Genomic DNA, 57,031 nt, shown 5'->3' with positions numbered 1-57,031 from the left:
TCAAGTTCGTCGACCTGCGCTTCACCGACCCGAAGGGCAAGCTGCAGCATGTCACCATGGACATCGCCTGCGTTGACGAGGACATGTTCGCCGACGGCGTGATGTTCGACGGCTCTTCGATCGGCGGCTGGAAGGCCATCAACGAGTCCGACATGGTGCTGATGCCAGACCCGGCGACCGTCCATATGGACCCCTTCTTCGCCCAGTCGACCATGGTCATTCTCTGCGACATCCTCGATCCGGTTTCGGGCGAAGCCTATAACCGTGACCCGCGCGGCACCGCAAAGAAGGCAGAAGCCTATCTGAAGGCATCCGGCATCGGCGACACCATCTTCGTCGGCCCGGAAGCGGAATTCTTCATCTTCGACGACGTCAAGTACAAGGCCGATCCGTACAATACCGGCTTCAAGCTCGACTCGACCGAACTTCCGTCGAATGACGACACCGACTACGAGACCGGCAACCTGGGCCATCGCCCGCGCGTCAAGGGTGGCTACTTCCCGGTTCCGCCGATCGACAGCTGCCAGGACATGCGCTCGGAAATGCTGACGGTGCTCTCGGAAATGGGCGTCGTCGTCGAAAAGCACCACCACGAGGTGGCGGCTGCCCAGCACGAGCTCGGCATCAAGTTCGACACGCTGGTGCGCAACGCCGACAAGATGCAGATCTACAAGTATGTCGTGCACCAGGTCGCCAATGCCTATGGCAAGACGGCCACCTTCATGCCGAAGCCGATCTTCGGCGACAACGGCTCGGGCATGCATGTGCATATGTCGATCTGGAAGGACGGCAAGCCGTCGTTCGCCGGTGACGAATATGCCGGCCTGTCGGAAAGCTGCCTCTACTATATCGGCGGCATCATCAAGCATGCCAAGGCGATCAACGCCTTCACCAACCCGTCGACCAACTCCTACAAGCGTCTGGTTCCGGGTTATGAAGCACCGGTTCTGCTCGCCTATTCGGCCCGCAACCGTTCCGCCTCGTGCCGCATTCCGTTCGGCTCGAACCCGAAGGCCAAGCGCGTCGAAATCCGCTTCCCGGACCCGACGGCTAACCCCTATCTCGGCTTTGCCGCGATGCTGATGGCCGGCCTCGACGGCATCAAGAACAAGATCCATCCGGGCAAGGCCATGGATAAGGATCTCTACGACCTGCCGCCGAAGGAGCTGAAGAAGATCCCGACCGTCTGCGGTTCGCTGCGCGAAGCACTCGAAAGCCTCGACAAGGATCGCAAGTTCCTGACCGCCGGCGGCGTCTTCGACGACGACCAGATCGATTCGTTCATCGACCTGAAGATGCAGGAGGTCATGCGCTTCGAGATGACCCCGCATCCGGTCGAATACGACATGTACTATTCCGTCTGATCGGCAACGATCCGACATCCAGAAAGGCGCCGGCGGTACATCCGCCGGCGTTTTTCGTTGTTGGCGTACCGGAACGCCAAAGAGGCGCTTTCGGTGAGGCCGGCCGGTCGATAGCGTGACAGCCTTCGCGCGACGCAGCCTGCGCCCCGCCTGCTTTTGAAGGCCCACCTGCCGCAATGACCCCTGATACGAAGCCAGCTCCGATCCATGCCCCCTCGCCGCGCCTTCTCGACTGGATGCTGTTCCTGCTGGCGCCGGTGTTCTTCTCGTCCAACCTGATCTTCGGGCGCGGGATTACCGGCGAGATGGGACCCTTCACCACGGCGCTGATCCGCTGGGCCGGATCGGCGCTGATCATGTCGCCGATCGTCTGGCATCACCGGCAGCACTGCATCACCTTCGTGCGACGCCACACACTCCTCTGGCTGGTGCTCGGTATTCTCGGCATGGGGATCTGTGGCGGCGGCGTCTACTGGGCACTGACACTGACGACGGCCTCCAATGCAACGCTGATCTACACGACGTCGTCGCTGTTCATCATCCTGCTTGAATGGCTGTTCTGGGGACGCAGGATCAGCGTACGGGAGATCGCCGGCATGGTCATCGCCTTTGCCGGTGTCGCCACCATCGTGCTTAAAGGCGACCTTTCGGCCATCCTGCATTTGCGCTTCAATCTCGGCGACCTTGCGATTCTGGCAGCCGCCATCTCCTTCGCGATCTATTCGATCCTTTTGCGCCGCCCCAGCATTCGTGCCATGCCGCCGTTGCCGCTGTTCGGACTGCTGGCGCTCTCAGGTGCGATCGTGCTCGTACCGCCGGGGCTCATCGAGATTGTGTCCGGTGGACTGTTGCCGGATACGCCCAAGGATTTCGCCATGCTGGGCGGCATCATCCTCTTTGCCTCGCTCGCGGCCTTCTACTGCTTCCAGCATGCGGTGCATGTCTTCGGTCCGGGCATTGCCGGCATGACGCTCTACCTGATGCCGCCTATGTCGATCCTGATGGCGGTCACCTTCCTTGGCGAGACATTCGAGCGCTACCACGCTGTCGGCATCGTGACGGTCACGGCAGGTCTGGTTCTGGCCACGGCTCCGAAAAGGAGGGCCTGAATATTCGGCATGAAAACTGCATGCCTTGATTTCGCGGGGGCTTCTTCCCAAATAAATGAGGGAAAGGAAATAAAGCCATGAAACAACGAAGCGCTAAATTTGGTATCGGGGATGTCGTCCGGCACAAGGTCTTTCCGTTCCGCGGCGTCATCTTCGATGTAGATCCGGAATTTGCCAATTCCGAGGAATGGTGGAATGCAATCCCGGCCGAAGTTCGGCCCGCCAAGGATCAGCCCTTCTATCATCTTCTCGCGGAAAACGCCGAGACCGAATATGTGGCCTATGTCTCCGAGCAGAATCTGGAAACGGATGAAAGCCAGGAGCCGCTGCGCAATCCGCAGATCCAGCAGATCTTCGAGCCGCAGCAGACCGGTCGTTACAAGCCCCGGATGAACTACGCCCACTAACTCAGGCGTGATACTGCAGCACCCAAACGAAAGCGCCCGCATCGGTTCGACGCGGGCGCTTTTTTATCCGATCGACGATCAGAAAATGATCAATTGCCCTGCTTGGCGGCGTTCTGGGCGTCGGTGATCGCCTTGTTACGCTCTTCCTGCTTCTTCTGCATGGCTTCCTGCAGCATGCGCTGACGCTCTTCGGCCTGCGACTGCGACATCGCCTCGCCATCGAAGGCGCCGGTGAAGCCTTCCAGCGGGATCTTGATCGGGTTCGGCGCGCGGCGGAAGTTGATCGAGGTGAACACCACATTGCCACCCTTCTTCAGGCTCGCGATGATCGCGTCCGTCAACGGGATTTCGGCGGTGCAGCGGTCCGGCAGGCAGACGGCGTAGTCGAGCTTGGTGCCCTTGGCATCGTCGATCTGCATCAGGACGCCCGGCGGGATGAGACGCGCCGACGGAACCGTCACCTGCAGCAGCTTGCGGTTGACCTTGCCTTCGACCGTGATGAGGCCAACGGCGGTGATCAGCTGGCCATTGGCGGCAACGAGCTGGTTCTGGACGACGCAAATATCCGATTCTTCCTGCTTGGAGCAGGTCTTGAACCATTTGGCCGGGGCCTGAGCCGCCGCATCCTGAGCCTGGGCGGCAGCCGGCATGGCTGCAGCCGCGAAGGACAGTGCGAGTGCAGACAGAGCCGTCCGCGTGGCGTTGTTAAGTGTGAACATCATTCGTATTCCGTCTCCTGAAAACCCCTGTCGCGCGGACTTTATGCCGCGTCATTCACCGATCGTGCTTGTCGCTCACCTGTCGTCCAAATGAGGCAAATGCATGGCCTGGCGATCCGGCCATCGTGTTACATCGCGGCGGCCGGAATATCCAGCTTTTCTTTGCTCGGCCGCGATTCGACGCCCGTCTAATTCACATGGGCATGTGTTGGATTTGTGGTGACTGTGGTAGCCTCCCCCACCTTTGAGATTCCATATCCGGGAGGATCGTCACCTTGCGTCGACTTCTGTTCAGCCTGCTTTTCCTGCCGCTTGCGACCTTCGCCACCTCCGATTCCATGGCCGAACCGGTGCACGGCATTGCGATGCACGGCAAGCCCGCGATCACGGATGACGCGCCGGCTTTGCCCTATGTCCAGCCGGGTGTGAAGAAAGGCGGCAAGGTCAGTTACGGCGTCGTCGGAACGTTCGACGCGATGAACCCCTTTGTTTTGAAGGGAATGCGCACCACGGCCCGGGGCGTCTGGGACCCAGAATTCGGCAACCTCCTCTACGAGACCTTGATGACCCGCTCGGCAGACGAGCCGTTCACGCTCTACGGGTTGCTCGCCGAAAGCGTCGAATGGGATGCCGATCGGACCTATGTGCAGTTCAACCTCAATCCGAAGGCACACTGGAACGATGGTCAGCCAGTCACGCCCGAGGACGTGATCTTCAGCTTCGAACTTCTGCGCGACAAGGGACGTCCGCCGTTCAACTCGCGTCTGGCTTCGGTCGAGAAGATGGAAAAGGTCGGCGAGCACGGAATCAAGTTTACCTTCAATGAGAAGGCGAACCGCGAAACGCCGCTGATCTTTGCGTCCTCGACACCGATCCTGCCCAAACATGCGATCGATGCTGCGACCTTCGAGCAGGCAGGGCTGGCGATCCCGGTCGGATCGGGTCCCTACAAGGTCAAGGAGCTGAAGCCGGGCGAGAAGGTCACGTGGGTGCGTGATCCTGACTACTGGGGCAAGGATATTCCGTCCAAGATCGGCTTCGACAATTATGACGAGATCACCGTCACATACTTCCTTCAGGAAGCGACGCTGTTCGAGGCCTTCAAGAAAGGCGACATCGACATCTACCCGGAAGGCGATTCCAATCACTGGCAGAGAGCTTACGATTTCCCGGCTGTGACGAAGGGCGATGTGATCAAGGAAAGTTTCAAGCCCGGTCTGCCCTCGGGCATGCTCGGCTTCGTCTTCAACACGCGCCGGCCGATCTTTGCCGATGGCAAGGTGCGCGAGGCGATCAGCACGGCCTTCGACTTCGAATGGCTGAACAAGACGCTCTACAACGGCGCCTTCACACGCACGCAGAGCTATTGGCAGAATTCCGCGCTCGGCGCCTATGGCAATGCCGCGGATGACAAGGAACTGGCATTGCTCGGGCCCGCCAAGGACAAGCTGTCGCCGGAGATTCTCGCTGGGACCTACACGCAATCGGCCACGGACGGCTCCGGCGGCGACCGCAAGGCGCTGTCCAAGGCGGTCAAGCTGTTTGCCGAGGCGGGCTACAAGATCCAGGGCGGCAAGATGCTGGATTCCGCCGGCAAACCGCTTGCCTTCGAGGTGATGACCCAGAACGAAGGCCAGGAGAAGATGGCGCTCGCCTTCCAGCGGACGCTGAAGCTGATCGGCATCGACATGGGCATCCGCACGGTCGACGACGCCCAGTATCAGGCGCGGTCGAACAGCTTCGACTACGACATGATCATCAAGTCCTATACCTCGTCGCTCTCGCCGGGTGCCGAGCAGGTCAATCGCTGGGGTTCCGAATCAAGGGACGCTCAAGGCAGCTTCAATTATGCCGGCGTTGCCGATCCCGACATCGACCGGATGATCGAGGCTCTGCTGCAGGCGCGTGAGCCCGAGGATTTCCAGGCGGCTGTTCGTGCCTATGACCGCCTGCTGGTCGCCGGCCACTATGTCGTGCCGCTCTATCACCTGGGCGAACAATGGGTGGCGCGCTGGAAGCATATCGGCCGGCCCGAGGCTGTTCCGCTCTACGGCTATCAGCGTCCGACCTGGTTTGACGCACGGGTGCAGTAAACAGCGCAGCGACAAAGCGTTTCACGGGTCGGGGGCTTGTTCCCGGCCCGTTTTGATTTAAGTGACGGATCACAGCCGAGCCTCGCCCCAGGAAGGAAGACATCATGGACCGCATCACCATCGACCTCGTATCGGACGTTGTCTGCCCCTGGTGTTATCTCGGCAAGGCGCGACTGGAACTGGCGCTGGCGGAGGTTCAGGACGAAGTGAGCGTCGACATCAACTGGCGCCCTTATCAGCTTAACCCCGACTACCCGCCCGAGGGTGTCGACCAGCAGGTGGAACTCGCCAAGAAGCTGGGCGGCAAGGAGAACATGGATCGCGGTCATGCGCAGCTGCGCGCGCTTGGTGCCGAGGTCGGCATCCAGTTCGATTTCGATGCGATCAAGATCGGCCCGAACACGCTCGATGCGCACCGGCTGATCCACTGGGCCGGCCAGGAGAGCCGCGAGACGCAGGGGCGCGTCGTCGACCTTCTGTTCAAGGCCAATTTCGAGCAGGGCCGGAATGTCGGCGACCCGGCGGTGCTCCTCGACATCGCAACCGAAGCCGGGCTGTCACGCCCGGTGATCGAATCGCTGCTGGCCGGCGATGCGGACGTGAGCCACGTGCTGTCGGAAGTCGAGGCCGCCAAGCAGATGGGCGTCAATGGCGTGCCCTTCTTCATCTTCGACCAGCAATATGCTGTGAGCGGCGCCCAACCGCCGGCGGAACTCGCCAATGCGCTGCGCGAAATCGCCAAGGCGAAAGCCGAGGCACTGCGCAATCTGAATTGACGCTTTGGGCGAACACAACTATCCCGGTGAGGTAACCTCCTCCCCGGGATCAGCATCTTGTCTTCAGACACGACCTTCAAAGGCGTCCTGCTCGCCTTCATCTGTTTTGCCGCCTATTCCTTCAGCGACGCCTCGGTGAAGCTCGTCGAGGGCCGTGTGCCGCCCTTCGAGGCCGGTTTCATCGGCAGCCTGTTCGGGTTCCTTGCCATCCCCTTCCTGATGAAGCGCGGCGACCGCTATACGGATCTGGTGCGCAGCACCAACTGGCCACTCTGGGGCCTGCGCTTCGTCTGTTCGGCCGTCGGCACGGTCGGCAGCATCATCGCGTTCACCCAGTTATCGATGGCGGAAGCCTTCTGCCTGATCTTCCTGCTCCCGAGTTTCGCGACGATCATGTCGGTGATCTTCCTCAAGGAGCAGGTGGGTATCAAGCGCTGGGCGGCCGTGCTGATCGGCTTCCTCGGCGTGCTCGTTGTCCTCAGACCAGGCTTTCGCGAGCTGCAAATCGGCCATCTGGCAGCGCTGATCTCGGGCTTTGCCGGCGCCATCACGATCATCATCTTCCGTGCCATGGGCCCGCAAGAGCGGAATATCTCGCTCTATGGCGCCGGCCTGCTCGGCAGTGTGATCATCTGTGCGGCATTTTCATTGCCAGACTTCCAGGCGCCCGACGGCTATGACCTGATGCTGCTCGCCGCCTTCGGTCTCTTTCAGGCCGTCGGCAATGTGTTCATGATGCTGGCGTCGTTTTATGCACCTGCCCCGATCGTCGGGCCGATCCAGTACAGCCAGATGCTCTGGGCGATCCTGCTGGGTTACCTCGTCTTCGGCGACAAGGTCGATTCGCCGATGGCGATCGGCATCGCGCTGATTGTGGGATCGGGGCTTCTGACGCTGACGAGAGAGCGTAAGCGCGGTGTGGCCCTCCCGCCGCCGGTAGCGGGCAAGACAGATGCTGCGCTCGCGATCAAGCCGGAACAGTCCGAGAGCTAGTGTGAACAGGGCGAGTGCCCGCCCTCTCCTCACCCCGTCTTCGCCAGTTCCGCCAGCTGCGTCATGACCACAGCCGCGCCTGACAGCCGCTTTTCCGGTGTCGGCAGGTCGCGGGTCAGGAACACCGAGTGGTCGGGCCGGATCTTCGCCATCGTGCCCTGCTTGGCGATATAGCCGACCAGCGCTGCCGGATTGGGAAACTGTTTGCCGCGGAACTGGACGACGACGCCCTTGGGGCCGGCTTCCAGCTTTTCGACATTGGCCCTGCGGCAGAGCGCCTTGATGTAGACGACCTTCAACAGATGCTGGACCTCGATCGGCATGGGGCCGAAGCGGTCGATCATCTCGGCGCCGAAGGCATCGATCTCGTTCAATTCGGTGATCTCGCCGAGGCGGCGATAGAGACCGAGGCGCAAGTGCAGGTCGGGCACGTAATCGTCCGGGATCATCACCGATGTGCCGACCTGGATCTGCGGGGACCAGCCGGTGTCGTGGACCTCATCGACACCCTTCACCTCGGCGACCGCCTCTTCCAGCATCTGCTGATAAAGCTCGAAGCCGACTTCCTTGATATGGCCGGACTGTTCTTCGCCGAGCAGGTTGCCGGCGCCTCTGATGTCGAGGTCGTGGCTCGCCAGCTGGAAACCTGCGCCGAGCGTGTCGAGCGACTGCAGGACCTTGAGACGCCGCTCGGCACCTGCCGTCAGCACCTTGTTGACCGGCAGCGTGAGCAGCGCGAAGGCACGCACCTTGGAGCGGCCGACGCGGCCGCGGATCTGGTAGAGCTGGGCGAGCCCGAACATGTCGGCGCGGTGGACGATGAGCGTGTTGGCTGTCGGCACATCGAGACCCGATTCCACGATCGTGGTGGAGAGCAGCACGTCGTAGCGGCCTTCATAGAAGGCGTTCATGATGTCTTCGAGCTCACCGGCGGCCATCTGGCCATGGGCGACGGCGACCTTCAGCTCCGGGACATTCTCGTCGAGGAAGCTCTTGATGTCGGCGAGGTCTGACAGACGCGGGCAGACATAAAAACTCTGGCCGCCACGATAATGCTCGCGCATCAGCGTTTCGCGGATGACCAATGGATCAAACGGCGAGATGAAGGTGCGGACCGCCATGCGGTCGACCGGCGGCGTGGTGATCAGCGAGAGTTCGCGCACGCCGGTCATGGCGAGCTGCAGGGTGCGCGGGATCGGGGTTGCCGAAAGGGTCAGGACGTGGACGTCCGACTTCAGCTCCTTCAGCCGTTCCTTGTGCTTGACGCCGAAATGCTGCTCCTCGTCGATGATCAGGAGACCGAGATTGGCGAAATTGACGCCGGAGCCGAGCAGCGCATGCGTGCCGACGACGATATCGGTCTTGCCTTCGGCGACCTCCTTCTTGACGAGGTTCAGCTCTTTCGTGCCGACGAGGCGAGAGGCCTGCTGGATTCGGATCGGCAGGCCACGGAAACGTTCGGAGAAGGTCTTGAAATGCTGGCGGGCGAGCAGCGTGGTCGGCACGACGACGGCGACCTGGATGCCGTTCATCGCGGCGATGAAGGCGGCGCGCAGCGCCACTTCCGTCTTGCCGAAGCCGACATCGCCGCAGACGAGACGGTCCATGGGGCGGCCGGCGCCGAGGTCGGAGCGGACGGATTCGATCGCCGTTTCCTGGTCTTCCGTCTCGTCATAGGGGAAACGGGCTGCGAATTCGTCGTAGAGGCCTTCCTGGGTGGTGAGCACGGGGGCAGACCGGGTCATGCGTTCGGCAGCGATGCGGATCAGGGCACCTGCCATATCGAGCAGGCGCTTCTTGAGCTTGGCCTTGCGCATCTGCCAGGCGCCGCCGCCCAGCTTGTCGAGCTGGACCTCGGTTGCCTCGCCGCCGTAACGCGAGAGCAGATCGATGTTTTCGACCGGCAGGAAGAGCTTGGCGTCGTCGGCATAGCGCAATTCGAGGCAGGCATGCGGGGCGCCTGCGGCCTCAATGGTGCGCAGGCCGACGAAACGCCCGATGCCGTGTTCGGCATGGACGACGATCGAGCCTTCGTCGATGCCGGCGACCTCGGAGATGAAATCGGCGGCGCGCTTGCGGCGCTTGGAGCGGCGGACCATGCGATCGCCGAGAATGTCCTGCTCACCGATGACAACGAGATTGCCTGCCTCGAAGCCGCCTTCGAGACTGAGGACGGCGGTGCCTGCCTCCCCCTTCTTCAGCTTGTCGACATCCTTCAGGGCTGCGACCGGCACCAGCTTTTCGAGGCCGTGTTCGGCGAGTACCTGCAGCAGGCGGTCAAGCGAGCCTTCCGACCAGCCGGAGACCACCACCTTGGCGCCAGCGGCGCGCTTGTCGGCGATATAGGTGACGGCCTGGCCGAAGACGTTGGTGCGATTGCCTTCCTCGCTGGCTTCGTTGGCAGACTTTGCCCAGCGCGGCGTTGGTCGGGCATCGATCTCGATCACAATCCGGCTTTCGCCGCCGTGCTCGGCAAAGGGCGTGATTCGGATGGGATCAAAGGCGTCGAGCGTCTTGCCGAATTCACCGGCGCCGAGATAGAGCCGCTCCGGCGGAACCGGCTTGTAGGGCGTGCCCTGGGAGAGATGGCCCTTGCCCGGCGTCGCAGAATTGAGCCGCGCCTCGTAGTAGTCGCGGATCAGTTTGGTGCGCTCTTCGGCCGCTTCACGTACGGTGTGGTCGATGACCATACGGAAGCCGCGCAGATAGTCGAAGACCGTCTCCAGCCGATCATGAAAGAGCGGCAACCAGTGCTCCATGCCGGCATAGCGGCGCCCTTCGGAAACGGCAGCATAGAGCGCGTCGTCGCGGGTCGCAGCGCCGAACAGCGAGAGGTAGTTCTTGCGGAAACGGCTGATGGTCTCCGGCGTCAGCGTCACCTCGCTCATCGGGTTGAGATCGAGAGAGCGAACCTGACCGATGGTGCGCTGGCTCGCCGGATCGAAAGAGCGGATGCTTTCGAGCGTATCACCGAAGAAATCGAGACGAACGGGTTCTTCCGAACCGGGCACGAAGACATCCAGAATGCCGCCCCGGACGGCGAATTCGCCGACCTCGCGCACGGTCGCGACGCGGTCGAAGCCGTTCTGTTCCAGGCGCAGGGCAATGTCGTCCATACGGACCTGATTACCGGGGCGTGCCGAAAATCCCAGGCTCTCGATTGTCTCGGCAGGTGCAAGCTTCTGCAGCATCGCATTGACGGTGACCAGAACAATGGCTGGATGCGGCTTGTGGGTGAGCGAAATCAACCCCGACAGCGCCGACAGCCGGCGGGCGGAAACGTCGGCCGAGGGCGAGACGCGGTCATATGGCAGACAGTCCCAAGCCGGCAGGCTCATGACTGGAATGTCGGGGGCGGCAAAGCTGAGTGTCTGTTCGAGGTTCTGCAGCCGCTGCCCGTCGGAGACGACATAGGCAACAGGCCGACCCTCGCGCGCGAGTTCGGCAAGGATGAAGGCATCCATGCCGTCGGGCACATGGGAGAGCGTCAGCGCGGATTGGGCGTCGACAATCCGCTTCACATCGATCAGGGACATCATCGGTTACTTTGCGAAGGTTTCGTCACCCGTGACCGGCGAAAAATCCGGCCGGAGGGCGGCAATGCGTTCGAACAGCGGCGTCTGGAGATGGGGCGGCACCGCTTCGGCGCCGGTAATGTAGCGGACGAGATCGTTGTCCTCCTCGGCCATGATGTGCTCGAGTTCGTCGAGCTGCTCGTCGGTGAGCTGCCCGATCTCGGCCTCGCAGAACTGGCCGAGCATCAGATCCATTTCGCGGATGCCGCGATGCCAGGCACGGAACAGGATACGCCGCCGGCGCGCATCAAGGTCGGCACTGCTTCTCACCAGTCCAGTCATCGGTAGATCCTTCCAGGTCTTCGCGCCTCTATAGAGCAGGCTTTCGCAATTGTCAGCTTGCCAAGGGTGCAATTCCCGAGGCATTTTGCCCGCATCATGCGCCCTCACTTGCTCGATCCCCTCTTTGCCTCCGTCGCGTCCCTCACCGGAGTCGGCCCCAAGCTCGCCCAGTTGCTTGCGACCCTGCTCGGGCGCGAGGATGCGGAGGATGCGCGGGTGGTCGACCTCTTGTTTCTCGCGCCGCACCGGCTGATCGACCGACGCCACCAGCCGGGCATCGCCTATGCGCAACAGGGCGCGCTGGTCACGATCACCGGCCGCGTCGACCGACACCTGCCGCCGCCGAACGGCAAGAGCAACATGCCCTATCGCGTGATGCTGCATGACGAGACCGGGGAACTGGCGCTCACCTTCTTCCGGGTCAAGGGCAACTGGCTGGAAAAGGCCCTGCCGGTCGACGAGACCGTGATGGTCTCGGGCAAGGTCGACTGGTTCAACGGTCGGCCCTCGATGGTGCATCCCGACCTGATGGTGAAGGCGAGCGAGGCGGAGAACCTGCCGCTGGTCGAGCCGGTCTATCCGCTAACGGCGGGGCTCGGACCCAAGGTGCTGCGCAAGGCGGTGGAAGCGGCCGTGGAGAAGATGCCGGAGCTTGCGGAATGGGCAGATCCCGCGCTTGTGACAAAACAAGGCTTTGCCGGCGTTCGCGACAGCCTCGTCGCGCTCCACAATCCGCGCGACGAGAAGGACATCGATCCCCAGGCTCCGGCGCGAAGACGTCTTGCCTATGACGAATTTCTCGCCGGTCAGGTGTCGCTCGCGCTGGTGCGGCAGAAGCTGCGGCGGGTGCCAGGCGTGCCAATCAAGCCGACCGGAGAACTCAGCGACAAGATCCGCGCCGCCCTGCCCTTCACGCCGACCAACAGCCAGGTGGTGGCGATCGAGGAGATCCTGAAGGACATGGCGTCCGACCAGCGCATGCTGCGGCTGGTTCAGGGGGATGTGGGCGCCGGCAAGACGCTGGTCGCGCTGTTCGCCATGGCGGCGGCCGTGGAAGCCGGTGGACAGGCGGTCCTGATGGCGCCGACGGAAATTCTGGCGCGGCAGCATCATGCGACGCTCTTGAAACTTGGCGCGCCTGCTGGCCTCAGGATCGAGGTTCTGACGGGGCGCACCAAGGGCAAAGAGCGCGAGGCAATCCTCGAGCACATCGCTTCCGGCGAGGCACAGATCATCATCGGCACCCATGCGCTGTTCCAGGACACGGTGACCTACAGGAACCTGACGCTGGCCGTGGTCGACGAGCAGCATCGCTTCGGCGTGCATCAGCGCCTCAGACTGACCTCCAAGGGCATCTCGCCGCATATGCTTGTCATGACGGCCACGCCGATCCCGCGCACGCTGGTGCTGGCCGCCTTCGGCGACATGGACGTCTCCAAGCTCACCGAGAAGCCGGCCGGCCGCAAGCCGATCCAGACGGTGACCGTGCCGACCGAGCGTGTACCCGATGTCATCGAACGGCTGCGCTCCGCCATTGCCGAGGGCAAGAAAGCCTACTGGATCTGCCCGCTGGTGGAGGAGACGGAAGAAAGCGAGCTGATGTCGGCGGAAGAGCGGCAGGCGGTGCTGGCGCAGTTCATCAAGGCGCCGATCGGGCTGGTGCATGGGCGCATGGCGGGGCCGGAGAAGGATTCCGCCATGCTCGCCTTCAAGAATGGCGAGACGCGGCTACTGGTGGCGACGACCGTCGTCGAAGTCGGCGTCGACGTGCCCGATGCTACAATCATGGTGATCGAACATGCCGAGCGCTTCGGCCTTGCGCAGTTGCACCAGTTGCGCGGCCGTGTCGGGCGTGGCGACGAGGCATCAAGCTGCATCCTCCTCTACAAGGGGCCGCTTGGCGAAACCGGCAAGGCGCGCCTGTCGATCCTGCGCGATTCGGAGGACGGCTTCCTGATCGCCGAGGAGGATCTGAAACTGCGCGGCGAAGGGGAATTGCTGGGGACGCGGCAGTCCGGCACGCCTGGGTTCAAGATCGCCAGTCTGGAGCATCACGGCGACCTGCTGGAGATTGCCCGCAAGGATGCGGCCTATCTGCTGGATCGAGATCCCGAACTGACCTCCGAACGTGGAGAGGCGGTGCGCACGCTGCTCTATCTGCATCGCCGCGACGAGGCGATCCGTTTCCTGCATGCAGGCTGACGGCCCCTCAAGGTCGATTACTGACGTCGGGCGATGCGATCTTCAGAGAGCGTGGGCTCGTTCACCGCGCCTTCGACCAGAGCCTGCATGACGGCTGCCGGCTCGGCCGGTTTGTAGTCGGGCGTTACGAGGCCGGCAGAGATCAACAGCTTCACGCCTTCTTCCGGCGTCATGTCGAGAAGCATGAGCTTGCTGCGCGGCACGAACATGAGGAAACCGGCGGTCGGGACCGGTGTCGGGGCCAGGAAGACGGCAACCATTTCCTCGCCATTCTGGTTGAGCTTGACGGCGATCTCTCCCTTGGCATCGGAGGAGATGAAGACCAGTGCCCAGGTGCCGGCGCGCGGAAACTCGATCAGGCCAACCTTCTTGAAGGACGTGCCCTGCTCCTTCAGCACCGTCTCGAATATCTGTTTTGTGCTCTTGTAGACGGTGCGCACCAGCGGCATGCGGTTGAGGATGTTTTCGCTGTAGCGGACGATCGAGCGACCGATCAGGTTGCGGCCGAGAAAACCGACCAGGGTGATGAAGAGAAGCGCAATCAACAGACCGGTGCCGGGGACTGCAAACTTCAGGTAGGATTCCGGGTTGTAGCGATCCGGGATATAGGGCTTCACCCAGCTGTCGGCCCAGTGGATGAAGGTCCAGGTCAGATAGATGGTGATGGCCATCGGCGCGCAGATGATCAGGCCAGTCAGGAAGTTGTTCCTGAGCCGGGTCGCCATCGAGATCTTGTCCGAAATATCGCTCATGGAACCGTCATTGTGCGATGCGGGAATGCGTCGATAGGCGCGACAATGACCGAGCCGACCGGGTCGTGCAATAGCTAGATCTGGGATGTGTGGCACCGAACCGCCGCAGTCCGCGCGGTTCGCGCCTCACATCACCCGTTGCCTCACTCAACTGTGACCGATTTGGCCAGATTGCGGGGCTGGTCGACGTCCGTGCCCATGAAGACCGCCGTATGATAGGCGAGCAGCTGGATCGGAATCGAATAGACCATGGGCGAAATGATCTCAGCCACGTCTGGCAGCACGATCGTTGCCATGGTCTCGAGCTTGGAGGCCGCCGCGCCTTTGGTGTCGGTGATGAAGATGATCCGGCCGCCCCGCGCTGCCACTTCCTGCATGTTCGACACGGTCTTTTCGAAGAAACGGTCGAAGGGTGCGATCACGATGACCGGCATGTTTTCGTCGATCAGGGCAATCGGTCCATGTTTCAGCTCACCGGCGGCATAACCTTCGGCATGTATGTAGGAGATTTCCTTGAGCTTCAACGCCCCTTCCAGTGCCAGCGGATAGCTCGTGCCACGGCCGAGATAGAGCACGTCCTTGAATTTCGACAGATCGCGCGACAGGGCCTCGACCTGTGGCTGAACAGCATTCAGCACCTGGCTCATGATGCGCGGCATCTCGGACAGGCTCTTCACCAGTTGCTTTTCCTCGACCTCCGTCAGTGTGCCGCGGGCGCGACCGGCGGCAACGGCGAGAGACGCGAGTACGGCGAGCTGGCAGGTGAAAGCCTTGGTCGAGGCGACGCCGATTTCGGGACCGGCGAGGATCGGGAAAATCGCATCCGACTCGCGGGCGATGGTCGATTCCTTGACATTGACCACGGCGCCGATCTTCAGGCCGTTGTCACGGCAATAGCGCAGCGACGCCAGCGTATCGGCGGTTTCGCCGGACTGGGAGATGAAGAGGGCAGCCTGATCCGGCCGCAGCGGCATTTCGCGGTAACGGAATTCCGAGGCCACATCGATTTCGACCGGCAGGCGAGCATAACGCTCGAACCAGTATTTGCCGACGAGGCCGGCAAGATAGGCGGTGCCGCAAGCGGAGATCGCAAGGCCGCTCACCGAGGCAAAGTCGATGCCCCCCTCCATCGGGCGCACCGTATGCTCGGCCAGATCGACATAATGCGACAGAGAGTGGGAGATGACCTCGGGCTGCTCGTAGATCTCCTTCTCCATGAAATGACGATGGTTGCCCTTGTCGATCATGTAGGCGCTGGCCGAGGAGATCTGGATCGGACGGTCGACGGGGTTGCCGTCGAGATCGAAGACATGGGCACCCTGCTTGCCGAGGATCGCCCAGTCACCATCATGCAGATAGGCGATGCGATTGGTGAAGGGCGAAAGCGCGATCGCATCTGAGCCCAAGAACATTTCGTCGTCGCCATAACCGATGGCGAGCGGCGGGCCTGAGCGGGCCGCCATGATGGTCGAGGGATCGTCGTTGAAGACCACGGCCAGTGCATAGGCACCCGTCACGTGCTGCAGCATCTTGTGCATGGCTTCGCGGCGGCCCAGTCCATCACGACGGTATTTCGCCAGGAGCTGGGCCACAACTTCCGTGTCGGTCTGGGTCGAGAAGACCGCGCCTTCGGCGGAAAGTTCGTCCTTGATTTCGGAGAAATTCTCAATGATGCCGTTATGCACGACGGCAACGCCCTCGACGAAATGCGGATGGGCATTGGTTTCGTTGGGAATGCCGTGGGTTGCCCAGCGGGTGTGGGCGATGCCGATATTGCCGGGCAGCGGATCTCCGGCGAGCTTCGTTTCGAGATTGAACAGCTTGCCTTCCGCGCGACGGCGGTCGAGCTTGCCGTCATGGATCGTGGCGACACCGGCGGAATCATAGCCGCGATATTCGAGCCGCTTCAAGGCGTCGACGAGACGCTCGGCCACGGGCTTGTTACCGACGATGCCAACAATGCCGCACATGAAATTCTCCGTTCCGAATTCTTACGGCTTTTTCCCTAGCGGTTTTGCCGCAATAGGCAATCAGGCCACAGGTCAAATTGCATTTCGTCCCGTAATGCAACGCAGCATAACGAGTCGTGAGGTTAGCCGTTGCTGTTTTACTGGGCGCTTTTCTTCGCAGCCTTGATCGCAAGATTGCGCTCGCGAATGACTTTTGCGCGGCCTGGCTTGAGCTCCTGGCGAGCACGACCAAAGGCCAAAGCGTCCGCTGGCACGTCTTCGGTAATCACGCTACCGGATGCAATCAGCGCGCCATCGCCGATGGTGACGGGAGCGACAAGCGAGGAGTTGGAGCCGATAAACGCCCCTGCCCCGATGATCGTCTCATGCTTGTTGACGCCGTCGTAGTTGCAGGTGATCGTGCCGGCACCGATATTGGTCTCGGCACCAACAGTCGCATCGCCGATATAGGTCAGATGGTTGACTTTGGCGCCCTTGCCGATGTCTGCCTTCTTCACTTCGCAGAAGTTGCCGACCTTGGCGCCTTCCGCAAGATTGGCCCCCGGGCGCAGACGGGCGAACGGTCCCACCGTCGCGCCGGCCGCGACATGTGCGCCTTCGAGATGCGAGAAGGCATGGATCACAGCGCCGCCCTCGACGGTGACGCCAGGGCCAAAGACGACATTGGGCTCGATCAAGGCATCCTGACCGATTACCGTGTCGTGGCTGAGAAAGACGGTTTCGGGAGCGATCATCGTGACACCCGACACCATCAGTTCGTGGCGCCGCCGCTCCTGCCAGATGCGCTCCAGGACAGCGAGTTCGGCGCGGTTGTTGCAGCCGGTCAGCTCGCTTTCCGGCGCATCGACGGCCACGACGCGGCCACCGTCGGCACGGGCGATCTCAACGACATCCGTCAGGTAGTACTCACCCTTGGCATTGGCATTGCCGATGCGTTTCAGATAATCGAGCGCCTTCTTGCCATTGATCGCCATCAGCCCGCTGTTGCACCATGTGACCGCACGCTCGGCATCGGTCGCGTCCTTTTCCTCGCGGATCGCGACAAGTTCGCCATTCTCAACCAGAAGCCGGCCATAACCGGTGGGATTATCCGTGTGGAAGCCTATGACAACGACATCGGCTCCGGCCGCAAGCGCCTCGCGCGCGGCTTTCAGTGGTGCCGCTGTGATCAGGGGGACATCGCCGTAGGCCACCAGGATATCGTCATAACCGCGAGAAATCGCCTCGCGTGCGGTGAGCACCGCGTGGCCCGTTCCGAGCCGTTCCGTCTGAAGCACGCTGTCAACGGCCATGCCATCGAGCTTGCCAGCCGCTGCCACTTTCTCTGCATCCCGGCCGAGGACAAGCACAACGTCGGAGACGCCGGACGCAGCGATCGACGCCATCACATGGGCAATCATCGGACGGCCAGCGACCGGATGCAAAACCTTGGACATCGACGATTTCATGCGGGTACTGTCACCAGCGGCGAGGACGACGGCAAGGCATTGACGGGTCATGGTTTACTCCAGGGGAATGACGGCGCATTTTCAGTAGCGCCCCGATCCTGCACCCGCAAGCCTTAATCGCCGCGTGTTCAGCCCCGGGCGGAGGGCCTGCTGAGGGCGGCAATCGCGCTCTGTCGACCGAGTTCGATCACGTGGCGCATGGCGTCGCAGGCACCCGTGGAATCCTTCCGTTCGATGGCATCGACGATCGCCAGATGAGAGAGCGCGATTCCATCGCGCGGGTGATTGCCATGTTGGCTATAGGCCAGCGTGAAGGCACCATCGAGCGAGGTCTTGATGAATCCGATCATGCTTTCCATGAACGGATTGGCGCTGACAATGAACATCAGAACGTGAAACTTCAGATCAGCCTCCACCTGCTGGCGGTAGGACAGGTTGGAAGCACCCAAGGCGTTCGCATAGTGGCGCAGCTCGCCGCAATCCTCGGCGGAAGCATTGGTTGCCGCCAAAGCCGCCGCCGCCGGTTCAAGCACGAGGCGCACATCATAGAGGTGGTTGAGGAATTCGGCGCTCACTCCGGCGCGAAAATGCCAGTGCAGAACGTCTTCGTCGAGCAGGTTCCAGTGACACTTCTCCGTCACGCGGGTTCCCACCCGTGACTTTGCCACGACGAGACCCTTGGCTGTCAGCGTCTTCATCGCTTCGCGCAGCACGGAGCGCGACACGTCGAACCGCTCCTCCAGTTCACTATCCCCCGGCAGGGTTTCGCCGACCGCGTAAGCGCCTGACACGATGGCGTGGCCCATTTGATCGACCACTTTGGAATGGCTTGTCCGCAGCAGCGTGGTAGCCTTCAGATCGCGAACTTCATCCCTACGCATAACCGGCACCTCCAGCATTCTTTGCGGCTCTTATACGAAGGTTCTATAACGGTGAAGAGTGTTTGCGATTCATTTGTTCCATTTTGACGCAGAAACAAGAAAGGGCGCCGAAGCGCCCCTTCCCAGACAGATATGACGATATTCGTTTACTGCGGAAGCTTGTCGTCGACGCCTTCAATGTAGAAATTCATGCCGAGAATGGTGCCGTCATCAGCGGATTCACCTTCCTTCAACCACGGCGTGCCGTCCTGCTTGTTGATCGGGCCAGAGAACGGCTTCAATTCGCCGGACTTGATCTTGGCTTCCGTCTCCATCGCCATCGCCTTCACGTCATCCGGCATGTTGGTGTACGGCGCCATGGTCAGGATGCCGTCCTTCAGGCCGTCGAAGGTCTGCTGCGAGGTCCACGTGCCGTCGAGGATCGCCTGGGTGCGCTTGATGTAATACGCGCCCCAGGTGTCGACGATCGAGCTCAACTGGGCCTTCGGGCCTGCCGCAATCATGTCGGAGGCCTGACCGAAGGCCTTGATGCCGCGTTCTTCGGCAACCTGCATCGGTGCCGTCGTGTCGGTGTGCTGGGTCAAAACGTCGACGCCCTGGTCGATCAGAGCCTTGGCGGCGTCGGCTTCCTTGCCGGGGTCGAACCAGGTGTTGACCCAGATGACCTTCAGCTTGAACTCAGGGTTCACGGTGCGGGCGCCGTGCAGGAACGCGTTGATGCCGCCGACGACTTCCGGGATCGGGAAGGAGGCGATGTAACCGGCAACGCCGTTCTTCGACATCTTGCCGGCGATCTGACCGTTGATGAAGCGGCCTTCATAGAAGCGCGAGTTGTAGGTCGCGACGTTCGGCAGGGTCTTGTAGCCGGTGGCATGCTCGAACTTCACGTCCGGGAATTTTTCGGCGACTTTCAGGGTGGCGTCCATGAAGCCGAAGGAGGTCGTGAAGACGACGGCGCAGCCGGAGCGGGCCATGCGCTCGATGGCGCGTTCGGCATCCGGGCCTTCCGGAACGTTTTCAAGATAAGGCGTTTCGATCTTGTCGCCGAAATGCTCCTGCAGCGTGGTGCGGCCGAGTTCGTGGGCCTGCGTCCAACCGCCGTCGGTCTTCGAGCCGACATAGACGAAGCAGATCTTGGTCTTGTCCTGAGCGGCTGCCGGCGCCGCGACGCCGACAATGGCGGCTGCAGATGCAGCAAGCGCGAAGAGGAAGTTCTTCATAGTGTACCCCTGTATGGTTAGGTTGAGCCTGAAGTGATTTCTATCGGTCGGGCACGAAGGGCTTGCCGAGGCAGGCCGGCGTGTTGATCAGCGTCGTGCGGCGATTATGGGAGATTATGATCAGTACGACAATCGTCGCCGCATAGGGCAGCGCCGACATGAATTGCGAGGGAAGGCCGATGCCGAGGGCCTGGGCGTGCAACTGCCCGATGGTCACCGCGCCGAAAAGATAGCCGCCGGCAAGCACGCGCCAGGGCCGCCAGGCGGCAAAAACGACGAGGGCGAGCGCGATCCAGCCGCGGCCGGCCGACATGTTTTCCACCCATTGCGGCGTGTAGACCAGAGACAATTGGGCACCGGCAAGGCCCGCACAGGCGCCACCAAACATCACGGCGAGATATCGCGTGCGGATGACCGGCAGGCCGAGCGTATGGGCCGAGCCGTGGCTGTCGCCGATGGCGCGCAACTTGAGACCCGTGCGGCTCTTGAACAGGAACCAGTTCACACCGATGATCAGGGCGATCGAGGCATAAAAGAAGATGTCCTGACGGAAGAGGATGGTGCCAAGCACCGGAATATCCGAGAGGAGCGGGATCGCGATCGGCTGCATCTTCACGCCGGGCTGGCCGACGACGGTCTCACCAACCATGCCGGACACACCGAGGCCGAGAATGGTGAGCGCTAAGCCTGTCGCGACCTGGTTGGCAACCAAGGTCAGCGTCAGGAAACCGAAAAGCAGCGAGAAGGCGGCGCCCGAGACCACACCGGCAAGCACACCGACATTAGGTGAGCCGGTCGCCTTGGTGGCCATGAAGGCGCAGACGGCGCCGACGATCATCATGCCCTCGACGCCCAGATTGAGCACGCCGGAGCGTTCCGTCACGAGTTCGCCGATTGCGGCAATGACGAGCGGCGTGGAGGCGGTGATGACCGTAAGCAGGATGGCTTCAAAGATCATGACGCGGCCTTCGTCGATGCAGAGCGGGCGCGGTCGAAAACGATGCGCACCTTGTAGAGAATGAGCGTGTCGCAGGAGAGCACGAAGAAGAGCAGCAGGCCCTGGAAGACGCGCGTTACCTTGTCGGACACGCCGATCGAAAGCTGGGCCCCTTCGCCACCAAGATAGGTCAGGGCGAGCACGAAGCCGGAGGCGATGATGCCGAGCGGGTTGAGGCGACCGAGGAAGGCGACGATGATCGCGGTAAATCCGTAGCCCGGCGAGATCGACGGCTGCAGATGGCCGATCGAACCCGAAACTTCGGCGATGCCGGCAAGGCCTGCAAGCGCGCCCGAGAACATCATGGAGAACCAGACCATCTTGCGGCCTGAAAAGCCGGCGAAGCGCCCTGCCCTCTCGGACTGGCCGAGCACGTTCACCTGAAACCCTTTGAGCGTGTAGCGCATCATGAACCAGACGGCGATGGCGGCGAGGATCGCAAAGACGATGCCATAATGGGCGCGCCCCGAGGCCAGCACCTCCGGCAGGACGGCTTCGGTGACGAAGGAACGCGACTGCGGGAAATTGTAGCCGGCCGGGTCCTTCCAGATGCCGCGTGTCAGCCAGTCGAGGAAAAGCTGGGCGATGTAGACCAGCATCAGGCTGGTCAGGATCTCGTTGGTGTTGAAGCGGGTCTTCAGAAGGGCGGGAATGGCGGCATAGGCGGCGCCACCGATCGCGCCCATGACCATCATGATCGGCAGAAGCAGCGGCGAGTGCCATTCGTAGAAGGTGATCGGCACGATGGAGCCGACGATGGCGCCCACCGTGAACTGGCCCTCTGCGCCGATGTTCCAATTGTTCGAGCGATAACAGACCGAGAGGCCGACGCCGATCAGGATCAAGGGCGCGGCCTTGATCGCCAGTTCATGCAGCGACCAGACCTCGAGCAGCGGCTCGATGAAGAAGCTGTAGAGCGCGGAGACAGGGTCCTTGCCCAATAGCGCAAACATGATGCCGCCGAAAAGAACGGTGAGGGCGAGCGCCAGCAGCGGCGACACCACGGCGAAGACGGAGGATTGGCGGGCGCGCCGTTCGAGTTCAATGCGCATGGGCGCTCTCCGCTGTAGACGACTGCACCGCCTCCGGCCCGTGCACACCGCCCATCAGGATGCCGATGCGCTCGCGCGTCATGGTCCCGGCGGGATAGGCCTCGGAGAGGCGGCCTTCGGAGATCGCGGCAATGCTCGTTGCCACTTCGAAGATCTCGTCGAGATCCTGGCTGATCACGATGACGGCCGATCCGCTCTTTGCGAGATCGACCAGCGCCTGGCGGATACGGCTGGCAGCGCCTGCATCGACACCCCAGGTCGGTTGATTGACCACGAGGACAGATGGCTGGCGGTCAAGTTCGCGACCGACGATGAATTTCTGCAGATTGCCGCCGGAGAGAGAGCCAGCCGCCGGATCGTCGCCACTTTTGCGCACGTCCATCATTTCCGAAATGCGGCGGGCGGCCTGCTGGACAAGGCCGTGCCTGATCAGGCCAAGCTTGCCGCCCGACAAATAGGCGGAGCGGTCTGAGGCATTGCGCGACAAGAAGAGATTTTCCGAAAGGCTCATGGCCGGCACGGCCGCGTGTCCGTGGCGTTCTTCCGGTACGAAACCGGCACCGAGCAGGCGACGCTCGTTGATCCCGAGACGGCCGACGGCTCTGCCGCGCAGGCGGATCGCCTCGGCGTCACGCACCGGATATTCGCCGGAGAGAGCATCGAAGAGTTCGCTCTGACCGTTGCCGGCGACACCGGCGATTGCCAGCACCTCTCCGCCACGCACCGTGACCGAGACGTTCTTCAAGGACATGGCGAATGGCGTTCGCGGGCTGACCGAAAGATCGGTGACTTGCAGCTGGATATCACCATTGGCCGATGGCTCGACCTTCTCCACGCCAGCCACTTCGGCACCCACCATCATGCGGGCGAGCGACGCGGGTGTCTCCTGACGCGGATCGCAGGCGCCGGTCACCCGGCCGTGACGCAGGACCGTGGCACGGTCGCAGATCCGCTGGACCTCTTCGAGACGGTGGCTGATATATAGAACCGAGCGACCCTCGGCCTTGAGTTTGAACAGGGTTTCGAAGAGCTTGTCGGCTTCCTGCGGCGTCAGAACCGACGTCGGCTCGTCAAGGATGATCAGCTTGGGGTTCTGCAGCAGCGCACGCACGATCTCGATGCGCTGGCGCTCACCGACGGAGAGATCCGCGACATGGGCGTCGGGATCGAGCGGCAGGCCATAGGCAACCGACAATTCGGCCGCCTTCTTCGAGAGATCGGAGATCGAAATCTTCTCATCGAGCGACAGCGCGATGTTTTCGGCAACCGTCAGCGCTTCGAAGAGAGAGAAATGCTGAAAGACCATGCCAATGCCGAGGCGACGCGCGGCGGCGGGATTGGGAATGACGGTCTCCTTGCCAAACCAGGAGATCGCGCCCGCAGAAGGAGCCAGGATGCCGAACAACATCTTGACCAGCGTCGACTTGCCGGCGCCGTTTTCCCCCAGAAGCGCGTGAATTTCGCCATGGCCAATCGAAAGATCAATACCGTCACAGGCCTTGAAACTGCCGAACAGCTTCGTCAATCCGGTCACGGACAAGAGCGGTTCTTGCCCCTCGGGCATTGGATGCGGCACGGGTCCCCCTCGCTTTCGCAGGCTTGAGGCCGGGTCTTGCGCCCGGTCCATCGCTCAATTCATAACCGGTTTGCGGCAGCGCACAATATATAGGCAGAAGTTTTTTTTGGTTTTGCGCAGGCTTGATGCAGCACTGTCTCAGCGCGACCGTCCAAGCTGCGGGAAAAGCTGCAGGATACCGCCGATAACATAGAGGTAGATGCCGGTCACGATCGTGCCCGCGACGACCCAGGCCGGCGTCTCGAAATGCAGGAGCAGTGCATAGCCGGCAAAGGCGCACCAGAGGAAAAACACCGCCAGATTGAGCGTCCGCAGCCGCTTGACGCGCACGGGATGCAGGAAGTGGATCGGCAGAAATGTGAGGAAGACCGAAAGCAGCACCACCACAAGCGCCGTCGTCGCACTGGCATCAATGACGAAGAGCGTGAAGATCACCATGTTCCAGACGACGGGGAAGCCGGAGAAGAAATATTCATCGGTCTTCATGCCCATGTCGGCATAATAGATGGCGCTCGAAACGACGATCAGGCCGGCTGCGACGAAGGACCAGGGCTCGCCGATCATGCCGCTCTGGTAGAGTGCGAAGGCCGGCAGGAGCACGTAGGTCACATAGTCGATGATGTTGTCGAGCGTGTCGCCGGACCAGTTCGGCAAAACTTCCTTGACGCGCACCTTGCGGGCGATGGGGCCATCGATGCCATCAACCAGAAGCGCCAGCCCGAGCCACCAGAACATATCGACAAAGCGACGCTCGCCAGCGGCAACGACGCCGAGAAAGGCGAGAAATGAGCCCGATGCCGTCAGCATGTGCACCGAGAAAGCCCGAATTTCGGCATAGGGCACACGCTTGTAGTTAAAGATCTTCATGCCGGCTCCACGTCGACCATCCTTTGGCGACCCCCGGTATCGACTGAATTGGCGTCATTTGCAACAAGGCTTGCCCGCTATGCCCGGATTTCGACCGCAGCGCTTACCGCACGGCTGCGCCATTTCGGCCCATGGATTTCGACCGAGGGTCGGCATAGATAGGAAGGACGACAACACGGGAATGAATGAGATGCAGCAGAAAGTCGACATCGCGGTCGTAGGTGCCGGTCCGGCGGGCCAGATCGCCGCCATCGCCATGGCACGCGGTGGCCGCCGTGTCGCCCTGGTCGGGCCGCAGCCGGATGGTTCGGATCGCCGCACCACGGCACTGATGCATCAATCGCTCGACATGATGGCGCGGCTCGGTCTCTGGGACGAACTGCAGCCCCATGCCGCAGCCCTCCAGACCATGCAAATCATCGATGGCACGAAGCGCCTGTTGCGCGCACCGACGGTCGCCTTTCGCAGCGCCGAGATCGATCTGCCGGCTTTCGGCTACAACATTCCCAATTCCGCTCTTCTGGAAAGTCTCGCCACAGCCGTTGCAGCCGAACCGCTGATCGAAAGGGTGACGAAGAGCGCCGAGGCCATCGTGATCAGCGACGGCGATGTCCGCATCGACATTTCCGGTGGCGACGGCATCATCGCCGATTTTGTCATTGGTGCCGACGGACGGCGGTCGAAGACGCGCGACAGCGCCGGCGTCGGCGTCAAGACGTGGTCCTATCCCCAAACGGCGGTGGTGCTGAATTTCAGCCACAGCTTGCCCCACCAGAACATCTCGACCGAGTTCCACACCGAATCCGGTCCTTTCACACAGGTTCCCCTGCCCGGCTTGCGCTCGAGCCTCGTGTGGGTCGTGACGCCGAAGGAAGCAGAGCGGCTGCTGGCATTGGAGCTCGTGGCGCTGTCGGCGGAGGTGGAGACGCGCATGCAGTCGATCCTCGGCAAGGTAACCGTCGAAGACGGCGTGCAGGCCTGGCCGCTGTCCGGGATGACCGCCGAGGTTTACGGCAAGGGGCGAGCCGCCTTTGTCGGCGAGGCGGGCCACGCCTTCCCGCCGATCGGCGCGCAGGGGCTGAACCTCAGCCTGCGCGACATCGCGGCGCTGGAAGACATCCTGATCGACCGGCAATCTGCCCCCATCGCCCGCGACAGCGGCGAACGGTTTCATGCGAAGCGCCGGATCGACATTGCAAGCCGCACCGCAAGCGTCGATCTTCTGAACCGTTCGTTGCTGTCGTCCTTGCTTCCCGTGCAGATGCTCAGGGCCGCAGGCTTGCAGGTGCTGGCAAGCGTTGCGCCCTTGCGCAACCTCGTGATGCAGGAAGGTGTCGCGCCCGGACGCGGCCTGAAAAGCCTGCCGACGATGTTACGGGAAAAGATCCGGCGGTAACATTCCGCCCTTGATCGCAAAAAGCAGAGCCGAAACCGAGAAGACCGAAATCACCGTGGTGATCAGGATCGTGGCCGACGCCCTTTCCTGCCACACACCGTATTGCTGTCCGATGACGAAGACATTGGTGGCGGTCGGCAGGGCTGCCAGCAGGATCGCGGTATAGACCCATAGCGGGTCGAAATTGCCCACAGCGCTCAGAACCACATAGACCAGAACCGGATGGACGAGGAGCTTGATCGGCACGATATAGCCGATCTCGACCGGAATGCGTTTGAGCGGGCGCAGCGCCAGTGTCACCCCCATGGCGAAGAGCGCGCAAGGGGCCGCAGCCTGGGCCAGATAATCGATGAGACGTTGCAGGGCGAGCGGCGGTTCGAAGGCGAAGGCTGCGGCAAGGAAGCCGACAAGCGTTGCAATGATGAAGGGATGCGTGAGAATTTTTCGGGCGACGTCGAGGGCTAGACGTGACGGCGGCCGATCGTCTCCGCCGGCAAAGGCCATCAACGCCGGGGCTGCAATGAAATGGGCAGCATTTTCGAAGCAGAAAACGAGTGCGACCGGAACGGCCGCTTTCTCGCCGAAGGCGAGCAGCGCGAGGCCCGGCCCCATGTAGCCGATATTGCCATAAGCACCGGCCAGCGCCTGGACGGTCGATTCGGCGATGTTGTTACCGCGAACATATCGGCCAATGACAAAGACCAGAGTGAAGATGGTGTAGGTCGCGGCCAGACAGGCGGCGATGAAGTCGATACGCGTCAGCTGCTCAATGGGCGTTCGGGACACCAATTTGAAGAACAAGGCCGGGAGGCTGACGTAGATCACGAAGAAGTTCAGCCAACCCAAAGCCTGGGCCGAATGATCGCCAAGCCGACCGGAGATGTAGCCTATCAGGATCAGGCCGAAGAACGGCAGTACCAGCGCGACGATGTCCGCCATCGGCATTCTCCTCCCGGGCGAGTGTTTGCGCCCGATCCGGACTTAGCCGATTTGCGACAGGATTGGGAAGGTCTGCTGAAACCAGATCGCCATGTCGGAGACATAACCGAAGATGAAGGCGAGACCGGTCAGAACGAGCAGCCCTCCCATGAGCTTCTCAACCAGACCAAGATGGCGACGGAAGCGGGTGAGAAAACGCATGAAGGCTCCCGAAAAGCCTGCGGCAATCCAGAAGGGCACGGCAAGGCCGAGCGAATAGATGGCAAGAAGCAGCGCACCGTCACCGACTGTTTCCTTCGAGGCCGCGACGCCGAGGATGGCACCCAGCACCGGCCCGATACAGGGCGTCCAGCCAAAGGCGAAAGCGAGGCCCATGATGTAGGCGCCCGAGAGCGTTGCGGGCTTGCCGTTGCCGGCGAATCGATATTCCGACGACAGCAGGCCAAGGCGGAAGACACCGAGGAAGTTCAGGCCCATGAGGATGATGATGGCACCGCCGACCTTCGACAGAAGATCCATGTGCTGGCGCAGCAGGCCGCCAATCGTCGAGGCACCAGCGCCGAGGGCGACGAAGACGGTCGCGAATCCGAGCGTGAAGACGAGGGATGTGAGGAAGACCGCGCGGCGCGCGGCGGCATTTTCCGCTTCGGCGCCGCTTCGAAACTGATCGACGGAGATCCCGGCCATATAACAGAGATAGGGCGGAACCAGCGGCAGGACACAGGGCGACAGGAATGACAGAGCGCCAGCAAAAAGAGCGCTCAGAAAGGAAATTTCGGCAATCGACACCTGATGCTCCTGCGGTCCGGATCGGCGCTTAAGTAATCCCGCACCCATCGCCTTGCCAATCACCTTTGTGTAGGCTGTGACAATTCCGCTCAATTTTGCGGCTACAGGTGCATTTTTGCGGTTGACCCCGTGGGGTCACCTGCCTATGTTCCGCGCACTTCTGAAGGCGGCCCAAAACCGCACGGGAGAGCGTAGCTCAGCCGGTAGAGCAACTGACTTTTAATCAGTAGGTCCAGGGTTCGAATCCCTGCGCTCTCACCACCTCTTGAAATCGATCTCCATTGCCGGCAGCCTTAGGTAACGTGCTCTTGTGGTCCTGAACCATTGCACTCATGTGACTGGCGGCCTAACAGGATCGCATGCGCCCTCACCTCCCCCACGATCGCTGGATCAAACTCGCCGCCTGGCTGCTGCTCGGTTTCTGCGTTGCCGCAACGGTGGTGCCGATCGGGCTTAGGCCGCATGCCATGCTGCCACCCAATGCCGACCGCGCGCTCGCCTTTGCCGCCGTCGGCGCGCTGTTCGCCCTCGCCTATCCCAGGTACTGGCTTCTCATCGCGATCCTTCTCGTGGGCGGCGCTTTTGCAATCGAATCGATGCAGTATCTCTCACCCAGCCGGCATCCGAGCCTGAGCGATGCCGTGGTGAAATCGGCCGGCGCATTGGTCGGAATCGCGGTGATGCGAGCCTTGCTGTTCGCTTGGGCGCGAGGCAGAGGGGCCAGATAAGGAGCGTTGCGCCTCATTCCCGGTCTGATGGCTTGGCTCGCACGATTCTTACCAAGCTTTCACTAGGGTTTTTCGCCGAAGCCGCTATCTAGCAGATTACGACCAGATCCAATGCGTTGACGCCGATCAAACAGTTCGGGCGGCGGGTGCGCCATGGTCGCTTGAATGCGATGACAGGAAAAACACCGTGAGCGATGCTGAGAAGACCGGGCGTGAGCGTGACAACGCGGATCTGAAGACGCTGCTGGCTGGCGGGTCGAAGAAACGGCCGCGCTGGGGCCTCCGGTTCACGGCACTCGTCGTCATCGCGGTTGCAGGCTATGGTGCCTATGCCTTCACAACCGGTGGAACCTCCTATTCCTACACGACGGCGGAACTGAAGCCGGGCAATCTCACTGTGCTGGTCACGGCGACCGGTTCTGTTGAACCGACCGTTCAGGTCGATGTCTCGAGCGAACAATCCGGCACGGTGCGCGACGTCCTCGTTGACTTCAACAGCGAGGTGAAGAAGGGCGATGTGCTGGCGCGGCTCGATACCGACAAGCTGTCTGCCGATCTCAAGGCGAAAGAGGCGGCGCTCGCCTCGTCGCAGGCCGCCGTTTCCAAGGCTCGGGCGGATGAGAAATCCGCAAAGGCCAAGCTCGACCGTCTGACGTCGCTGGTCAGCAGCCGTGTCTCGACGCAGCAGGACCTCGATACGGCCGAATTCACCTACCAGGCGGCACAGGCTGGCCGACAAAGTGCTGAAGCCGACGTGATCTCGTCCGAAGCGGCCCTTGAACAATCCAAGCTCTCGCTTTCGAAGGCCACCATCGTTTCGCCGATCGACGGCATCGTGCTGTCTCGCAATGTCGACAGCGGCGCGACGGTGGCGGCCTCGCTTGAGGCACCGACGCTGTTCACCCTTGCAGGCGATCTGCGCCAGATGGAACTGCAGGTCTCGATCGACGAAGCGGATGTCGGGCAGGTCGCCGTCGGGCAGACCGCGAGCTTTACCGTCGATGCCTTTCCCGACAAGCGGTTCCCCGCGACGATCACATCGGTTCGCTATGCGGCCGAAACCGTCAACGACGTGGTGACCTACAAGGGTATCCTGTCGGTGCGAAACGACGACCTTTTGCTGCGTCAGGGCATGACGGCGACGGCGGATATTGTCGTGCAGTCGATCAAGGACGGTCTGCTCGTTCCGAATGCCGCGCTGCGTTACTCGCCTCCGGCGATGTCTTCCAATGAAAGCAGTTCGGGCGCTGGGCGCGGCGTCTTCAGCCTCTTCCGGCCGCCCAGAATGGCACCCGCCAGCGCTCCCGAGCCAAAGGGCAGCGAACGGACGATCTGGATCCTGCGCAACGGGCAGCCGGTTGCCGTCAACATCGAGATCGGCGCCAGTGACGGTCAGAACACTGTCGTCACCAAGGGTGAGGTCAAGGCGGGTGACAGGGTGATCACCGATTCCACCATCAAGAAGAGCTGAGGGGGATTCCGTGGCATCTCCCCCGCTGATCGAATTCCGCCAGATCTCCCGCCTCTACGGCATGGGCGAAGCGACAATCCGTGCGCTCGACGCGGTCGACCTGGTGATCGACAAACATGAGTTCGTCGCAATCATGGGACCATCAGGCTCTGGCAAATCCACGGCGATGAACATTCTCGGATGTCTCGACGTGCCGACATCGGGGCAATACCTCTTCGAGGGTATCGACACGACGGGTTTCGGCCGGGAGCAATACACGCTGCTGCGTCGGCACATGCTCGGCTTCGTGTTCCAGGGTTTCAATCTTTTGGCCCGGACATCAGCTGTGGAGAATGTCGAACTGCCCCTCATCTATCGCGGCATGGAGGCAGGCGAGCGGCGGGCACGGGCGCGGCTGGCCCTTGCCCAGGTCGGCCTTGCGGGTCGTGAACATCATACCACCCAGGAGCTCTCCGGCGGCCAGCAGCAGCGCGTCGCGATCGCGCGCGCCATCGTCACCAATCCGGCGGTGCTGCTTGCGGACGAGCCGACGGGCAATCTCGACACCAAAACCAGCCGGGAAATCATGGAGCTGATTACGGCCCTCAACCGCGACCACGGGATCACGGTGATCATGGTCACGCACGAAGACGACATTGCGGCCTATGCCAAACGGACCCTGCGCTTCGTCGATGGCCACATCCAGGCGGACAGTGGCGTCAAAGAGATGGCCGCCCATGTTCGGTGAGACGCTCAAACTCGCGCTGCGCGCCATCAGGCGGAACCTGCTCCGCTCCTTCCTCACCGTGCTCGGCGTTGTGATCGGCGTGGCAGCCGTCATCGCCATGGTCACGATCGGCAACGGCACGACGGCTCAGGTCACCTCCGAAATCTCCAAGCTCGGCACGAATCTTCTCTTCGTGCGACCTGGGCAGTTCGGCCCCGGGCGGTCGTCATCAGATGCGAAGAAGTTCACCATCCGGGATGTGGACGCCATTCGCGACCAGATCGGCGGCTTGCGAGCCGTGGCACCCATCAACCAGTCGAGCCAGACCGTGATCTTTGGCGGACAGAGCCGACAAACCTCGATCATCGGCTCCGGCGGTGATTACCTGATTGCGCAGGACTGGACGCTTGCTGGCGGGCGCAGCTTTCTTGCCTCCGAGGAGCGCGGCGGACAGGCGGTCTGTCTGATCGGCGAAACCGTGCGTTCGCGGCTCTTCGGCTCCACGCCTGCGGTCGATCAAACGATCCGTGTCGGCAATGTCGCCTGCTCCGTGATCGGTGTCCTGTCCAAGAAGGGACAGAGCGGCATGGGCAGCGACCAGGACGACGTGGTGATGATGCCGCTCAAGGTGTTTCAACGACGGATCGGTGGATCGACGGATGTCTCCAGCATCATGCTGTCGGCCGAAAACGGCGTGTCTACCGCAAAGGTCCAGGCGGATGTCGAGCGGCTGCTACGGGAGCGTCGCAAGATCATTTCGGGGCGCGACGACGACTTCACGGTCAATGACATGACGCAGATGGCGGCGACACTGACCGGCACGACGACGCTGATGACCGGGTTGCTGGGAGCCGTCGCCGCCGTCTCGTTGCTTGTCGGCGGCATCGGGATCATGAACATCATGCTCGTGTCCGTGACCGAGCGAACGCGGGAGATCGGCATCCGTCTTGCGATTGGCGCTGTGGAACGACAGGTGCTGATGCAGTTTCTCGTGGAAGCAGTGACGCTCTCCATATTCGGTGGCGTCGTGGGTATCGCCCTTGGCCTCGCCATCGCCTATGGCACGGTCACGCTGCTCGGCGTGCCTTTCGTTGCGAGCCCTTCGGTCATCCTGCTTGCCTTCGCCTTTTCCGCCGCCATCGGCATGATCTTCGGATATTTTCCGGCGCGCAGGGCAGCCCAGTTGAACCCGATCGATGCGCTGCGGCACGAATAGGACCTGACTTGCAGCGCTCAAACGCAAAACGCCCGGTCGAAACCGGGCGTTTCATCGGAATACAGCCGTGTGACCTCAGCCGACGAAAGCGCGCTCGATCACGAATTCGGCCGGCTTGTTGTTCGCGCCTTCGGTGAGGCCTGCCTTTTCCAGCAGTTCCTTGGTGTCCTTCAGCATTGCGGTCGAGCCGCAGATCATGCCGCGATCAATGCCCGGATCGAGCGGAGGAACGCCGAGATCGGTGAACAGCTTGCCGTTTTCGATCAGGTCGGTGATACGGCCCTTGAAGGGGAAGTCCTCGCGGGTCACCGTCGCATAGTGCTTGAGCTTGTCGCCGACGACTTCGGCCAGGAATTCGTGGTTCTTGATTTCCTCGACCAGATCGAAGCCGTATTTCAGCTCGGCCACGTCGCGGCAGGTATGGGTGAGGATAACCTCCTCGAACTTCTCATAAGTCTCGGGATCGCGGATCAGGCTGGCGAATGGCGCGATGCCGGTGCCGGTCGAGAACATGTAGAGGCGCTTGCCCGGAGTGAGCGCATCAAGCACCAGCGTGCCGGTCGGCTTCTTGCGCATCAGAACCTTGTCACCCGGCTGGATGCGCTGCAGGTGCTGGGTGAGCGGGCCATCCGGAACCTTGATCGAGAAGAATTCGAGTTCCTCGTCCCAGGAAGGACTGGCGATCGAATAGGCGCGGTAAATCGGCTTGCCCTCGACCATCAGACCGATCATCGCAAACTCGCCCGAGCGGAAGCGAAAGCCGGCAGGACGGGTCATGCGGAAGCGGAACAGGCGGTCGGTATAATGCGTGACGCTCAGAACCGTTTCGGCATAAACGCCTTCCGGCACGATCAGTTCGGCGTTGTCGGTCTTTACAGGAGCATTCATAGGCTGTCGGTCCTATCCTTCAGTCGATTGGGATGAGCCTATAATCCAGACCGCCCCATTCCACAATTCAGCCGGCATGCGCATTTCGCAGCCGAGATATCCGTTAAAGCGAAGGCGGCATCCTTGACCGAGGTCAAATTGCCGACATCATATAGCGATTTTTATAGGTCTCAGGCACCTGACGTGCCGAGACGACGCCAGCTGAACCCGCCGACAACCTCGGAATCCCGAGCAGTCGGCTGATAGTGCTGGGCAACGCCCGTGAGACAGTTTTCGGCAAGCCTGCGCTGGGCGACCGGATTGGTAACGGCAAAGCTGTCGAAGCCGGTGCGCAGCATCAGCGGCACCTGGTCGATCAGGACATCGCCGACGGCGCGGAGCTCGCCCGCATAACCGAGACGATCGCGCAGCAGCGTCGCGTGGCTGAAGCCACGGCCATCGCTGAAGGCCGGGAAGGCAACGGCGATCAGCGCAATGCGGTCGAGATACGGCTCAAGCTTCTTCACGTCGTCAGCCGGTGCGATCAGCACGCCGAGGCCGACATCGTTGGTCTCCGCCACGGCCGCGAGGAAGGCGTCCAGCGGCAGGACGGCCTTCTCGCCCTCGCCTGCCTTGCGCTCTTCCGTTTCGGTTACCCAGGTGTCGCCATCGACGAAACCGTTTTCTTTCCAGATCTTGGTCATCACTTTTCCCGTCTCACGCGGCTTCGGCAGAGGCGTTGCCATAGAGCGCGTCCTTGAACGGCTTCGGACCGACGCGGCGATAGGCTTCGAGGAAGGTCTCCTTCGGGTCGAGGCGCAGGCCGAGATAGGTGTCGACGATCGTCTCTACGGCGTCGGTGACCTTTTCCGGCTCGAAGCCACGACCGATGATCTCGCCGATCGAGGAGTTTTCGTCACCGGATCCGCCCAGCGTGATCTGGTAGAGTTCGGCACCCTTCTTCTCGACACCGAGCAGGCCGATATGGCCGACATGGTGGTGGCCGCAGGCATTGATGCAGCCGGAGATCTTGATCTTGAGTTCGCCGATCTCCTGCTGACGCTCCAGCGAACCGAAGCGCTCGGAAATCGCCTGGGCGACCGGGATCGAGCGGGCATTGGCAAGCGCGCAGTAGTCCAGCCCCGGACAGGCGATCATGTCGGTGATCAGGTTGGAATTGGCAGTCGCGAGGCCTGCATTTTCCAGCGCCTGATAGAGCGGATAGAGATCGCCCTTGGCCACATGCGGCAGGATCAGGTTCTGCTCGTGGCTGACGCGGATCTCGTCGAAAGCGTAACGCTCGGCGAGATCGGCCACCAGATCCATCTGCGCATCCGAGGCGTCGCCGGGGGTGCCGCCGATGGGCTTCAGCGAGATGGTCACCATGGCATGGTCGGGGTGGCGGTGTTCCTGGACGTTGTGGCGGACCCAGGCGCCAAAGGCCGGATCTGCCTTCTGGGCGCGGGCGAGTGCTTCCCAGCCGTCCGGGCGGGCGGTCAGCGCCGGCGGGGCGAAATAGGTTTCGATCGCGCGGATGTCGCCTGCCGGCAGCTTCAGCTCGCTGTCGCGGATCTCGGCGAATTCAGCCTCGACCTGGCGCGTCAGTTCGTCGACGCCGGTTTCGTGCACGAGGATCTTGATACGCGCCTTGTACTTGTTGTCGCGACGGCCATGCAGATTGTACACGCGCACGATCGCGGTGATGTAGGTCAGGAGATCGGCTTCGGGCAGGAAGTCGTTGATCTTCTTCGCGATCAGCGGTGTCCGGCCCTGGCCGCCACCGACATAGACGGCAAAACCGAGTTCGCCCGCTTCGTTCTTCTTCAGCTGCAGGCCGATGTCATGCACCTGGATCGCGGCGCGGTCCTTTTCGGCGCCGGTGACGGCGATCTTGAACTTGCGCGGCAGGAAGGAGAACTCCGGATGCAGCGACGACCACTGGCGCAGGATCTCGGCATAGGGGCGCGGATCGGCGACTTCATCCGCGGCAGCGCCGGCGAAGTGGTCGGCGGTGACGTTGCGGATGCAGTTGCCGGAGGTCTGGATCGCATGCATTTCGACGCTTGCGAGATCCTTCAGGATGTCGGGCGTGTCGGAGAGCTTCGGCCAGTTGTACTGGATGTTCTGGCGGGTGGTGAAGTGACCATAACCACGGTCATACTTGCGGGCGATATGGGCCAGCATGCGCATCTGCTTGGAATTCAGCGTGCCATAGGGGATGGCGACGCGCAGCATATAGGCATGCAGCTGGAGATAGACCCCGTTCATCAGGCGCAGCGGCTTGAAGGCGTCTTCCGCGAGCTCACCCGAAAGGCGGCGGGCCACCTGGTCGCGAAACTGTTCTACGCGCGCCGACACAAAAGCGTGGTCGAATTCGTCATAACGATACATGTCTTACCTCAGGCCTCAGGCGGCGATGAATGCCGGGTCGGCATAACCGTGCCCTTCTGCATATGCAATGGTCGGGCCTTCGGCCCGGATCCGCTCGCGCAGGCGCAACGGACGCAGCTTGCCATCCTTTTCCTCGATCTCGATGACGTTGACGTCAACGACCAGGTTGCTGGCGAAGGCCTGCTTGCCGGCGGTTTCCAAGGCTTCGACGGCTTCCGCATGGCGGGCAACGAAGGCTTCCTGCAGGCGTTCGGTCCAATGGCCGCTGGCATCGAGCCACACGGCGATGCCGTCGGTCAGCCGGTTTGCTGTCAAGACCTTGTCTACCATGTCAATTCCCCTGCGTTTCCAATTCCGCCGTTTGCCGTTGCCCGAGCGGTTCGGAGCGGCTGAAATCGGCGCCGGCGACCGCGTCGCCGATAATGACCATGACCGGGCCGGTCAGCTCGGTACGAGCCTCCAGTCCCGGCAATTCCTTGAGCGTGCCATGCAGCAGCCGGCTGTCGCGGCGCCCGGCATTTTCGACGACGGCAACCGTCGTATCCTCGGCAAGACCGCCTTCCATCAGGCGCTCGGCGACCGAGGCGGCAACGGTGCGGCCCATATAGACGGCGACCGTGGCGCCAGACAGCGCAAGCCGCGCCCAATCCGGAAGGACATTGCCCTGGAGATCGTGGCCCGTGGTGAAGACCAGGGAGGAAGACACGCCGCGCAGCGTCAGCGGCAATTCGAAGTCGGCAGCGGCAGCGAGTGCTGAGGTAACCCCCGGCACGATCTCATAAGCAATGCCTGCATCGCGGAGCGCTGCCATCTCTTCGCCAGCACGGCCGAAGACCAGCGGATCGCCCGACTTCAGACGGACGACACGCTTGCCGGCATGGCCGAGTTCGACGAGCAGCGCGTTGATTTCGCTTTGCGACTTCGAATGGCAGCCCTTGCGCTTGCCGACGGGAATGCGCTCAGCGTCGCGGCGTCCCATGTCGACCACTTCGCGCGGCACAAGCGCGTCATAGACGATGACGTCGCATTCCATCATTAAGCGATGGGCGCGCAGCGTCAAAAGGTCTTCGGCACCCGGACCGGCGCCGACGAGGAACACGCGGCCTTCGACGCGGTCGGCAGCGACGCCCTTCAAGAGACGGGTCGCTTCGCGGCGGGCAAGACTGGTCTCGTCAGCCTCGACATGGTCGGCCACCTTGCCCTTGAAGAAATCGCGCCAGAACAGGCGACGCGGCGCACCGCGGGGCACGAGGCGATCGACGGCGCGGCGATAGGAGTTGGCGAGGCGCCCCAGCTTGCCGAGCGAGCGCGGCAGGAGGCGGTCGATATCGGCGCGGATCATCTGGGCGAGAACCGGGCCGACACCTTCGGTGCCGATGGCAACGGCAATCGGGGCACGGTTGACGAGGGCGGGCGTGTAGAAATCGCACCAGTCCGGCTGGTCCACGGCATTGGCCGGAATACGGGCGGCGCGGGCGGCAGTGACAATGGCACGGTCGAGACCACCCTCGCCTGTCGCGGCAAAGACCAGCCGCGCGCCCTCGACCTGCGAAGGATCGAAAGGCTCGGCGATCTGCTCGATGGCGTTTGCGGCGAGGAAGGCAGCGTAATCGGCTTCCGGGGCATCGGCATAGGCGACAATGCGCGCTTCGGTGTTCTTCAGCAGGCGCGCCTTCGCATAGGCCTCGTCACCGTTCCCAAAAACGGCGGCGACCTCGTTCTCGACCTTGAAGAAGGCCGGAAAGACCGAAAGCTGTTTGTCCTGCTGCGTCATGAATCATCCGATGCTTGAGACCGACACTATCGCTTTTTCGACTGTTCAATTGAAGAAACATAAATCCGCTTGCCGAAGGGCCGGCGTATTTCTTTCCTAGCCATTTCGCCGTTGCGAGCAAAAGTCACCGGAGAATAATTCTCCATAAATTCTGTGAAGTTCCTGCAAGCCGACCCGCAAAAAGTTGAAGACAGGCAATCATTTTGCTTTCGAGGCTTGCCCGGCTGGGGCTAGGATCGCGCCGCACAACAGCGGAGCGCCCCGATCGTGACCAGCCCACAACTCACCCGTCGCCTGCTCGACGTGATCGAACACGACATCCTGCCGCTGACCGCCAAAGGGGTCGCTGCGGGGAACAAGGTCTTCGGCGCGGCGATCCTGCGCAAGTCGGATCTTTCATTGGTGCTTGCTGAAACCAACAACGAGTTGGAGAACCCGCTTTGGCATGGCGAAGTGCATACGCTGAAGCGCTTTTATGAAGGCGGTGATCGCCCCAATACCAAGGATCTGATCTTTCTCTCGACCCACGAACCCTGCACCATGTGCATGTCGGCGATCACTTGGGCGGGTTTCGACAATTTCTACTACTTCTTCAGCCACGAAGACAGCCGAGACGCGTTTGCCATTCCGCATGATCTCAAGATCCTCAAGGAAGTCTTCGGGCTGGAGCCGGGTGGCTATCGCCGGCAGAACGCCTTCTGGCTCAGCCACGCGATGATCGAGATGGTGGCCTCGGCTGATGACAGGGAGCGCCCGGCGCTGTTTGAGCAGGTGAGCCGCATCAAGGCGGAATACGACCGCCTTTCAGACAGCTACCAGTCGTCCAAGGGCGACAACGACATTCCGCTCAACTGAGCGATCAGACAGGACCATCATGGAAGCCTCCACCGAAATCACCTGCCTGCTCGAAATCATGGCGGCGCTGCGGCAGCCTGAGACGGGCTGCCCCTGGGACATCGTCCAGACCTTCGAGACGATCAAGCCCTATACGATCGAGGAGGCCTATGAAGTGGCCGATGCGATCGAACGACAGGATCCTGACGATCTCTGCGAAGAACTGGGCGACCTGCTTCTGCAGGTGGTTTTCCATGCCCGTATTGCGGAGGAAGCGGGACAGTTCAGTTTCGGCGACGTGGTCGAGGCAATCACGCGAAAGATGATCCGGCGGCATCCGCATGTGTTTGCCCGCTCCGATGCCGATACGCCTGAGGCGGTGAAGGCGCAGTGGGACGCGATCAAGCAGCAGGAGAAGGCGGAGCGAGCGGCACGGCGCGCGGCGCGCGGCATAACCTCCGATCCGAAGGCTGGCCATCTCGGCTCCGTGCAACGCTCATTTCCAGCGCTGACCGAGGCGCTCAAGCTGCAAGAGCAAGCGGCGAAGGTCGGCTTCGACTGGTCTGGAGCTGGCCCGATCCTCGACAAGATCGAGGAGGAGATCGGGGAGCTGCGCGAGGCGCTGGCCGAAAACAAGCCCGACAAGGTCAAGGACGAACTCGGCGACCTCATCTTCGCGCTGGTCAATATCGGCCGGCATGTGGGCGCGGAGCCGGAGCAGGCGCTGCGCGGAACGAATACAAAGTTTCGGAATCGATTCAGATACATTGAGACGGAACTTCAGGCGAATGATGAGAATTTGCTGGATGCTGACTTAGAGCGGATGGAAGAGCTCTGGCAGGCCGCAAAGACCCTTGAGCGGCAGATCGGCTGAACCCGCATGCGTTTAGACGAGCTCGATGTGGCCATTGCAGGTGCGGGTGTGGGAGGCCTCGCGCTCGGCACCCTGCTTGCCCGGTTTGGCGCCCGCGTCACGCTCTACGACCAGATGGAGGCACCGCGACCCATTGGCTCCGGCTTCGTGCTGCAGCCGACCGGAGCACAGGTTCTGGCCTCCATGGGGCTGCTCGATCCGGTGGCCGCGCGCGGGAGACGGATCGACCGGATGGTTGGGCGGCTGAAGGACGGTGGCAAACCCGTGCTCGACGTGGGCTACCGGTCCGGCGAATTCGGTATCGCCGTTCAGCGGGTGGCGCTGTTCGACGTCCTCTTTGAGGCGGCGCGCGCCGCAGGTGTCACCTTCGAGCCTTCGAGGCGTATTGCCGGTATCGAGGACGGGGCACGCCCCTGCCTCGTCGATGCAGACGGCAGGCGCTCGGCCCCCGCCGACTTTGTCATCGATGCCATGGGTGCCAATTCGCCGATCGGCAACCGCCCGGACAGTGAACTAAGCTATGGTGCATTGTGGGCGACCGTTCCCTTGCCGAACGGTGGTGCATTCCGGGAAAACCTGCTCGAACAACGTTATGCCCGCGCCTCGCGCATGGCCGGCGTGCTGCCGGTCGGGACGGCCCGCGAGGGTGCGCCCGCCATGGCAACCTTCTTCTGGAGCCTGCGGACGGCAGACTATGCAGCGTGGCAGACGGCCGGCCGCGATGCGTGGCTGGAGGCCGTGGGCAGGCTCTGGCCGGATGCGGTGCCACTCGCGGCCGTCGCCGGACCGGTCCATGCCCGCTATCGGCATCTGACACGCCAGCCGGTGATCGGGCGCAATGCGCTGAAGATCGGCGATGCCTGGCATGCGACCAGCCCGCAACTCGGTCAGGGGGCGAACATGGCCTTGCTCGATGCAGCGTCGCTCGCCTCTGCATTCATTCACGCAGAGGATGCCGGCGCGGCCATCGGTCGCCATCTGCGGCAAAGGCAGATGCATGTGCGCAGTTATCAGTTGCTGAGCCAGGTTCTGACGCCGTTTTACCAGTCCGATAGCCGTCTGCTGCCAGTGCTGCGTGATCATCTGATTGCGCCTGTCACGACGCTGCCGGGGATCAGGTCGGTCATCTCGACGCTGGTGACCGGCGATCTGCTCGATCCGGTCGGTCGATTGCGGCTTCCCGAGACGTTCAGACCTGGGGCTGCGGTCCCGTCGCAGCCTTGATCGTCCATTCGCAGCAATCGTCGCCCCTGGCCTGACAACGGGGGTGCACAACCGCCACATGGGTCGCGGTTAAGGTGGCAAACAGCCCTTGGAAGACAGCGCCATGCCAGGGGCAGCCGGGCGTGGCCAGAGGATTTGCCTTGATCGACAGTATCACCACGGGCTCGCGCCAGCCCCTCACCCTACCCTCGAAATGACCGCTGCCGGCGAAGGTCCAGGCGTGGCGGGCGATGGCCGACACCAGGAGACGCGACGCCAGAGCCGGTGGCAACTTCGGCAGGAGCTTTCGTGCGCGCGGCGGGATGCGATTTTCGACAATGTAGTTTGCGGTGCGCAGACCGGCGTCCGTCAGAACATGATCGGCCTCCTGCGCCGGCAGCGCCTGGCGCAGGGCGGTGAACAGAGCCTTGGGCTCGCGCTCATCGATCATCGCATGCGGCGGGTTGCCTAGATAGCGGGCCAGGCCGGCGGCTTCGTAGATCAGGCGGGTGACGCCGGATCCGTAGCGTGACGCGAGCGCCTGCCCCGTCTGGATCACGGCATTGGGCCCGATCCGGGCCAGAGCTGCCCCCTCTGCCTCAGCCGCATCTGATTCGCCCGCACGCTCGAACAGGCTGGCGACTCCCCGGTCAGACGTGGGCATCGTGGCTCTCCGGCCCTCCGCCGCAAGCAAGCACGGGTATCCGCGCCTCTTCCGCTTCGCCGGCCTTGCGGGCACGCAGCTGGCTTGCGCGGTCGGAGGCCGCCTGCCAGTCGGCCATCTGGGCTGGTGCGATCGTACGGCTCATGTCGAAGCCGAAATCGACCTTGTCCTTCGATTGCGGCCCCCAGTAATTGTGCTTGCCGAGGTCATAGAACTTGCGCTCGAAGCCGGCCTTCATGAAGGCCCTGAGGCAGCCGAGCAGATAGCGGCGGCGAAAACCCTTGCCGCGCCAAGGGTAATGGAAGAGCGCCTTGATCATGTAGAAGCGGCGATAGTTGTTCATCACACGGTCGAGCAATTCGGCCCGGTCCATGGCATCAGGTTTCATGATCGGCGTGACGAAGTTGTATTTCGAGAAGTCGAAGATCTCGACCTTGTCACCCAGTTCCTGGAAGAGCGGCGAGAAGGGCCAAGGCGTGTACATGGCCCAGTTGGCGAGATCCGGGTTCCAGTCGCGCGCCATGCGATAGGTTTCCTCCAGCGTTTCCGCCGTCTCGTTTTCCAGGCCAACGATGAACTGCGCCTCGGTAAAGATATCGGCTTCGCGGAGCAGGCGGATCGCCTTCTTGTTCTCGGCGACCTTGGTTTCCTTGTTAAAGCGGTCGAGCTTCAGCTGGGCAGCGGCTTCCGTGCCGAGGGAGACATGCACGAGGCCGGCCTTGCGATAGAGGGCCAGATACACCTCGTCACGGATAATGTCGGTGACGCGGGTGTTGATGCCCCACTTGACCTTGTCCGGCAGGCCGCGCGCGATCAGTTCCTCGCAGAAGGCGATGAACTTCTTGCGGTTGATGGTGGGTTCCTCGTCGGCGAGGATAAAGAAGCCGACCTGGTGATCGTTGACCAGCTTTTCGATCTCGTCGACCACCTTTTTCGGATCGCGGATGCGATAGTCGCGCCAGAACTTCCATTGCGAGCAGAAGGAGCAGGTGAAGGGGCAGCCACGTGCCATGTTGGGGATCGCGACGCGCACGCCGAGCGGCACATAGATGTACTTCTCCCACTCGAGCAGCGTCCAGTCCGGCTCGACGGCGTCGAAGTTCTTGACGGTGGGGGCCGCTGGCGTCGCGATGATCTTGCCGTCGTCGGTGATATAGGCAAGGCCCTTGATGCCTGCCCTCGCCTCCTTCCAGTTGCCAGCGGCAAAGGCGCGGGCGAGGTCTACGATGATCTCCTCGCCTTCGCCACGGACGATGACGTCGATATAGGGCGCCTCGGTCAAAACCTGCTGGTACATGAAGGTGGCATGGATGCCGCCCAGGACCCGGAGCGCCTGGGGGCAGACCTCTCTGGCGATCTCAAGGCAGCGCTCGGCCATGTAGATCGACGGCGTGATTGCGGTGCAGCCGATCAAATCCGGCTGCAGGCGGCGCAGTTCGTCGCGCAGCCGGTCCTCAGTCATATCGTTGGTCATGGCATCGAGGAAATGGATGTCGGTGAACCCGGCCGACTTCAGCGCGCCGCCGAGATAGGCGACCCAGGCGGGTGGCCAGTTTCCGGCGATTTCGGCGCCGCCGGAATGATAGTTCGGATGAATGAAGACGACGCGCATGACCACCTCCCGAATGTGTCAACCAAAGTTGACACGGAGTTGTGGAACGTCTTTTGACGTGGATCAAATGGATCCAGGAAGTTTTTAACGCTTTGCTGAAGGATACAGAAAAGGGCGGGTGCGCTCAGCGCTCCCAGTCTTCCTTATCGGTCGGCTTCTTGCTCCCGAGCTTGCGCTCGAGTTCGTCGGCCTGGCGGTCGGTCAGCCGCACATCGAGGCTGACGCTGCCGTCCTCGTGATCCTCGCGACCATGGACCACGGCATTGCCGTAGAGCCAGGAGACGACCGCCTGCTTGTCGGCAGGCACGGTGATCGTCGCCTCCGTCAACACGCCGGAAAGGCGCTGCGAGATGGTGTCGAGCAGGATGTCGACGCCCTCGCCGCTGATGGCGGAAACGGGCAGGACATTTTCGCGCCCGGCCGCCTTCTGCAGCAGGCCGTCGTGGTTTTCCGGGTCGAGACGGTCGATCTTGTTCCAGACTTCGATGATGCGTTCGGAGCGTTCCTTCTCGTCGATGCCGAGATCGTCGAGGATGCGCAGAACGTCCGCCGACTGGGCGCCATTGTCAGGGTCCGACATGTCGCGCACATGCAGGATGAGATCGGCTTCGAGCACTTCTTCCAGCGTCGCGCGGAAAGCGGCGACGAGGTGGGTCGGCAAGTCGGAGATGAAGCCGACGGTGTCGGACATGATGACGGTGCGCCCGTGCGGCAGCTTCATGCGGCGGAGCGTCGGATCGAGCGTGGCAAAGAGCATGTCTTCGGCAAGCACACCTGCACCAGTGATGCGGTTGAACAGCGTCGACTTGCCGGCATTGGTATAGCCGACCAGAGCCACGATCGGATGCGGCACCTTGCGGCGCTTGGCGCGGTGCAGCTGGCGTGTACGCACCACCTGTTCGAGCTCACGCTCGAGCTTGATGATCTTGTCCTGCAATTGCCGACGGTCGGCTTCGATCTGGGTTTCACCCGGACCACCCATGAAGCCGGCCCCCCCACGCTGGCGTTCAAGGTGAGTCCAGGAGCGCACGAGGCGGCCCTTCTGGTAATTCAGATGAGCAAGCTCGACCTGCAGCGTGCCTTCCTTGGTGGAGGCGCGGCGACCGAAGATTTCGAGGATGAGGCCGGTCCGGTCGATGACCTTGGCGCCCCATTCCTTTTCGAGATTGCGCTGTTGCACCGGGGTCAACGGATGATCGACGATGACGAGGCCTGCGTCGAACTCGTCGAGCAAAGCTTTTATCTCGGCGATCTTGCCGGAGCCCATCAGGGTTGCCGGGCGCGGCTGGTTGACCGCGACGATCAGGCCCTGAACGACGGTGAGATCAATAGCGCGGGCGAGGCCCATCGCCTCTTCGAGGCGCGCATCATTCGAACGGCTGGGCGCCGGCGGCGCGCCTTCTGGCAAAGGCTGCGGCCGCCCCTGCTTGAGGACGGGAACGATGACGACGGCCCGCATGTCATCCCGGGGCTTTTCGTCCTCCGGGATGATCGAATCGTTCTTGGTGTCTCGGCTGGTGATGATCTCAGTCCTGTCCGGCAGCGCTGTCTTCGCTCTCGAACATCTGCATCGGCTGACCCGGCATGATGGTCGAGATGGCGTGCTTGTAGACCAGCTGCGAGTGGCCGTCGCGACGCAACAGAACGCAGAAATTGTCAAACGACGTGACAACACCGGTCAGCTTCACGCCGTTGATCAGGAAGATCGTCAGCGAGATTTTCTGCTTGCGAACGGTATTGAGGAAAAGATCCTGCAGGTTCTGAGAACGTTCCGCCATGGCGCCGCTTCTTTCTTTCTTGCCGGCCTTTTTCGACCGGTGTGATTATTGTTCTTGCTGGCAAGGTGGGGAATAGGTCCCCTCGCCCCTCCACCGAAATGAGGTGGTATCAAATCACCGTCTTTTCCGCAATGTCGAAAAAGGCGGAACGGATGCGCTCGGACATGGCGCCGGGATGACCGTTTCCGATCGTTTGGCCATCGATTTCAACGATCGGGAAACAGATGCTCGTGGCCGCCGTGATAAACACTTCGCGGGCGGCGAGCATCTCGTCGCGGGAGAATTCCCGTTCCGCAACCTCTATCCCCAGCTTGGCCGTGACGTCCATCAGTCCGGTGCGCGTGATGCCGCGCAGGATGCCATGTTCGGCCGGACGCGTGACAAGGATACCGTCCTGATCGACGATCCAGACATTGGTGGCCGCCCCTTCCGTCACCATGCCGCGCGCGTCGATATAGATCGCTTCCTGGGCACCCTGTTCCTTCGCCGCCTGACGCGCCATGGCATTGGGCAGAAGACCGACACTCTTGATGTCGACGCGGTCCCAGCGGTTGTCCGGAAGTGTAATCGCCTTCAGACCCGTCTCGTTTTTCCTCGCAATGATCGAGGGATCGGTGATCTTGGCGGTGATCACGAGGCTGGGCGGCGTATCGGCAGAGGGGAAAACATGGTCGCGTCGGGCAACGCCGCGCGTCACCTGCAGATAGAAGAGCCCGTTCTTCACCCGGTTGCGCCGGGCCACCTCGCGGATCACCTGGGTGAGCGCTGCCCGGCTCATCGGGCATTTCATCTGAAGTTCCGACAGCGAGCGGTCAAGGCGATCGAGATGGCGGGTCAGGTCGACGATCACGCCGTGACGGATCTCGCAGACCTCGTAGACGCCGTCGGCGAACTGATAGCCGCGATCCTCGATATGCACTGCGGCTTCCGAATGGGGAAGATAACGGCCGTTGACATAGGCAATGCGGGGCATCGGGTTCAAACCTTCAAAGATGCTGGCTATTAGAAATACTGGATCGACACGCGGAACAGCTGCTCGACATGGCGCACGGCATCGGCCGCGGCAAAAAGCACCACGCGATCCTTGGCCTTGATGCGGGTGTCTCCATTCGGGCGCAAGACCGTCTTGTCCCGGTAAATCGCACCGATGCGCAAGCCTGCAGGCAATTCCAGGTCGCGGAAGAACTTGCCGACCAGCGGCGAGGTTTCCAGCGCCTCGGCTTCAATGACTTCGGCCTTGCCCTTCTGGACGGCATAAACGGCGCGAATGCGGCCCTTGCGCACATGCTGCAACACACGCGAAATCGTCACGGCACGTGGGTTGATATAGGCATCGATGCCGATCGAGCCGGCGATATCATGAAAGGACGGGCTGTTGATCAACGCCATTCCCGACTTGCAGCCGAGGCGCTTGGCCATGGCGGCACTCAGAATATTGGTCTGGTCGTTGTTGGTGAGCGTCACCATCAGATCGGCATCCTGAATGTCGGCCTGATGGAGAATGTTCTGATCGAGGGCCGAACCGTGCAGGACAATCGCATCCGACAGCTGATCGGACACGGTGAGCGCCCTCTCACGATCGCTTTCGATGATCTTGAGGCGAGTCTTCGGCGACATCTGACCGATCGTGCGCGCGACATAGTGGCCGATATTGCCGCCGCCGGCGATGACGATGCGGGCCGCTTCCTGCTCTTCATGGCCGAAGAGACCAAGGGTGCGGCGGGCATGGTCGCGTTGGCAGATGACGTAAGCGAGATCGCCGACCAGCAGGTGATCCTGCGAGCGGGCGACCATCAGCTTGCCGTTGCGCCAGATCGCGCAGACGGTCGCCATCAGGTCGGGAAAGAGCTCGCTCAGCTGGTTAAGCGGCGTGTCGACGACCGGGCAATCCTCCATGCACTCGATGGCCAGCATGGCGATGTGGTCGTCAGCAAAGCGGACGATGTCGGTGGCGCCGGGAAAGGAGATGCGGCGGAGCACCATCTTGCCGACTTCGATCTCGGGTGAGATCGTCACGTCGATCGGCAGGTTTTCGCGACTGAAGAGATCGGAATATTCCGGCAGAAGATAGTTCTGCGAACGAATGCGGGCAATTTTCGTCGGAACGTTGAACAGGGAATGCGCCACCTGGCAGGCGATCATGTTGATCTCGTCATAGAGCGTGACGGCTATCAGCATGTCGGCCTGATCGGCGCCGGCACGCGCCAACACATCCGGATGGGCACCGTGGCCGACATAACCACGGACGTCGAGCGTCTCGGTGATATGGGAGACGAGCGACGCCGAGGTGTCGATGACAGCGACGTCATTGTCCTCCTGCGACAGGCGCTCGGCAATCCCGTAGCCGACCTGGCCCGCACCGCATATGATGACCTTCATGGCGATTTTCCTGCGCTCGCCCGATCCTGGAACCGGACTCGTTTGCCTTGCTTATACGCCAAGGGATTTCAGTTTGCGATGCAGAGCCGAGCGCTCCATTCCGACGAATTCCGCAGTCCGCGAGATGTTGCCGCCGAAGCGATTGATCTGCGCGATCAGATAGTCGCGTTCGAACATTTCACGTGCCTCGCGCAATGGCAGCGTCATGATGTGGGTATCGTTTCGCGCAGAGACCTTGGGCAGCATGTCGGAGAGGTCCTGCGGCAACATCTCCGCCGTGATGGGAGCCTCGGGGCTGTCGCTCTGGGCGAGGATCATCAGCCGCTCGATATTGTTGCGCAGCTGGCGAATGTTGCCCGGCCAGTCGTTTGCCTGGAGCACGGCCATCGCGTCCTCGCCGATCTTGCGCTGGCGAATGCCGGCCTGCTCGGACACCTGGCGCATGAACATATCGACCAGAAACGGGATGTCCTCGCGTCGTTCGGCCAGCGCCGGAACCTTGACGGGTACCACGGCCAGACGGTGGAACAGATCTTCACGGAAACGCCCTTCGGCGATCATGCCCTCAAGATTATAGGCGCTGGAGGAGATGATGCGGACGTCGACCTTCACACGCTTAGAGCCGCCGACCCGCTCGAACTGCTGTTCGACCAGGACACGGAGGATCTTGTTCTGCGTTTCCCGCGGCATCTCACCGATTTCGTCGAGATACAGGATACCGCGATGGGCTTCCTCAAGGGCGCCGATCCGGCGCGGCTGGCCGGGCGTACCCTCGGTGCCGAACAGTGCCATCTCCATCCGATCGGGCGTGATTGCGGCCGCGTTCAACGAGACGAAGGGGCCGGCGGACCGGCTGGAACGCTTGTGGATCATGCGTGCCACCAGTTCCTTGCCGGAGCCGGAGGGGCCGAAGATCATGATACGGCTGTTGGTCGGCGCGATCTTTTCGATGGTCTGGCGGAGTTGCGAGACGGCGACCGAGGTGCCGATCAGTTCCACGGCGTCGCCGGTGCGCCTCTTGAGATCTGAGACTTCGCGCTTCAGCTTGGAATTCTCCAGCGCACGCTCGGCGATCAGGATCAGCCGGTCTGCCTTGAAGGGCTTTTCGATGAAATCGAAGGCGCCACGCTTGATGGCGGAGACGGCCGTTTCCACATTGCCGTGGCCGGAGATCATCACGACCGGCAAATCCGGGTGACGCAGCTTGATTTCGTCGAGCAGGGCCAAGCCGTCGAGACGGCTGCCCTGCATCCAGATGTCGAGAAAGACGAGACGGGGCACACGGTCGGAAATCGCCGCCAGGGCGCTGTCGGCATCGTGCGCCGTGCGGGTCTCATGGCCTTCGTCGCTCAGAATGCCCGAGACAATCTCGCGGATGTCCTCTTCGTCGTCGACTACCAGAATATCAGAGGCCATGGACCTTTTCCTTGTCGTTCTCGCTGTCGATGGTGGGCGCTTCGGCGCGTGGGAGGATGATTCGGATCATCGCGCCCCTGCCCCGGTCGAAATCGGCCGGAGCGTCATGCAGCTCAAGCTGTCCGCCATGCTCTTCTATGATTTTCTTGACGATGGCGAGACCGAGACCGGTGCCTTTCTCGCGCATTGTCATATAGGGTTCGAGGATCCGGTGCCGGTTTTCCGTCGGCAGGCCGCGACCATTGTCGATGACGTCGACGGCAAAGCGGTCATGGGCGTGGTCGAAATAGGAACGGACCATAATCTTGCCCTTGCCGATTTCCTCCACCGGCACAGCCTCGATCGCCTCCACGGCATTCTTGACGATGTTGCTGACCGCCTGAGCCAGCATGCGCGCGTCAAAACTGCCTTCCAACGGCTCGTCGCCGAAGTCGCGCTGGAACTCGATTTCGCTGCTGCCGATTTCGCGCAGGAAGACCGCATCCGTCAGCACTTCCCGCAAATCGGTCCGCTGCTTGGTCGGCTTCGGCATCCGGGCAAATGCGGAGAACTCATCGACCATTCGGCCGATATCCTCCACCTGACGAACGATCGTGTCGGTGCACTGGTTGAAGACAGGCTTGTCGTCCTCGGCGATCTGTTTGCCGAAACGACGCTTGAGGCGCTCGGCGGAAAGCTGGATCGGGGTCAGCGGGTTCTTGATCTCATGGGCGATGCGGCGCGCGACGTCCGCCCAGGCGGTCGAGCGCTGCGCCACCACGAGGTCGGTGATGTCGTCGAGCGTGATGACATAACTGTCTTCCGAGCCACCGGTCTCTTCGCGGGTCACCTGGACGTTGAGTGTCCGCTCCTTGCCGCCTCGGATCATGTTGATCTGCTCGCGATACTCGCCGCGATGGCGCACGGCCGCCTCGTTCAGCACGCGGTCGACCTCCGGGGCAACTAGAGACAGCTTCTCTCCGATCAACTGGTCCGCCGGCAGGGCGAGGAAGAACTCTGCCGAAGGGTTGACGATGGTGACGATGCCATTGTCCTCGACGCCGATCACGGCCGCCGTCACGCCTGAGAGCACGGCCTCGATGAAGCGGCGGCGGTCGTCGACTTCGTCCTTCGCTTCGAGAATTTCGTCGCGCTGCGAACGGATCTGCGAGACCATCTTGTTGAACGTGCGAGACAGGCTGCCGACGTCGCCATCGGCGGCACGCACCGGCACCAGAACGTTGAGATTGCCCGAGGCGATGCTGTCGGCAGCCCCGATCAACAGACGGATCGGCCTGACGATTCGGTCGGCAACGGCAATGGCGGTCCAGATGGCGGCCAGAAGGACAATCAACGCAAAACCGAGATAGAGGATCGCAAAGGCAATCTGCAGCGTGGTGCGGCCATCCTCCATGGATTTGTATTCAGCGGTGTTTTCCTCCATCAGCCGCATGGCCTGCATGACCTTCGGGTCGACCGCACGGATGGTGTAAAGGAAGGTGCCCGAGATGGAATCGAGCTTGATGATCGCTCCAACCAGGTTGGTCACACCCGGCGGAATGAGCGTCGGCTGGCCGGCGGCTGCACTTTCCAGCGCATCACGCGGGATCGCGGGCAAGGGCTTTTCCGTATCGATATCGGCCTTGGTGATGGCCGAGCCGTCCTCGCGGACGAGGAAGGCGCCGAGCATGCCGCGCCCTCGCGCCTGGCGGGTCATCAGCTCAACGAAACCGGTGCGATCCAGATAAAACAGTGCACGATTGCGCTCCAGGTCATTGGCCATGGAGATCGCCTGACCCTGAAGGTAGCTGGCGTTCTCCAGCATGTAAGCCTGAGCAACGTTGAGAGATGACGAGACAATCGACTGCGTGCGAATCGAAAACCAGCGGTCGAGACCGACATTCAGCGTGATCGAAGCGAAGATTGCGACGAGGATCGCCGGCGTAATTGCGATGATCGAGAACAAGGCCACGATGCGCACATGCAAACGGGCCGCCGCCCGGCCGCGGTTGCGCGCCCTGAACAATCGCAAAACCTCGCGGCCGATCAGGAACATCAGGCCGACGATGAACATCGAATTGACCACGGCCGAAGCGACCAATACGCGCGACGTCGGCTCGATGGGCGTCAGGCCCAGGAGGATCGGCAGTGTGAAGCTGGCGCAAAGCAGCGCTCCGCCGGCGAGCAGAAGGCCAGGCAGCGCAAAGGATGCCCTACGGTCCTGCGCCATCGCCGCTTCAACATCCGCGGCGGAGGCTCGCCTCACCCTTGCCATTCAATTCCCCCGGATCCGCCGGAACGGATCTCATCTTCACGACCGGCAACGGGGCCGGATCGGTATTTCCTGCTCTGCGGACAGTTTCCGACAGAGGTCAGCGCCCTGACATAAAAAGCAGTTCGCCACATCACGTGGCTTTTGAGCAACGCAATGTGGCGAAATTGCAACGGAGCTTTGCCTGATGTCAAGCCGAACGGGAACTGCGATAGACGGAGACACCGAGTTCCCGGATCTTCTTGCGCAGCGTGTTGCGATTGAGACCAAGGAGATCTGCAGCCTTGATCTGGTTACCACGCGTGGCCGTCAGGGCCGCGAGAATCAGCGGGTATTCCATCTCCGTCAGAACGCGGTCATAGAGGCCCGATGGCGGAAGCGCTTCACCGAAGGAGGCGAAATAGGTGCGCATGTTTTCTTCAACCGCCTGGGAGATGGTCATCGTGCCGCTTGCCACGCCGACCTTGGCGATCGGGCTGTCGGAAATATCCGCGCGCAGTTCCTGTTCGACCACTTCGCGGGCGATCACGTCTTGGGGATACAGCGCCATCAGGCGGCGCACCACGTTCTCCAATTCGCGGACATTGCCCGGCCAGGCATAGGATTTCATCACTTCCAGCGCTTCCTGGTCGAAACGCTTGGCGTCCAGGCCTTCCTTCTCGCCCTGCTGGATGAAGTGACGGACGAGATCCGGGATATCTTCGGCGCGATCGCGCAGCGGCGGCAGGCGGAGCGGCACGACGTTCAGGCGGTAATACAAGTCTTCGCGGAACAGGCCCTGGTTGATCGACTGCTTGAGATCCTTGTTGGTCGCCGCGACGATCCGAACATCGGTGCGGATCGGGGTGCGTCCGCCAACGGTCGTATACTCGCCCTGCTGCAGGACACGGAGAAGACGGGTCTGGGCATCCATCGGCATATCACCGATTTCATCGAGAAAGAGCGTTCCACCTTCCGCCTGTTCGAATCGGCCGGTCGAGCGGTTCTGCGCGCCGGTGAAGGCGCCCTTCTCGTGACCGAACAGTTCCGATTCGATCAGGTCGCGCGGAATGGCGGCCATGTTGATGGCGACGAAGGGACCGTTCCGCCGCTTGCCGTAGTCGTGCAGCGCCTTGGCGACCAATTCCTTGCCTGTCCCCGACTCGCCGGTGATCATCAGCGTCAGGTCCGTCTGCATCAGGCGGGCGAGAACGCGGTAGATTTCCTGCATGGCGGCCGAGCGGCCGACCAGCGGCATGCCGTCCTGCATGTCGTCGTCGAGGCGGGCCGGACGCTTCTTCGGCTCGGAGAGCGCGCGGCCAATGATGGCAATCAGTTCCGTCAGGTCGAAGGGCTTAGGCAGGTAGTCGTAAGCTCCCTTTTCCGAGGCCTTGATGGCGGTCATGAAGGTGTTCTGGGCGCTCATGACGAGGACCGGCAGATCCGGGCGCGCCTTCTTGATGCGCGGCAGAAGGTCGAAGGCGTTTTCATCCGGCATCACAACGTCAGTGACAACGAGATCGCCCTCGCCCGCCGAAATCCAGCGCCACAACGTGGCAGCATTGGAGGTGATCCTGACATCGTAACCTGCGCGGCTCAGCGCCTGGTTCAAGACCGTGCGGATCGCAGCGTCGTCGTCTGCAACAAGGATCGTGGCTGTCATCAGTTCGTTCCCGAGGATTTGGCAAGGGGCGCGTCGTCGAGCGCCGTCTCTTTCGACATGGGCATGAGGACCCGGAATGTGGTGCGGCTGGCCTGGCTGTCGCATTCGACGATGCCACCATGGCCGCCGATGATCTTGGCGACCAAGGCAAGGCCGAGGCCGGAACCGTTCGTCTTCGTCGTGATGAAGGGATCGAAGAGATGCGGCAGGAGATCGGAGGGCACGCCCGGGCCATTGTCATGGACGCAGAATTCGAGCGGCAGCGAGATCTTCTCCCGCGAACCGGCCACCGACAGACGAATGCCCGGGCGGTATGCCGTGGTCAGCTGGATCTCGCCATCCGAGCGCTCACCGATTGCTTCGGAGGCGTTCTTGACGAGATTGAGGAAGACCTGCACCAGCTGGTCCCGGTTGGCAAAGACCGGCGGCAGCGAGGGGTCGTAGTTCTCGGTGATGCGGATATTGCGGGCAAAACCCGCCTTGGCGACGGCCTTCACCTGGTCGAGAACCGAGTGGATGTTGATGGACTGGCGATCGACCGGCCGCTCGTCGGAAAAGACCTCCATGCGGTCGACCAGAGAGACGATGCGATCGGTCTCGTCGCAGATCAGGCGGGTCAGGGCCCTGTCTTCGTCGGTCACGGCTGTCTCAAGCAATTGGGCCGCACCCCTGATCCCAGACAAAGGGTTCTTGATTTCGTGCGCCAGCATGGAGGCAAGACCGGTGACCGACCGTGCAGCGGCCCGATGGGTGAGCTGGCGGTCGATCTTGTCGGCCATCGAGCGTTCCTGGAACACGACAACCACATTGCCCGGCTGGCCGAGAACCGGCGCAACGTAGAGATCGACCAGCTTTTCCTGGCCGAGTCGCGGCGACGATAGATCGACACGGTATTCGTTGACCGGAGCGCGACGTTCTCGCACCTGCTCGATCAGCGACAGTAGCGGGCTTCCAAAAGGGATGAAGGTGGAGAGGCGGTAACGCGCCAGATGGGCCGCACTCGCGCCGAAGAAGGCTTCCGCCTCCCAATTGGCAAAGGCGATATGGCCGTTCGCATCCACCATCACCACCGGGTTCTGAATGGCGTTCAGCACGGCCATGGCGAGGCCGTTGCCGCTCGCGTTGTCGTTCGCCGTCATGCGGCCTCCTGTCTGGCGCCGGCGCCGCCGTTGCCCGAGAGCGCGCGCTCCAGAGCCTCGACGACGAAGCCCGTGTCCTTCGATGTCATGATTGCCGCCTTGGCATCGCTCGCGAGTTCCGGAGCGTGGCGGTCGAGATACCAGCCGAGATGCTTGCGGGCGTGCCGAACGCCGACCTCGGCACCGTAATGCTCCAGCATCATGCGGTAATGTTCGATAACAAGTCCGGGAATTTCGGCGGCTTGCGGGCCCGAATGTCCAGCGAGCACGCCGGCATGCCATGGCCTTCCCTGACAACTGCGTCCAACCATCACCGCGTCAGCGCCGGATCGGCGCAGGATCTCATGCGCATCATCGATCGTCTCGACATCGCCATTGGCAATCAGGGGGATGCGGATCGCCTCGCGGACCGCCGATATCGCATCCCAGTCGGCGCGCCCCTCGTAAAACTGCATGCGGGTGCGGCCGTGGATCGTGATCAGTTGAACTCCGGCGGCTTCGGCCCGGGCGGCGATGTCTGGCGCGTTGATCGACGTTTCGTCCCAGCCGAGACGCATCTTGACCGTGACGGGGATCTTCACCGCCTTCACCGTCGCTTCGATCAGGGACAGGGCATGATCCGGCTCGCGCATCAGAGCGGAGCCGGCATAGCCACCAATCACCTTCTTGGCCGGGCAGCCCATGTTGATGTCGATGACGTCCGCACCATTCGCCTCGGCAATGATCGCTGCTTCCGCAAGCCATCTTGCCTCGCGTCCAGCCAGCTGGACCATATGCGGCGTCAGGCCGGCGCCCTTGAGGCGCGACCAGCTCTCGGCGGCGTTGAAGACGAGTTCGCGGCTTGCCACCATTTCGGTCACCACCAGCCCGGCACCGAAGCGAAAGGCCAGCTGGCGGAACGGCAGATCGGTCACGCCAGACATCGGCGCGAGCACCACACGGTTCCGAACCGGAACCGTGCCAATGCTGAAGGGCGTGTCCAACGCAACGGAAATCAAATGATTATCTTTCAGGCAAAGAACGCATTTGCATTATTTTTAGACAGTCGTCACTGGCTTGCCAAGAGGCAAAGCTCACGCATCGATAAAAAATCGTGCAAATGCTGGAAAAGCCGGTGCCGAGCCGATAGAGCACGGTTGCGAAGACAATGTGTCATGGACCAGGCGGGGCGATGGAGCAAGAGCTGAGCGGAACAATCGGGATTGTCGTGGTGGCCGCAGGCCGCGGCGAACGCGCCGGCACATCCGCAGAAGGACCAAAGCAATACCGGAGGATCGGCGGCAAAGCCGTCATCTGGCACACACTCAAGGCCTTCCTCGACTGGCCCGGAAGCGGCCCCACCGTCGTCGTGGTCCACCCCGATGATCATGAACTGCTGCAGGCGGCGATTGCGGATCTACCGCAAAAACAGAAGCTGATTGCAGTCAACGGTGGCGCAACGCGCCAGGCTTCGGTCTTGAATGGTTTGCGCGCCCTGCGCGGCCACCCGATTGACCATGTCATGATCCAGGATGGCGTCAGGCCCTTTGTCGATCGCGGGCTCCTGGAGCGGATTGCAGCGGCACTTACCGGCGGCCAATCCGCCATACTGCCCGCCATTCCAGTCGCCGACACGATCAAACGCGCAGATGCCGCCGGGATCGTCGCGGCCACCGTTTCGCGCAAGGATCTCTTTGCGGCGCAGACCCCACAGAGCTTTCACTACGAAACGATCCTTGCCGCCCACGAGCGAGCCGCAAGCGAACTGGAGGCAGACTTCACCGACGACGCCTCCATCGCAGAATGGGCGGGCATCCCGGTTCATCTGATCGAGGGCTCGATCGACAATGTCAAACTGACCGTGCAAAGGGATATCACCATGGCCGACGAGAAACTTAGAGGCGGCACCCTGCCCGACGTTCGCACCGGCAATGGTTACGACGTGCACCAGCTGGAAGCAGGTGATGGCGTCACGCTCTGCGGTATCTTCATTCCGCACGACCAAAAGCTGAAGGGACATTCGGACGCCGATGTTGCGCTACATGCACTGACGGATGCTTTGCTTGCGACGTGCGGTGCTGGCGATATTGGCGACCATTTCCCACCCTCGGACATGCGGTGGAAGGGCGCGGAATCGCGGATCTTTTTGGAGCATGCCGCCAAGGTCGTCCGCGCTGCGGGCGGCACGATCATGAATGCAGACATTTCGCTTATTGCCGAAGCACCTAAGATCGGGCCGCATCGACAGGCGATGCGGGAGAAGATCTCCGAGATCCTCGGCATCTCGCTTGATCGTTGCTCGGTGAAGGCGACCACGAATGAGACGATCGGCTTCGTTGGCAGACGCGAAGGCATTGCTGCGATCGCGACGGCAACGGTGGTCTATCAGGGAGCCGTGTAATGGGCATTTATCCGGCTGACATCGAGCACCAGGCTGCCGCGATTATCGCGGCTTACCGCGATCTTGGCTGGATGCTCGCGACGGCAGAATCCTGCACGGGTGGGCTGATTGCGGGCGCTCTGACCGAGATCGCCGGTTCGTCGGCCGTCGTCGACCGCGGTTTCGTCACCTATACGAACCAGGCCAAGATGGATCTGATCGGCGTTTCAGCGACGACGCTGGAGGTCTTCGGTGCCGTCTCGAAGGAGACGGCGCTGCAGATGGCGCATGGGGCGCTGATGCGCTCGGATGCGGAGGTCGCTGTGGCCGTGACTGGCATCGCCGGACCGGGCGGTGGATCGGTGGAGAAGCCGGTTGGGCTCGTTCATCTCGCCTTGAAGACCCGCTCAGGTCTCATCGACCACCGGGAGATGCGCTACGGCGAGATCGGCCGTGATCAGGTCCGGCTTGCGACGGTCGAGACAGCGCTTGAGATGCTGACGGCCGCCGTTCAGGCCCCGGCGTAGATCTTGTCGGCGCGCGTCTCGAAGGCTTCCGAGAACATGCGGAAGGCGCGGTCGAACATAGAGCCCATGAGCGCACCGAGGATTCGGTTCTTGAATTCGTAATCGATGTAGAAATGCACGGCACAACCGCCCTCGCCGGCCTCTTCGAAGCGCCAACGGTTATCGAGATACTTGAAGGGACCTTCGATGTATTTGACATCGATCGTCCGGTCTGCGGGCGTTAGCAGAACCTGCGTCGTGAAGGTCTCGCGGATCGCCTTGTAACCCACCGTCATGTCGGCCAGCAGCAACTCCTTGCCCTCGCGCTCGCGGCGAGAACGGATGGTCAGCGCCTCGCAAAGAGGCAGGAATTCGGGATAACGCTCGACGTCTGCGACCAGCGCGTACATACGGTCGGGGGAGTGCTTGACGAGGCGGCGGGTTTCGAACTGAGGCATGATCCGCACTTAATCGCGGATGCCAGCAAGATCAAGCAGCTGCGCCATTTCGCCATAGGATTTCAGGGTTATCACGGGTACGGACGGGCCGTGACGCTCGATCTCCTGGATGATCCTAGGGGAAAATCGGCGTTCGAAGTTCCAGATGTAGGAAAGGAATTCGCGGTCGGGCAAAGGTTCAGGGCAACCTTCGGCCATATCCGGTCTGACTGTACCTTTGTAACGCGCCACTCTTTTCGCAACGTCCAGAAGGCATTTCCACCTGGAAAGGCGCAGCCACACAATAAGATCGGTGCGCGGCAGCCTTATATCAAAGGACGACGAACCACTGCCGTCTATGACCCAGGCCTCGTCGGCAACCAAGGCACTCAAGCGTTCACGCTGCTCTTCTCGGCTCCGCTCCTGCCAACCGGGCAGCCAGCGCACATCCCTGTCCAGCGAAACGTAAGTGAGATTGAGCGAGGATGAGAGGCGCTGGGAATACGTACTCTTTCCGGCGCCTGAGGAGCCTATGACGCAGATGCGGCGAGCGGCACGCAATTGGATAGCGGCATCTTTTCCGAGCGGGATCTCCAACATTCGGAGCAACCGTCAAGCTGCGGCCACGGGCCTGATCTGATCAAGACCCTTCGCGGTTTTGCTTGCCTGAGCAAGGTCGTAGGTCCGCTGAAGATTCAGCCAAAATTCAGGACTTGTCGAGAAATAGCGCGCCAGCCGCAACGCCATCTCCGCCGTTACATGGGCATCGCCCTTGTCCAGCGATTCCAGCGCAGGCAAAGGGATACCGGTCTCCGTAGCCACCGTGTCGCACGCCAACCCGAAGTCCGCGATGAAGTCGTCGAACAAGACGCGACCGGGATGGATGGGCTCTTCAGGCAAATGCAGCATCTCACACCTCAGTGATAGTCACAGACTTCGACGTCGAAAGCATCCCCGTCAACCCAACGGAAACAGATCCGCCACTGATCATTGATGCGGATCGAATACTGGCCTTCCCGGTTGCCCTTCAGCGCTTCCAGTCGATTGCTTGGCGGCACACGCATATCTGCGAGAACGTTAGCCGCATGCAATGCCATCAGCTTTCGTCTTGCACGCTCGACCACGTCTGGCGGGAAACCGCGAACCGCCGACGTTCTGAAAAGTTGTTCCGTCAGTTTGTCCTTGAAATCTCATATCATGATTTCACCCAAACTGACAGAGCCGAGGCCTAGATGCGCACGACTTGAAGCTTCTCCCGCGCCGCCTTCAGCCTTGCGAAGTCATCGCCGGCATGGTGCGAGGAGCGGGTGAGCGGGCTCGACGAGACCATCAGGAAGCCCTTGGTGTAGGCTATGTCCTCGTAGGACTTGAACTCTT

Annotated in this window: 50 protein-coding genes, 1 tRNA gene and 2 pseudogenes (1 of these 53 cut by a window edge); 18 read left to right on the top strand and 35 right to left on the bottom strand. The window is 61.8% G+C overall.

The window, feature by feature from the left end; genetic code table 11:
* The 3 genes from glnA to hspQ all read left to right on the top strand — a co-directional run.
* On the top strand, window positions 1-1,364 hold the 3' portion of the coding sequence (gene glnA / locus DMY87_RS06180) for a type I glutamate--ammonia ligase (protein WP_110790445.1). The gene continues 46 nt to the left of window position 1, outside the view; 1,364 of the gene's 1,410 nt are visible here — the last part of the coding sequence; its start codon lies beyond the left edge, outside the window; its stop codon occupies window positions 1,362-1,364.
* A gap of 176 nt (window positions 1,365-1,540) precedes the next feature.
* Complete coding sequence (locus DMY87_RS06175; protein ID WP_110790444.1) at window positions 1,541-2,473, top strand: DMT family transporter; 933 nt, start codon at window positions 1,541-1,543, stop codon at window positions 2,471-2,473.
* Window positions 2,474-2,550: 77 nt separating this feature from the next.
* Window positions 2,551-2,880 (top strand): heat shock protein HspQ, encoded by a 330-nt coding sequence (gene hspQ, locus DMY87_RS06170; RefSeq protein WP_110790443.1) that lies wholly within the window; start codon window positions 2,551-2,553, stop codon window positions 2,878-2,880.
* A gap of 89 nt (window positions 2,881-2,969) precedes the next feature.
* On the opposite strand, the gene DMY87_RS06165 is transcribed toward hspQ, so the two are convergent.
* Window positions 2,970-3,602 carry an invasion associated locus B family protein gene (locus DMY87_RS06165; RefSeq protein ID WP_110790442.1) on the bottom strand — a complete coding sequence of 211 codons (633 nt, stop codon included), beginning with the start codon at window positions 3,600-3,602 and terminating at the stop codon, window positions 2,970-2,972.
* Window positions 3,603-3,937: 335 nt separating this feature from the next.
* Between DMY87_RS06165 and DMY87_RS06160 the strand changes: the two genes are divergently transcribed.
* From DMY87_RS06160 to DMY87_RS06150, 3 genes are all read left to right on the top strand, one after another.
* Window positions 3,938-5,692 (top strand): extracellular solute-binding protein, encoded by a 1,755-nt coding sequence (locus DMY87_RS06160; RefSeq protein WP_165826185.1) that lies wholly within the window; start codon window positions 3,938-3,940, stop codon window positions 5,690-5,692.
* A 104-nt stretch (window positions 5,693-5,796) separates the two neighbouring features.
* Window positions 5,797-6,468 (top strand): DsbA family oxidoreductase, encoded by a 672-nt coding sequence (locus DMY87_RS06155; RefSeq protein ID WP_110790440.1) that lies wholly within the window; start codon window positions 5,797-5,799, stop codon window positions 6,466-6,468.
* Window positions 6,469-6,525: 57 nt separating this feature from the next.
* Window positions 6,526-7,461, top strand: a complete 936-nt coding sequence (locus DMY87_RS06150; RefSeq protein WP_110790439.1) for a DMT family transporter — start codon at window positions 6,526-6,528, stop codon at window positions 7,459-7,461.
* Between the two features lie 29 nt (window positions 7,462-7,490).
* Here DMY87_RS06150 and mfd read toward each other — a convergent pair whose 3' ends face one another.
* Both mfd and DMY87_RS06140 read right to left on the bottom strand, forming a co-directional pair.
* Window positions 7,491-10,997 carry a transcription-repair coupling factor gene (gene mfd, locus DMY87_RS06145; RefSeq protein WP_425353483.1) on the bottom strand — a complete coding sequence of 1,169 codons (3,507 nt, stop codon included), beginning with the start codon at window positions 10,995-10,997 and terminating at the stop codon, window positions 7,491-7,493.
* A 6-nt stretch (window positions 10,998-11,003) separates the two neighbouring features.
* On the bottom strand, window positions 11,004-11,318 hold the full coding sequence (locus tag DMY87_RS06140; RefSeq protein ID WP_110790437.1) for an FAD assembly factor SdhE: 315 nt from the start codon (window positions 11,316-11,318) through the stop codon (window positions 11,004-11,006).
* A 96-nt stretch (window positions 11,319-11,414) separates the two neighbouring features.
* Here DMY87_RS06140 and recG point away from each other — a divergent pair, with 96 nt between their 5' ends.
* Window positions 11,415-13,520: an ATP-dependent DNA helicase RecG gene (recG, locus tag DMY87_RS06135; RefSeq protein WP_110790436.1), complete on the top strand. Its 2,106-nt coding sequence runs from the start codon at window positions 11,415-11,417 to the stop codon at window positions 13,518-13,520.
* Window positions 13,521-13,537: 17 nt separating this feature from the next.
* Here the strand turns inward: recG and DMY87_RS06130 are convergent, their stop codons facing one another.
* The 9 genes from DMY87_RS06130 to pcsA all read right to left on the bottom strand — a co-directional run bounded on the left by DMY87_RS06130 (window position 13,538) and on the right by pcsA (window position 24,283).
* Window positions 13,538-14,272 (bottom strand): DUF502 domain-containing protein, encoded by a 735-nt coding sequence (locus DMY87_RS06130; RefSeq protein ID WP_245408839.1) that lies wholly within the window; start codon window positions 14,270-14,272, stop codon window positions 13,538-13,540.
* A gap of 143 nt (window positions 14,273-14,415) precedes the next feature.
* A complete protein-coding gene (gene glmS / locus DMY87_RS06125) occupies window positions 14,416-16,242 on the bottom strand; it encodes a glutamine--fructose-6-phosphate transaminase (isomerizing) (RefSeq protein ID WP_110790435.1) in 1,827 nt (608 codons plus the stop codon).
* A gap of 137 nt (window positions 16,243-16,379) precedes the next feature.
* Window positions 16,380-17,741 carry a bifunctional UDP-N-acetylglucosamine diphosphorylase/glucosamine-1-phosphate N-acetyltransferase GlmU gene (gene glmU / locus DMY87_RS06120; protein ID WP_110790434.1) on the bottom strand — a complete coding sequence of 454 codons (1,362 nt, stop codon included), beginning with the start codon at window positions 17,739-17,741 and terminating at the stop codon, window positions 16,380-16,382.
* Window positions 17,742-17,818: 77 nt separating this feature from the next.
* Window positions 17,819-18,571, bottom strand: coding sequence for a FadR/GntR family transcriptional regulator (locus tag DMY87_RS06115; RefSeq protein WP_110790433.1), 753 nt, complete (start codon window positions 18,569-18,571; stop codon window positions 17,819-17,821).
* 146 nt (window positions 18,572-18,717) lie between these two features.
* Complete coding sequence (locus DMY87_RS06110; protein WP_110790432.1) at window positions 18,718-19,791, bottom strand: BMP family ABC transporter substrate-binding protein; 1,074 nt, start codon at window positions 19,789-19,791, stop codon at window positions 18,718-18,720.
* A gap of 40 nt (window positions 19,792-19,831) precedes the next feature.
* Complete coding sequence (locus DMY87_RS06105; protein ID WP_110790431.1) at window positions 19,832-20,749, bottom strand: ABC transporter permease; 918 nt, start codon at window positions 20,747-20,749, stop codon at window positions 19,832-19,834.
* Window positions 20,746-21,840, bottom strand: a complete 1,095-nt coding sequence (locus DMY87_RS06100; protein WP_110790430.1) for an ABC transporter permease — start codon at window positions 21,838-21,840, stop codon at window positions 20,746-20,748. Before DMY87_RS06100 ends, DMY87_RS06105 begins: the two co-directional genes overlap by 4 nt.
* Window positions 21,830-23,404, bottom strand: coding sequence for an ABC transporter ATP-binding protein (locus DMY87_RS06095; RefSeq protein ID WP_110790429.1), 1,575 nt, complete (start codon window positions 23,402-23,404; stop codon window positions 21,830-21,832). The genes DMY87_RS06100 and DMY87_RS06095 overlap by 11 nt, the downstream gene beginning before the upstream one ends.
* 150 nt (window positions 23,405-23,554) lie before the next feature.
* Window positions 23,555-24,283 carry a phosphatidylcholine synthase gene (gene pcsA, locus DMY87_RS06090; protein WP_110790428.1) on the bottom strand — a complete coding sequence of 243 codons (729 nt, stop codon included), beginning with the start codon at window positions 24,281-24,283 and terminating at the stop codon, window positions 23,555-23,557.
* Between the two features lie 190 nt (window positions 24,284-24,473).
* Here pcsA and DMY87_RS06085 point away from each other — a divergent pair, with 190 nt between their 5' ends.
* Complete coding sequence (locus DMY87_RS06085) at window positions 24,474-25,679, top strand: UbiH/UbiF family hydroxylase (RefSeq protein WP_110790973.1); 1,206 nt, start codon at window positions 24,474-24,476, stop codon at window positions 25,677-25,679.
* Here the strand turns inward: DMY87_RS06085 and DMY87_RS06080 are convergent.
* Together DMY87_RS06080 and DMY87_RS06075 are read right to left on the bottom strand one after the other, a co-directional pair.
* Entirely contained in the window at window positions 25,656-26,618 is a 963-nt protein-coding gene (locus DMY87_RS06080) for an AEC family transporter (protein WP_110790427.1), read from the bottom strand. The two genes, DMY87_RS06085 and DMY87_RS06080, sit on opposite strands and share 24 nt — an antisense overlap.
* A gap of 42 nt (window positions 26,619-26,660) precedes the next feature.
* Window positions 26,661-27,407, bottom strand: coding sequence for a cytochrome c biogenesis CcdA family protein (locus DMY87_RS06075; protein WP_110790426.1), 747 nt, complete (start codon window positions 27,405-27,407; stop codon window positions 26,661-26,663).
* A gap of 185 nt (window positions 27,408-27,592) precedes the next feature.
* Between DMY87_RS06075 and DMY87_RS06070 the strand changes: the two genes are divergently transcribed.
* From DMY87_RS06070 to DMY87_RS06050, 5 genes are all read left to right on the top strand, one after another.
* Window positions 27,593-27,668, top strand: a tRNA-Lys gene (locus DMY87_RS06070).
* Between the two features lie 98 nt (window positions 27,669-27,766).
* Window positions 27,767-28,135: a VanZ family protein gene (locus DMY87_RS06065; RefSeq protein WP_110790425.1), complete on the top strand. Its 369-nt coding sequence runs from the start codon at window positions 27,767-27,769 to the stop codon at window positions 28,133-28,135.
* A gap of 187 nt (window positions 28,136-28,322) precedes the next feature.
* Window positions 28,323-29,606, top strand: coding sequence for an efflux RND transporter periplasmic adaptor subunit (locus DMY87_RS06060; protein WP_110790424.1), 1,284 nt, complete (start codon window positions 28,323-28,325; stop codon window positions 29,604-29,606).
* Window positions 29,607-29,616: 10 nt separating this feature from the next.
* Window positions 29,617-30,333, top strand: coding sequence for an ABC transporter ATP-binding protein (locus DMY87_RS06055; RefSeq protein ID WP_110790423.1), 717 nt, complete (start codon window positions 29,617-29,619; stop codon window positions 30,331-30,333).
* The gene (locus tag DMY87_RS06050; RefSeq protein ID WP_110790422.1) at window positions 30,323-31,528 is read left to right on the top strand and encodes an ABC transporter permease; all 1,206 of its coding nucleotides are present in this window, start codon (window positions 30,323-30,325) and stop codon (window positions 31,526-31,528) included. Before DMY87_RS06055 ends, DMY87_RS06050 begins: the two co-directional genes overlap by 11 nt.
* 75 nt (window positions 31,529-31,603) lie before the next feature.
* On the opposite strand, the gene DMY87_RS06045 is transcribed toward DMY87_RS06050, so the two are convergent.
* The 5 genes from DMY87_RS06045 to cysG all read right to left on the bottom strand — a co-directional run bounded on the left by DMY87_RS06045 (window position 31,604) and on the right by cysG (window position 36,560).
* The gene (locus DMY87_RS06045) at window positions 31,604-32,416 is read right to left on the bottom strand and encodes a ferredoxin--NADP reductase (protein ID WP_110790421.1); all 813 of its coding nucleotides are present in this window, start codon (window positions 32,414-32,416) and stop codon (window positions 31,604-31,606) included.
* Window positions 32,417-32,586: 170 nt separating this feature from the next.
* A complete protein-coding gene (locus DMY87_RS06040) occupies window positions 32,587-33,099 on the bottom strand; it encodes a DUF934 domain-containing protein (protein ID WP_110790972.1) in 513 nt (170 codons plus the stop codon).
* A gap of 13 nt (window positions 33,100-33,112) precedes the next feature.
* Entirely contained in the window at window positions 33,113-34,786 is a 1,674-nt protein-coding gene (locus DMY87_RS06035; RefSeq protein WP_110790420.1) for a nitrite/sulfite reductase, read from the bottom strand.
* Window positions 34,787-34,801: 15 nt separating this feature from the next.
* The gene (locus DMY87_RS06030; protein ID WP_110790419.1) at window positions 34,802-35,116 is read right to left on the bottom strand and encodes a DUF2849 domain-containing protein; all 315 of its coding nucleotides are present in this window, start codon (window positions 35,114-35,116) and stop codon (window positions 34,802-34,804) included.
* Between the two features lies 1 nt (window position 35,117).
* Window positions 35,118-36,560 (bottom strand): siroheme synthase CysG, encoded by a 1,443-nt coding sequence (gene cysG / locus DMY87_RS06025; RefSeq protein WP_110790418.1) that lies wholly within the window; start codon window positions 36,558-36,560, stop codon window positions 35,118-35,120.
* Between the two features lie 267 nt (window positions 36,561-36,827).
* Between cysG and DMY87_RS06020 the strand changes: the two genes are divergently transcribed.
* From DMY87_RS06020 to DMY87_RS06010, 3 genes are read left to right on the top strand one after another with little or no spacing between them, the layout of a single operon-like run.
* Complete coding sequence (locus tag DMY87_RS06020; RefSeq protein ID WP_110790417.1) at window positions 36,828-37,415, top strand: deaminase; 588 nt, start codon at window positions 36,828-36,830, stop codon at window positions 37,413-37,415.
* 19 nt (window positions 37,416-37,434) lie between these two features.
* Window positions 37,435-38,268 (top strand): nucleoside triphosphate pyrophosphohydrolase, encoded by an 834-nt coding sequence (mazG, locus tag DMY87_RS06015; RefSeq protein ID WP_110790416.1) that lies wholly within the window; start codon window positions 37,435-37,437, stop codon window positions 38,266-38,268.
* A gap of 6 nt (window positions 38,269-38,274) precedes the next feature.
* A complete protein-coding gene (locus DMY87_RS06010) occupies window positions 38,275-39,492 on the top strand; it encodes an FAD-dependent oxidoreductase (RefSeq protein WP_110790415.1) in 1,218 nt (405 codons plus the stop codon).
* Here the strand turns inward: DMY87_RS06010 and bchJ are convergent.
* The 11 genes from bchJ to dusB all read right to left on the bottom strand — a co-directional run bounded on the left by bchJ (window position 39,458) and on the right by dusB (window position 53,365).
* Window positions 39,458-40,135 carry a bacteriochlorophyll 4-vinyl reductase gene (gene bchJ / locus DMY87_RS06005; protein WP_110790414.1) on the bottom strand — a complete coding sequence of 226 codons (678 nt, stop codon included), beginning with the start codon at window positions 40,133-40,135 and terminating at the stop codon, window positions 39,458-39,460. The genes DMY87_RS06010 and bchJ overlap by 35 nt on opposite strands.
* Window positions 40,122-41,747 (bottom strand): magnesium-protoporphyrin IX monomethyl ester anaerobic oxidative cyclase, encoded by a 1,626-nt coding sequence (bchE, locus tag DMY87_RS06000; RefSeq protein WP_110790413.1) that lies wholly within the window; start codon window positions 41,745-41,747, stop codon window positions 40,122-40,124. The genes bchJ and bchE overlap by 14 nt, the downstream gene beginning before the upstream one ends.
* Window positions 41,748-41,871: 124 nt before the next feature.
* Window positions 41,872-43,206, bottom strand: coding sequence for a GTPase HflX (gene hflX, locus DMY87_RS05995; RefSeq protein ID WP_110790412.1), 1,335 nt, complete (start codon window positions 43,204-43,206; stop codon window positions 41,872-41,874).
* Between the two features lie 67 nt (window positions 43,207-43,273).
* Window positions 43,274-43,525 (bottom strand): RNA chaperone Hfq, encoded by a 252-nt coding sequence (gene hfq, locus DMY87_RS05990; RefSeq protein ID WP_110790411.1) that lies wholly within the window; start codon window positions 43,523-43,525, stop codon window positions 43,274-43,276.
* 109 nt (window positions 43,526-43,634) lie between these two features.
* The gene (locus tag DMY87_RS05985) at window positions 43,635-44,498 is read right to left on the bottom strand and encodes a D-amino-acid transaminase (protein ID WP_110790410.1); all 864 of its coding nucleotides are present in this window, start codon (window positions 44,496-44,498) and stop codon (window positions 43,635-43,637) included.
* A 29-nt stretch (window positions 44,499-44,527) separates the two neighbouring features.
* Complete coding sequence (gene trkA, locus DMY87_RS05980) at window positions 44,528-45,904, bottom strand: Trk system potassium transporter TrkA (RefSeq protein WP_110790409.1); 1,377 nt, start codon at window positions 45,902-45,904, stop codon at window positions 44,528-44,530.
* Between the two features lie 51 nt (window positions 45,905-45,955).
* On the bottom strand, window positions 45,956-47,320 hold the full coding sequence (ntrX, locus tag DMY87_RS05975) for a nitrogen assimilation response regulator NtrX (protein WP_110790408.1): 1,365 nt from the start codon (window positions 47,318-47,320) through the stop codon (window positions 45,956-45,958).
* On the bottom strand, window positions 47,310-49,574 hold the full coding sequence (locus DMY87_RS05970) for a sensor histidine kinase NtrY-like (RefSeq protein WP_110790407.1): 2,265 nt from the start codon (window positions 49,572-49,574) through the stop codon (window positions 47,310-47,312). The genes ntrX and DMY87_RS05970 overlap by 11 nt, the downstream gene beginning before the upstream one ends.
* A 187-nt stretch (window positions 49,575-49,761) precedes the next feature.
* Window positions 49,762-51,213, bottom strand: a complete 1,452-nt coding sequence (gene ntrC, locus DMY87_RS05965; RefSeq protein ID WP_110790406.1) for a nitrogen regulation protein NR(I) — start codon at window positions 51,211-51,213, stop codon at window positions 49,762-49,764.
* Window positions 51,213-52,352, bottom strand: a complete 1,140-nt coding sequence (locus DMY87_RS05960; protein WP_110790405.1) for a two-component system sensor histidine kinase NtrB — start codon at window positions 52,350-52,352, stop codon at window positions 51,213-51,215. The genes ntrC and DMY87_RS05960 overlap by 1 nt, the downstream gene beginning before the upstream one ends.
* A complete protein-coding gene (gene dusB, locus DMY87_RS05955; protein ID WP_110790404.1) occupies window positions 52,349-53,365 on the bottom strand; it encodes a tRNA dihydrouridine synthase DusB in 1,017 nt (338 codons plus the stop codon). The genes DMY87_RS05960 and dusB overlap by 4 nt, the downstream gene beginning before the upstream one ends.
* A 158-nt stretch (window positions 53,366-53,523) precedes the next feature.
* Between dusB and DMY87_RS05950 the strand changes: the two genes are divergently transcribed.
* Together DMY87_RS05950 and DMY87_RS05945 are read left to right on the top strand one after the other, a co-directional pair.
* Window positions 53,524-54,732, top strand: a complete 1,209-nt coding sequence (locus DMY87_RS05950) for a bifunctional 2-C-methyl-D-erythritol 4-phosphate cytidylyltransferase/2-C-methyl-D-erythritol 2,4-cyclodiphosphate synthase (protein WP_110790403.1) — start codon at window positions 53,524-53,526, stop codon at window positions 54,730-54,732.
* Window positions 54,732-55,238 carry a CinA family protein gene (locus DMY87_RS05945; RefSeq protein ID WP_110790402.1) on the top strand — a complete coding sequence of 169 codons (507 nt, stop codon included), beginning with the start codon at window positions 54,732-54,734 and terminating at the stop codon, window positions 55,236-55,238. Before DMY87_RS05950 ends, DMY87_RS05945 begins: the two co-directional genes overlap by 1 nt.
* Here the strand turns inward: DMY87_RS05945 and DMY87_RS05940 are convergent.
* The 5 genes and pseudogenes from DMY87_RS05940 to DMY87_RS05920 all read right to left on the bottom strand — a co-directional run.
* Window positions 55,223-55,675: a type II toxin-antitoxin system RatA family toxin gene (locus DMY87_RS05940; protein WP_110790971.1), complete on the bottom strand. Its 453-nt coding sequence runs from the start codon at window positions 55,673-55,675 to the stop codon at window positions 55,223-55,225. The two genes, DMY87_RS05945 and DMY87_RS05940, sit on opposite strands and share 16 nt — an antisense overlap.
* 9 nt (window positions 55,676-55,684) lie before the next feature.
* Window positions 55,685-56,254, bottom strand: a complete 570-nt coding sequence (locus DMY87_RS05935) for a P-loop NTPase family protein (RefSeq protein ID WP_110790401.1) — start codon at window positions 56,252-56,254, stop codon at window positions 55,685-55,687.
* A 12-nt stretch (window positions 56,255-56,266) separates the two neighbouring features.
* A complete protein-coding gene (locus DMY87_RS05930; protein ID WP_110790400.1) occupies window positions 56,267-56,563 on the bottom strand; it encodes a HigA family addiction module antitoxin in 297 nt (98 codons plus the stop codon).
* A gap of 8 nt (window positions 56,564-56,571) precedes the next feature.
* Window positions 56,572-56,832, bottom strand: a pseudogene (locus tag DMY87_RS05925) (type II toxin-antitoxin system RelE/ParE family toxin); the annotation flags it as partial.
* 50 nt (window positions 56,833-56,882) lie between these two features.
* A pseudogene (locus DMY87_RS05920) lies at window positions 56,883-57,031 on the bottom strand (lipoyl synthase); the annotation flags it as partial.

Origin of the sequence: Peteryoungia wuzhouensis, from assembly GCF_003205195.1 — a bacterium.
GTDB classification, from domain to species: Bacteria; Pseudomonadota; Alphaproteobacteria; order Rhizobiales; family Rhizobiaceae; genus Allorhizobium; species Allorhizobium wuzhouense.
Note: the sequence above shows the minus strand (reverse complement) of the source record. Positions and strands in the feature narration are given on the sequence as shown.

Excerpts from the sequence above, each read along its gene's own strand:
- DMY87_RS06175 (WP_110790444.1), top strand. The coding sequence starts at position 1,541 with ATGACCCCTGATACGAAGCCAGCTCCGATCCATGCCCCCTCGCCGCGC.
- hspQ (WP_110790443.1), top strand. The coding sequence starts at position 2,551 with ATGAAACAACGAAGCGCTAAATTTGGTATCGGGGATGTCGTCCGGCAC.
- DMY87_RS06165 (WP_110790442.1), bottom strand. The coding sequence starts at position 3,602 with ATGATGTTCACACTTAACAACGCCACGCGGACGGCTCTGTCTGCACTC.
- DMY87_RS06160 (WP_165826185.1), top strand. The coding sequence starts at position 3,938 with ATGGCCGAACCGGTGCACGGCATTGCGATGCACGGCAAGCCCGCGATC.
- DMY87_RS06155 (WP_110790440.1), top strand. The coding sequence starts at position 5,797 with ATGGACCGCATCACCATCGACCTCGTATCGGACGTTGTCTGCCCCTGG.
- mfd (WP_425353483.1), bottom strand. The coding sequence starts at position 10,997 with ATGTCCCTGATCGATGTGAAGCGGATTGTCGACGCCCAATCCGCGCTG.
- DMY87_RS06140 (WP_110790437.1), bottom strand. The coding sequence starts at position 11,318 with ATGACTGGACTGGTGAGAAGCAGTGCCGACCTTGATGCGCGCCGGCGG.
- recG (WP_110790436.1), top strand. The coding sequence starts at position 11,415 with ATGCGCCCTCACTTGCTCGATCCCCTCTTTGCCTCCGTCGCGTCCCTC.
- DMY87_RS06130 (WP_245408839.1), bottom strand. The coding sequence starts at position 14,272 with ATGAGCGATATTTCGGACAAGATCTCGATGGCGACCCGGCTCAGGAAC.
- glmS (WP_110790435.1), bottom strand. The coding sequence starts at position 16,242 with ATGTGCGGCATTGTTGGCATCGTCGGTAACAAGCCCGTGGCCGAGCGT.
- glmU (WP_110790434.1), bottom strand. The coding sequence starts at position 17,741 with ATGACCCGTCAATGCCTTGCCGTCGTCCTCGCCGCTGGTGACAGTACC.
- DMY87_RS06115 (WP_110790433.1), bottom strand. The coding sequence starts at position 18,571 with ATGCGTAGGGATGAAGTTCGCGATCTGAAGGCTACCACGCTGCTGCGG.
- DMY87_RS06110 (WP_110790432.1), bottom strand. The coding sequence starts at position 19,791 with ATGAAGAACTTCCTCTTCGCGCTTGCTGCATCTGCAGCCGCCATTGTC.
- DMY87_RS06105 (WP_110790431.1), bottom strand. The coding sequence starts at position 20,749 with ATGATCTTTGAAGCCATCCTGCTTACGGTCATCACCGCCTCCACGCCG.
- DMY87_RS06100 (WP_110790430.1), bottom strand. The coding sequence starts at position 21,840 with ATGCGCATTGAACTCGAACGGCGCGCCCGCCAATCCTCCGTCTTCGCC.
- DMY87_RS06095 (WP_110790429.1), bottom strand. The coding sequence starts at position 23,404 with ATGCCCGAGGGGCAAGAACCGCTCTTGTCCGTGACCGGATTGACGAAG.
- pcsA (WP_110790428.1), bottom strand. The coding sequence starts at position 24,283 with ATGAAGATCTTTAACTACAAGCGTGTGCCCTATGCCGAAATTCGGGCT.
- DMY87_RS06085 (WP_110790973.1), top strand. The coding sequence starts at position 24,474 with ATGCAGCAGAAAGTCGACATCGCGGTCGTAGGTGCCGGTCCGGCGGGC.
- DMY87_RS06080 (WP_110790427.1), bottom strand. The coding sequence starts at position 26,618 with ATGGCGGACATCGTCGCGCTGGTACTGCCGTTCTTCGGCCTGATCCTG.
- DMY87_RS06065 (WP_110790425.1), top strand. The coding sequence starts at position 27,767 with ATGCGCCCTCACCTCCCCCACGATCGCTGGATCAAACTCGCCGCCTGG.
- DMY87_RS06050 (WP_110790422.1), top strand. The coding sequence starts at position 30,323 with ATGTTCGGTGAGACGCTCAAACTCGCGCTGCGCGCCATCAGGCGGAAC.
- DMY87_RS06045 (WP_110790421.1), bottom strand. The coding sequence starts at position 32,416 with ATGAATGCTCCTGTAAAGACCGACAACGCCGAACTGATCGTGCCGGAA.
- DMY87_RS06040 (WP_110790972.1), bottom strand. The coding sequence starts at position 33,099 with ATGACCAAGATCTGGAAAGAAAACGGTTTCGTCGATGGCGACACCTGG.
- DMY87_RS06035 (WP_110790420.1), bottom strand. The coding sequence starts at position 34,786 with ATGTATCGTTATGACGAATTCGACCACGCTTTTGTGTCGGCGCGCGTA.
- DMY87_RS06030 (WP_110790419.1), bottom strand. The coding sequence starts at position 35,116 with ATGGTAGACAAGGTCTTGACAGCAAACCGGCTGACCGACGGCATCGCC.
- cysG (WP_110790418.1), bottom strand. The coding sequence starts at position 36,560 with ATGACGCAGCAGGACAAACAGCTTTCGGTCTTTCCGGCCTTCTTCAAG.
- mazG (WP_110790416.1), top strand. The coding sequence starts at position 37,435 with ATGGAAGCCTCCACCGAAATCACCTGCCTGCTCGAAATCATGGCGGCG.
- DMY87_RS06010 (WP_110790415.1), top strand. The coding sequence starts at position 38,275 with ATGCGTTTAGACGAGCTCGATGTGGCCATTGCAGGTGCGGGTGTGGGA.
- bchJ (WP_110790414.1), bottom strand. The coding sequence starts at position 40,135 with ATGCCCACGTCTGACCGGGGAGTCGCCAGCCTGTTCGAGCGTGCGGGC.
- bchE (WP_110790413.1), bottom strand. The coding sequence starts at position 41,747 with ATGCGCGTCGTCTTCATTCATCCGAACTATCATTCCGGCGGCGCCGAA.
- hflX (WP_110790412.1), bottom strand. The coding sequence starts at position 43,206 with ATGCGGGCCGTCGTCATCGTTCCCGTCCTCAAGCAGGGGCGGCCGCAG.
- hfq (WP_110790411.1), bottom strand. The coding sequence starts at position 43,525 with ATGGCGGAACGTTCTCAGAACCTGCAGGATCTTTTCCTCAATACCGTT.
- DMY87_RS05985 (WP_110790410.1), bottom strand. The coding sequence starts at position 44,498 with ATGCCCCGCATTGCCTATGTCAACGGCCGTTATCTTCCCCATTCGGAA.
- trkA (WP_110790409.1), bottom strand. The coding sequence starts at position 45,904 with ATGAAGGTCATCATATGCGGTGCGGGCCAGGTCGGCTACGGGATTGCC.
- ntrX (WP_110790408.1), bottom strand. The coding sequence starts at position 47,320 with ATGGCCTCTGATATTCTGGTAGTCGACGACGAAGAGGACATCCGCGAG.
- DMY87_RS05970 (WP_110790407.1), bottom strand. The coding sequence starts at position 49,574 with ATGGCAAGGGTGAGGCGAGCCTCCGCCGCGGATGTTGAAGCGGCGATG.
- ntrC (WP_110790406.1), bottom strand. The coding sequence starts at position 51,213 with ATGACAGCCACGATCCTTGTTGCAGACGACGACGCTGCGATCCGCACG.
- DMY87_RS05960 (WP_110790405.1), bottom strand. The coding sequence starts at position 52,352 with ATGACGGCGAACGACAACGCGAGCGGCAACGGCCTCGCCATGGCCGTG.
- DMY87_RS05950 (WP_110790403.1), top strand. The coding sequence starts at position 53,524 with ATGGAGCAAGAGCTGAGCGGAACAATCGGGATTGTCGTGGTGGCCGCA.
- DMY87_RS05945 (WP_110790402.1), top strand. The coding sequence starts at position 54,732 with ATGGGCATTTATCCGGCTGACATCGAGCACCAGGCTGCCGCGATTATC.
- DMY87_RS05940 (WP_110790971.1), bottom strand. The coding sequence starts at position 55,675 with ATGCCTCAGTTCGAAACCCGCCGCCTCGTCAAGCACTCCCCCGACCGT.
- DMY87_RS05935 (WP_110790401.1), bottom strand. The coding sequence starts at position 56,254 with ATGTTGGAGATCCCGCTCGGAAAAGATGCCGCTATCCAATTGCGTGCC.
- DMY87_RS05930 (WP_110790400.1), bottom strand. The coding sequence starts at position 56,563 with ATGCTGCATTTGCCTGAAGAGCCCATCCATCCCGGTCGCGTCTTGTTC.